This is a genomic window from Allorhizobium paknamense (genome assembly GCF_030815125.1).
Classification (GTDB): domain Bacteria; phylum Pseudomonadota; class Alphaproteobacteria; order Rhizobiales; family Rhizobiaceae; genus Allorhizobium; species Allorhizobium paknamense.
This window is the reverse complement of record NZ_JAUSWH010000003.1, coordinates 285,607-341,726: the sequence shown is the minus strand read 5'-3', so window position 1 is coordinate 341,726 and position 56,120 is coordinate 285,607. Positions and strand designations below refer to the sequence as shown.

Here is a 56,120-nt window from a genome sequence, read left to right as displayed (position 1 = left end):
TTTCGACCACGAGGCGGACGTGATCGCCCGCGCCAACGCCACGGAATTCGGCCTCGCGGGCGGGGTTTTCACCGCCGACCTTTCCCGCGCCCACCGCGTGGTGGACCAGTTGGAGGCAGGCACGCTCTGGATCAACACCTATAATCTCTGCCCGGTGGAAATTCCCTTCGGCGGCTCCAAGCAATCCGGCTTTGGCCGCGAAAATTCGGCGGCGGCTCTGGAGCATTATTCGGAGCTGAAGACGGTCTATGTGGGCATGGGGGCGTGTGAGGCGCCGTATTGAAGCGCAGTCCCCCCACGACAAGCCACGTCAAATAACTTGCCCACCCAGGAAGATGCAAACCATCATGAACCAGGCAGATTTCGTCATCATCGGTTCCGGCTCGGCAGGGTCTGCCATGGCTTACCGGCTGTCGGAGGATGGCAAGCATACGGTGATCGTGCTGGAATTCGGCGGGTCGGATATCGGCCCCTTCGTGCAGATGCCGGCGGCTCTTGCCTATCCCATGAACATGGACCGCTATAACTGGGGTTACATGTCGGAGCCGGAGCCGCATCTCAACAATCGGCGGATGATTGCGCCGCGCGGCAAGGTGATTGGCGGCTCTTCCTCCATCAACGGCATGGTCTATGTGCGCGGCCATGCGGAGGACTTCAACCGCTGGGAAGAACTCGGCGCCACGGGCTGGGCCTATGCGGATGTACTGCCCTATTTCAAGCGCATGGAGCATTCCCATGGCGGCGAGGATGGCTGGCGCGGTACGGACGGCCCCTTGCATGTGCGGCGGGGCGAGGTGAAAAACCCACTCTACAAGGCGTTTATAGAGGCGGGTCGTCAGGCCGGTTTTCCGGTCACGGAGGATTATAACGGCCGCCAGCAGGAAGGCTTCGGCCTGATGGAACAGACGAGTTGGCAGGGCCGCCGCTGGTCTGCCGCCAATGCCTATCTGAAACCGGCGCTGAAACGGGAGAACTGCCGGCTGATCCGCTGTTATGCACGGCGGGTGGTGTTCGAGGGATTGCGGGCCGTGGGCGTCGAGGTGGAGATTGGCGGCAAGATCGAAGTGATCCGCGCCAATCGCGAAATCATTCTTGCGGCCTCGGCTTTCAATTCTCCGAAAATCCTGATGCTCTCCGGCGTCGGTCCTGCGGCGCATCTGAAGGAGATGGGTATCGGCGTGGTGGCGGATCGTCCCGGGGTTGGCCAGAACCTGCAAGACCATCTGGAATATTACCACCAGTTCCGCTCGAAACTGCCGATCACCCTTCACTCGAAAAACAACTGGTTCTGGAAAGGCGTGGTGGGGGCGCAATGGCTGTTTTTGAAAAAAGGGCTCGGCACCTCCAATCAGTTTGAGGCGGCAGCCTTCATCCGCTCTGCGGCGGGGGTCAAATGGCCGGATATTCAATATCACTTCCTGCCGATCGCCGTTTCCTATGACGGCAAATCGGCGGCGGAAGGCCACGGATTTCAGGCCCATGTCGGCTATAACATGTCGAAATCGCGTGGCTCGGTGACGCTGCGCTCGCCGGATGTGAAGGACACGCCGGTGCTGCGCTTCAACTATATGAGCGACCTGGAAGACTGGGTGAAATTCCGCCATGCGGTGCGGGTGACGCGCGAAATTTTCTCACAAGCCGCCTTTACCCCCTATATGGGCGGAGAGATTGCGCCCGGGCCGAAGGTGCAGTCCGACGAGGAGATCGACGCCTTCCTGCGCGAACATCTGGAAGGAGCCTATCACCCCTGCGGCACATGTAAAATGGGCCGGGCCGATGACCGGATGGCCGTGGTGGACCCGACCACCAGGGTGATCGGCGTCGAAGGCCTGCGGGTGGCTGACTCATCCATTTTCCCGCATGTGACCTATGGCAATCTCAACAGCCCATCGATCATGACCGGCGAAAAGGCTTCCGATCATATTCTCGGCAAGCCACCGCTCGCCCGCTCCAATCAGGAGCCGTGGATCAACCCGAATTGGCAGGTCAGTGACCGGTAGCAGGCTGGCTCATCCAGACCGTCAGCGCCGCCAAAGCCCCCTCACCCCGCCGCCGATCAGGAGCGCGGTGTCGGCCAGCACCGGCAGCAGCGCCTTGCGGTCGCTGACGGCGAGGTAGCGGGGTTGCCAGTCGGGGTCGAACTTGGCCTTGAAGGCTTGAACGCCCTTGAAATTGTAGAAGCGCTCGCCGTTTTCGAAGACGAAGCGGCCGAGATGGTGCCACAGCGGCGCGGAGGGGCGGTCCGACAGGCCGGACAGCGGGGCCATGCCAAGATTGAGCCGGGCGAAACCTTCCGCCTTCAGATGCAGCATGATCTTGACGAACAGCAGATCCATCATGCCGCGATGCGTGCCGGGACGGTGGCGCATGAGGTCGATGAAGGCTTCTTTGCGTGTATCGGTGGTGAGGATATTGGCGAAGGCGACAATGCGGCCTTCCTGGCGGATGATGGCAACCGGATGGGAGGCCACATAATCGCGGCGGAACGTGCCCAGCGAAAAGCCCTTTTCCGCCGCCTGATGATGGGCAAGCCAGGCATCCGAAACCGCTGCCAGTTCCTCCAGCATGCCCGGAACGGCTTCCGGCGCGATCATCGCGAAGTCCAGCCCGTCGCGCTCGGCGCGGTTGATGGAACGGCGAAGCTTCAGCCAGTCGCCGCCCTTGAGATCGAAGGCGGTAAGATCGACCAGGGCCTGATCGCCCAGCTTGTAGAGTTTCAGCCCGGCATCGGCGGCAACCGGCAGAAAGTCCGGCGAGACCTGATAGAAGGCCGGACGGCAGCCGATGGCGCGGGCATGGCGGATGAAGCGCATGACCAGCGCCGGCCAGGCCTGGCGCGGACCGACGGGATCGAACAGCACCACAAGGCTGCGGCCCTTGCGGGCATACATCAGAAAGGCGTCGCCACTGTCACTGAACAGCACGTGCTTGTCGCCCAGCGCCACCAGACCGGCGGCGGCATGATCCTGCTCCAGCACTCTAAGCCGCGCCAGCGCCAGATCGCCCTGGCTTCCCAGTTCAATGCCATGCCGCAGCGGCAAACCCGTTCGGCGCAAGGCCGCAACGCCAAAGACCAGCGAAAGCCCCATGAGATCTCAAGCCTCTAAAGCATTTCCAGGAAAAGTGGGAACCGGTTTTCCGTCTGGAAATGCGTAAAACACGTTATTGGTTAAGCCCGGGCAGCACGTCACATCTCGCGCGTTTGTTTAGAGGAAGTGCATGGATCAGAGCTTGTGCCAGTCTTCGGTAAACTTCACGTGAAAGTGATGTTTAAAAACCCATCTCTTCGGAAAATTCAACGGGTGAAATTCAAAGAAGCTGGAATTGACCGGCAAAGCCCGTCAAAAGCGGGGCAATCTTCTCTCCCGATCCCGCTCTCTCCCGAGAAAGGCCACCTTATGCCCCGCACTTCGAAATTCTTGAGACGGTCCCGCGTACTGGGCGGCTCGTGGCGAGTGTGGAAAATGCGGCTGGTTTTCTGGCTTGGCGCGGGCGCCATCGGCCTTATCAGCGTCGGGTTCGCCTGGCTGGCGGACAAGGCGCAAGGCTTGTTTCATCAAGGGCTGGCGCTGAACGCCTACAGCTTCCTGCTGCCGTTGATCCTGACACCTGCGGGCTTTGCGCTCTGCGCCTTTCTGGCCACGCGCTATTTTCCGGCCTCCCAGGGCTCCGGCATTCCGCAGGCCATCGCCGCAAGGCTGGTGGATGAGCCTGCGGCGCGGGCACGGCTGCTCTCGCCCCGCATTGCCATGGGCAAGATCGTGCTGACGACGCTTGGCCTGTTCTGCGGCGGCTCCGTCGGCCGTGAAGGGCCGACCGTGCAGGTGGGGGCCTCGGTCATGCTTTCGGCGGCGCGGATCGGCGGGCTGCGACGGGCCAACGGGCTGATCCTCGCCGGATCGGCGGCAGGCATTGCGGCAGCTTTCAACACACCGCTGGCGGGCATTGTTTTCGCCATCGAGGAAATGGGCAAGAGCTACCAGTCCCGCGTCAACGGTCTGGTGCTAATCGCCGTCATTCTCTCTGGTCTTTCGGCGCTCGGTCTGGTGGGCAGCTATACCTATTTCGGCACCGCCGATCTCGGCGCGACGGGGCTTCGCGACTGGGGGCTGGTGGCGCTGTGCGGCATCGGCGGCGGCGCCTTTGGCGCGCTGTTCAGCGCCGGTGCGCTTTATGCGGCGCGGCGCATCCGCCGCTTCGTGCAGACCAAGGCGCGTCCGTTGCGTTACACGGTGGCGGTGGCGGCACTCTGCGGTCTTGGCGTGGCGGTGATCGGCATTGCCTCCGGCGGGCTGACCTATGGCACCGGCTATGAGCAGGCGCGCGGAGCGGTGGAAGGCCATGCGCTGCCACTTTTCTATTTCGTCGAGAAACTCGCAGCCTCTTTCCTGACCATGGCCTCCGGCATTCCCGGCGGCATTTTCGCGCCTTCGCTTTCGGTCGGCGCCGGGCTCGGCAGCACGGCGGCAGCACTCATCGGCTCCAGCATCACGCTCGGCGCCATTCTCGGCATGGCCGGTTATTTTGCCGGCGTGGTGCAGGCGCCGATGACGGCCTTCGTCATCATTCTGGAAATGACCGCCAACCATGAGGGCGTGATCGCCATCATGGCCGCCGCCATGCTCGGCTATGCCACCTCACGGCTGCTGGCGCATGAGGCGCTCTATCACGGCCTCTCCCGCCCCTTCCTAGCGGAAGCGCTGCGCGCCGTACGATCCGAGGCGCGTCAGCCGTGAAGGAACGGGCCGAAGGACCCCGGAGTTTCTTCTTTTAACAAATGTCGTTCTCGCAAAACCGCTGCACAGTTTTGCGCGACATGCTTCAGAGCATTTCCAGGAAAAGTGGACTCCGGTTTTCCGTCCGGAAATGCGTAAAAACAAAAGCTTAGAGCACGTCCGGTGAACCCGTGTTCACCGGACGTGCTCTAGCCGCGAAAAAACTTCCACTGGGTCGGCCTGAAGCTCAGTTCCTTGCCAATGGCCACCTCCGCTTCCAGGGGCACTTCGATTTCGATGTGATGGGCCACGCCATTGCCGGAGGAAATATCGAGTTCGGCAATGCGGGTGCCCGCAAGACGCCGGCTGGCGGTGACCTTGCCGGAAAGTGCCGCCGTATCGGTGGTCAGCGCCACATCCTGCGGACGGAAAAACAGCGTGCCTTCGCCTTCCACGCCCGCATCCCGAATGCCGATCGGCTGGCCGAGATAGGAGATGGTCCCCTCCTTCACCGTGACCGGCAGATGCGAGGATTCGCCGATGAAGGAGAAGACGAAGGGGCTGTTGGGCCGGTCGTAGACATCATCCGCCGTGCCCACTTGCTCCACCTTGCCCTGGCTCATCACCACCACGCGGTCGGCCAGTTCCAGCGCCTCTTCCTGGTCATGGGTGACGAAGAAGGTGGTGTGGCCGGTGCGGTCGTGAAATTCGCGCAGCCAGCGGCGCAGTTCCTTGCGCACCTTGGCATCCAGCGCGCCGAAGGGCTCGTCCAGCAACAGCACCGAAGGCTCGATGGCCATGGCGCGCGCCAGCGCCACGCGCTGCCGCTGGCCGCCGGACAACTGGCTGGGATAACGCTTCTCAAGACCCGAAAGCTGCACCATGTCGAGAAGGTCCGATACCCGCTTCCTGATCTCGGACGCAGGCGGGCGCGTGGCCTTGGGCCGCACCTTCAGGCCGAAGGCGATATTGTCGGCCACCGTCATATGGCGAAACAGCGCGTAATGCTGGAAGACGAAGCCGATATTGCGCTCCTGCACGCTTTTCAGCGATGCATCTTCCTTGCCGAAGAAGATCTGGCCTTCGGTGGGCTGTTCCAGACCGGCAATCAGGCGCAGAAGCGTGGTCTTGCCGGAGCCGGAGGGGCCGAGCAGCGCGATCAGCTCTCCGGAGCCGATATCCAGCGACAGCCCGTGCAGTGCCGGAAACTTGCCGAATTCCTTGCGGATGTTTCTGATGGAGACGTCCATGTCCAAACCTCAATGCTTGCGGCCAGCGGAGATCTCGTCGCCGTAATACAGCTCAAGAACCGTCTTGAGCGCCAGCGTAACGAGAGCGAGCAGTGCCAGCAGCGTGGCAACCGCAAAAGCCGCGGCAAAATTATATTCGTTGTAGAGAACCTCGATGTGCAGCGGCATGGTTTCCGTCAGCCCCCGCACATGGCCGGACACGACCGAGACTGCCCCGAACTCACCCATGGCGCGGGCATTGCAGAGCAGCACGCCGTAGAGCAGGCCCCATTTGATATTGGGCAGCGTGACATACCAGAAGGTCTGCCAGCCGGTGGCGCCGAGCGAAATCGCCGCCTCCTCGTCGCCCGAGCCCTGCTCCTGCATCAGCGGAATGAGTTCACGGGCGATGAAGGGGAAGGTGACGAAAATGGTGGCGAGCACGATGCCGGGGACTGCGAAGATGATCTCGATGCCCCAGGATTTGAGGATGGGCCCGAGAAAGCTTTGCGAGCCGAAGAGCAGCACATAGACGAGGCCGGAAATGACCGGCGAAATCGAAAACGGCAGGTCGATCAGGGTGATCAGGAAGGTCTTGCCGCGAAATTCGAACTTGGCGATGGCCCAGGCCGCCGCCACGCCGAAGACGAGGTTGAGCGGCACGGCGATGGCCGCCACCAGCAGGGTGAGCTTGATGGCCGCCATGGCATCGGGCTCGTAAATCGCCTCGAAAAAGGCTTCCGGCCCCTTGCGGAAAGCTTCCACAAAGACCGCGACCAGCGGCAGCACCACGACCAGCGCCAGAAAGACGATGCTGATGGCGGTGAAGATGATTTTCCACGGCAGCGTTTCGCTGGCCGCATCGCGAAAGCGCGGGGTGGGATCAGCGGACATTGCTATACCTCCTCCGGCTCCAGAACTGTAGCAGGTTGATGACGAGCAGCATGATGAAGGAGATGATCAGCATGATGCAGGCAATGGAGGTGGCGCCTGCAATATTGAATTCTTCCAACCGGATGACGATGAGCAAGGGCGCAATTTCCGAGACATAGGGAATATTGCCGGCGATGAAGATGACCGAACCATATTCGCCGACGGCGCGCGCGAAGGCCAGCGCAAAGCCGGTGAGAATGGCCGGCACCAGCGCTGGCAGCAACACGCGGGTGATGGTCTGGAAGCGGTTGGCGCCGAGCGTTGCAGCCGCCTCCTCCACCTCGCGGTCGATCTCTTCCATCACCGGCTGCACGGTGCGCACCACGAAGGGCAGGCCGACAAAGACCAGCGCGACAATGATGCCAAGCGGCGTGAACGCGATTTTCAGCCCCAGCGGCTGGAAAAGCGCCCCCACCCAGCCCTTGGGCGCATAAAGCGAGGCAAGGGCAATGCCCGCGACCGCCGTGGGCAGCGCAAAGGGCAGATCGATGATTGCATCCAGCAGGCGGCGGCCCGGAAACTCGTAGCGCACCAGCACCCAGGCTGTGAGCGTGCCGAACACAACATTGACGGCAGCGGCAATCAGCGCGCAGCCGAAGCTAACCTTCAGCGCCTGCAGCGTGCGCTCATCGGTGGCGAGCGCTGCAAACTCCGTCCAGCCGATGCTGCTGGAACGCCAGATCAGCGCCGCCAGCGGAATGAGGATGATGATGGTGAGATAGAAAAGCGTATAGCCGAGCGTCAGCCCGAAACCCGGCAGGATGCTTGGCTGTCGCCATTTGCTCATGAGGCTGCCTGTTGTCATGTCCCCGTCTTTTTTGATCATGCCATGAAAAATCGTAGCATCACACCCCGGCGGCGCGAAACCGTCGGGGTGTGATGCCTGGGAGGAAAGTCTGGGTTATTTGCCGGGCTTGTAGATCTGGTCGAACACGCCGCCATCGCCGAAATGGGTGGGCTGCGCCTTTGCCCAGCCGCCGAAGATCGGATCGTCAATGCTCACCAGATCCAGTTTCGGCAGTGGCTTCACGTCCGCCGGCACCAGTTCGGGCTTGGACGGGCGGTAGAAATTCTTTGCCGCAATCGTCTGGCCCTCGGCGGAGTAGAGGTAGTTGAGATAGGCTTCCGCCACCTTGCGCGTGCCCTTGGCATCGGCATTGCCATCCACCACCGTCACCGGCGGTTCCGCCAGGATGGACAACTTCGGTACGACGATTTCGAAATCATCGGAGGCGAATTCCTCCTTGGCGAGATAGGCCTCGTTTTCCCAGGCAATCAGCACGTCGCCGATCTGGCGCTGGGCGAAGGTGACGGTGGAGCCACGGGCGCCGGTATCCAGCACGGGGGCGCGCTTATAGATCTCGGCTACGTAATCGCGCACCTTCTGCTCGTCGCCGTTGAACTCTTTGTAGGCCCAGGCCCAGGCAGCCAGATAGTTCCAGCGCGCACCGCCGGAGGTCTTCGGATTGGGCGTGACGATCTGGATATCACCCTTCACAAGGTCGGCCCAGTCATGGATGTTCTTGGGATTGCCCTTGCGCACCAGGAAGACGATGGTGGAGGTATAGGGCGAGGAATTGTTGGGCAGACGCTTGCGCCAATCCGCCGGAATCTTTTTGGTTTCCTTGGCAATGGCGTCGATATCGCCTTCCAGCGCCAGCGTCACCACATCGGCATCCAGGCCGTCGATCACCGAGCGGGCCTGCTTGCCCGAGCCGCCATGCGACTGCTGGATGGTGACGGTTTCACCTGTCTCTGTTTTCCAATGCTTGGCAAAGGCGGCGTTATAGGCCTTGTAGAATTCACGCGTCGGATCGTAGGACACGTTCAGGAGCTTGGTATCGGCAAGCGCTGGCGCCACGCCTGCCACAACCAAGGCAAGACCCAGTGCCAGACCTCCCGCTTTTCTCCAAATTCTCATCAGCAGCCTCCTTGTTTTTGCTGATGGAAGGCTACTAAACCAGTCGATTTAGTCAATCGTGGCAAAAAAATAGCAAAAGGACGGTTGCGGAGCGAGGTTTGACAGAAGAGTTCTTTTTCCACGTCGCGCTGGATGAGGTAATTTTGCGCCGGAAGGGTGGTTTTGCAGAAAAGGCAAAAGCTGAAACGCCGATGTTTTCCACAGGCAGTACAGAGTTAATTCTGCGCAATTCCCAGCAATTCGGCATCGAGCGCCGTCAGATAGTCATTGGCGATGGCGGCGGCAAAGCCCAGATCATGCGGGCCGTAGCGGCTTTCGATCCTCAGGTCCACCAGCACGCTTTCATCCTCCTCGCGCAGGCGAATGACGAGATCGAAGGGAAAGCCGAGAAGGCGATGACGCGCCACCGCCTGAAGCCGCACCATGCCTGCCGGTTCGCCGTCATCCGGGGCAGAGGGCGGCGGCGGATCGGGTCGCGGCAGCGGGATCGGCATTTTCGGCAGGCCGGGACCGGCAGGTTGCACTGTCTCCGGCGGCTGGAAATCGGGCCGGGCATGATCGGCGCCGCGCGTCAGCACCACGGCGATGCGGCGGTCTGCAGCCACCTTTCGCACCGCCTGATAGACGCGGTCCAGCGCGCCGTCATAGCGGCGGACGGTCAAGGTGGGATAGGCCGCCCGCTGCACGGCGGCATTGCCTTCAAGGTCGGACGGCGGGCGCGGCATCCAGCGCTGGGCGGCGACCGGTTCCTCGATCCAGGCGGGGGGATCCTCGGGATCGGTGGCCAGTTCATAGAGCCGCGGATGGTTTTCATAGCGAAGAACGCCGAAAGCCGCCACCGCAAGCGGCAGAAGGGCAAGCAGGAGCGCTTTGAGCGCCGCAACACCCCCCTCCGCGCCAATCTGCCAGAGGCGCCAAAGCCCCCACAGCGCCAGCGGCACCGAAAGTGCAGCCAGCAAGGCCGAGATCAGCACCAGAGCAATGAAATTCGGAGTTTGCAGCGGCCCGAACCGATAGAGCAGCCAGGCCAGAACCAGCGTCAACACGGAAAACCCGGCAATCCGCCGGGCCAGATGCGCCGCCCTCGAGATGGGGCGAATGTAGCGGATCGTCATGAAAACTCGCCGGTCCCTGCTGTTTGCCCGCCGATGTTCCACCTGCACCACACGGTATGCATGACCCTGGGGTGCGGAGGTTGAGAGTTACGAATCAGCGGCCCTCTTTTGAGAAGTTTAAGGCATGTGCAAGGCAAGTGCACCGGCAGGTTTTTTTCATATTTTTACATTTCGTGACCGGCAATCCCCTGCCGCTTTTCGCGAAACCCGGCAGGTCTATCGAGGGAAAACACCACCCTTGCGACAGAACCGTACCCGGCAGGTATATAAGATTATTCTGTCAAAACAAATAGTTGTGATCGGCTTTAGACTTTCTCAACTTTATGAAGCACAAGCTGCGGAAATCAGTCGAAAACGAAGGAATCCGCCTCATATTTTTCAGGGAGTTTTCCGCGAAATTTGACATATGTCATGGCTATTTTTTTTATTTCTGAAATATACTAAATATACGACCATAGGTAACTAAGCCTGTTTTTGTCTATCTTGAGCGGTACGTTTCGCGTAAAATGTGGGGGAAAGCGCATCGTGAGAAGCCTCAGAAAAGCATCGTCGAAAATAACTTTGACGGAAGTCGCTCAACAAGTGGGGGTCAGCCCGATCACCGTGTCGCGGGCGCTCAACAAGCCTGAGAAAGTCTCCGAGGCCCTGCGGGAAGCGATCCTCAAGGCGGTGGAGGAAACCGGCTATGTGCCGGATTTTGCCGCACGGGCGCTGGCCAGCCGTCACAGCAATCTGGTGGGGGTTTTAACCTCCCTGCTCGGCAGCGCCATCTTCCCCCCCGTGATGCGCGGGCTGGAGGACAGGGCGCGTGATAGCGGTATCCGGCTGCAATATGCCAATACACGCTACGATCCCAAGGAAGAGATCTACCAGCTCAAGCAATTTTACGGCCAGAACCCCACCGGTATCCTGATCGGCGGCGTGCAGATGGACCCGGGTGTGATGGACATGCTGAGCCGCGCCCCCTGCCCCGTGGTGCAGTTCATCGACATCACCATGCCGCCGGTGGACATGGCCATCGGCATCAACAACGCCGCTGCGGCGACCACCGCCACGCAACATCTTCTGAGCCAGGGCTATCGACGCATCGGTTTTGCGGCGGCAAGGCTGGACATTCCGGTGCGCATGCGCCTTTCCGGTTTCCAGCATACCCTGCAGGATGCGGGGATCTTCGATCCGAACCTGATCTTCCTGACCGGCGGCGACACCGTCATTCCCGCCGCCTCGCGCGTGCTGGACGGGCTTTTTGCCGCCGCTCCGGATCTCGATGCGATTTTCTGCGCCACCGACGAGATGGCCACCGGCCTGCTGTTCGAATGTCAGCGGCGCGGGATCAGCGTTCCCGACCAGATGGGCCTCTGCGGCTTCACCGGGCTTGAATTTTCCGGCTACACGGTGCCAGCGCTGACCACGGTGCAGACACCGCTTTACGATCTCGGCTTCAAGGGGCTGGACATGGTGCTGCGCACCCGCGCCGGGCGCCCCACACCAAAGATTCTGGATCTCGGTTTTCAGCTCATTACCCGTGACACGACCAGGCGGACCGGCGGGTAAGCTCTGCAGCCTCTACGCAGAGTGAAACGCCCCGGTCCTTTCACAGGACCGGGGCGTTTGAAATTTGCGGCTCCGGACAGAAAAATGCGAACCGGTTTCGAAGTCAGCCGTCGATCCCGTCCAGCACGTCGCGGGCCTTGGCGGCGGTCACGCGGCGCATTTCCACCTCGTCCCGGCGCGAGGCCATGGCTTCAGTGGCCATGATCTGGTCGGCGAGATCGGCCGGCAGCGACAGAAGCACGCGGCCTTCTTGCGAATGCAGGCCGCCCAAATCGGAGCGCTTGGCGGTAATCATGCCGCCTGCAACCGTATTGTTGGTGTCGGGATCGATCAGGATGAAGGCGCCGGTGGTGCGGTTCAGCTCATAGGGGTCGAAAATTGCCTTTTCGTCGAAGGAGAGATGCACCTTGCCGATGGCGTTCATCGCCAGGCTTTCGGCGGGCTGCCACTTGCCGCTCTTCAGCTCCAGCTGCGAGACCGGCGTGACCTGCACGCGCTGGCGGCGCGAGCCGCTCTTCAGCCAGTAGCGCTTGTTGGGCAGGATGCCGCCGGGCTGCAACGCCACGAGCTGCGCATCGAAGGCAAGCCCGGTCAGCGGCTGGGCTTCCAGCGAAACGATCATGTCACCGCGCGATACATCCACCTGACGGTCCAGCACCAGCGTGATGGCATCACCGGCCACGGCGGCATTGCGCACCAGATCGAAGGTGACGATCTGCTTGACATTGGCGATAGCGCCGGACGGCAGGATGGCGACGCTGTCGCCCGGCTTGACCGCCCCACCGGCCACCGTACCCTGATAGCCGCGGAAGCTCTCACCCGGACGGGAAACGCGCTGGACCGGCAGGCGAAAGCCCGTGGACTGTGCGCCGCGCACCGGCGCCAGTTCCAGCGTTTCCACCAGCGTCGGGCCTTCATACCAGGGCATGACGGCCTTGCCGGAATAGACGACGTTTTCGCCCTTCAGCGCCGACATCGGAATGGCGGTGACCTGGCGCACGCCGAGCGTCAGGGCAATCTCGCGGAACTCGCTGGAGATCGCTTCAAAACCGGCGCGGTCATACTCCGTGAGGTCGATCTTGTTGACCGCCAGCACGAACTGCTTGATGCCCATCAGCGAGGCGATCGTGGCGTGGCGGCGGGTCTGCTCGAGAATACCGGCGCGGGCATCGACCAAAAGTACGGCGAGATCGGCGGTGGAGGCCCCCGTTGCCATGTTGCGGGTATATTGCTCATGGCCGGGCGTATCGGCCACGATGAAGGAGCGTTTGTCGGTGGCAAAATAGCGATAGGCGACATCGATGGTGATGCCCTGTTCGCGCTCGGCCTGAAGACCATCCAGCAAAAGGGCGAAATCCGGCAGGCCGAGATCGTTCTGTTTGCCGCTATCGCGCTTCAGCGTCGCGGCCTGATCTTCCTTGACGGCCTTGGTATCCCAGAGCAGGCGACCGATGAGGGTTGACTTGCCGTCATCGACGGAGCCGCAGGTGATGAGACGCAGCGGGCGCGTGTCGCGAAGCTTGGCGGCGGTCTCCGCCTGGGGCTCGGCAGTGGCGAGGGCATTGGCGCTTGCGGTCATCTCAGAAATATCCTTCGCGTTTTTTCTTTTCCATGGAGCCGGACTGGTCGCGGTCGATGGCGCGGCCCTGACGCTCGGAAACAGTGGCGATTTCAAGCTCGGCAATCACTTCGTCCAGCGTCTCGGCCTCGGAGCGGATGGCGCCGGTGAGCGGGAAGCAGCCCAGCGTGCGGAAGCGGATCATGCCTTCCTTCTTTTCCTCGCCGGGCAGAAGCTCCAGCCGCTCGTCCTCGGCCATGATCATCATGCCGTCGCGCTCGATATAGGGGCGCTTGGCGGCGAAATAGAGCGGCACCAGCGGAATGTTTTCCGCCTGGATGTAGCGCCAGATATCCACTTCCGTCCAGTTGGACAGCGGGAAGGCGCGCACGCTTTCGCCCCGGCGGATCATGCCGTTATAGATGCTCCACAGTTCCGGCCGCTGGTTGCGCGGGTCCCATTTGTGATCCGGCGTGCGGAAGGAATAGATGCGCTCCTTGGCGCGGGAGGCTTCCTCGTCGCGGCGCGCACCGCCGAAGGCGGCGTCATATTTGCCGGCATCCAGCGCCTGCCGCAGGGCTTCCGTCTTCATGATGTCGGTGTAAAGCGCCGAACCATGGGTGAAGGGCGTGACATTTTCCGCCTTGCCGCGCGGATTGGTATGCACCACCAGATCGAGATCGTAACGGCGGGCCATTTCATCGCGGAAAGCGATCATTTCCTTGAATTTCCAGCCGGTATCGATGTGCAGCAGCGGAAACGGCACCCGGCCAGGATAAAAGGCCTTGCGCGCCAGATGCAGCAGCACGGAGGAATCCTTGCCGATGGAATAGAGCATGACGGGATTGTCGAACTCTGCCGCCACCTCGCGGAAAATGTGGATCGCCTCGTTTTCCAGCGCCTTCAGATGCGGGTCCAGCGGCGCGCGCGGGGCGGCATCCTTGGAATGCGGATCAAACTCGGACTGATGCAAATGCATTATCTGACTTCCTGGCAAAGGCTGAACGGCCATTGTCTTCTACCCTTTTGCCGCGAGTCCCGCCACCCAAGGGCAGGCAGGAACGCAGTGAATGACGGAATTTGTTAGAGAGAACTGGAATTGAGCGAGGGAAGTGCGGCTTCCGGCACATGCAGGCCGCATTCGCGCTTCTCGTCATTTTCCCACCACCAGCGGCCCGCCCGCTCCGGCTCGCCAGGCTTGATGGCGCGCGTGCAGGGCTCGCAGCCGATGGAGGGATAGCCGCGCTTGTGCAGCGGATTGGTGGGCACCGCTTCCTTTTCCACATAGGCGTTGATCTCTTCCAGAGACCAGTCCGCCAGCGGATTGACCTTGATGAGCTGGCGCTCGGCGTCATATTCCGCAAACGGCGTAGTGGCGCGGTTGCCGGACTGACTGCGGCGCAAGCCCGTGACCCAGGCGGAAGCGCCTTCCAGCGCCTTGGCCAGCGGCACCAGCTTGCGCACATGACAGCAGGCATGGCGCGCTTCGACACTTTCATAAAAACCGTTCAGGCCGTATTTCGCGGCATAGGCGTCGATATCGTCCTGGGCAGGATGAAATCGGCGGATGCTGATGCCGAAACGCTCTTCCGTCTCGCTGATCAGATCGGCGGTTTCCTTGAAGAGCCGGCCCGTATCCAGCGTCGCCACCTCGATCTCAGCCCCCGAAAGCGCGATAGCCGCGGTGATGACCTGATCTTCGATGCCGAGGCTGGTGGTGAAAACGGCACGCCCGCCAAGCGAGGCGACCAGTTGCAACCGGCCTGCAAGATCAAGCGAGGCGAAGGCTGCATCGAGCGCGGCGGCGGCTTCAATTCTGCTTTGCAATGTCATGCCAGGGGTCCTGAAGGAGATGTTCCTGAAGAAATGTCCGAACGCTTGTGGCTACAAGGCTTATCGTTCGGGGAGTATCGCCGTTTTCGGCCCACAGGAACAGGAATTGCCTTTCAAGCCGGGCGGCTTGAAGAGCAAATATCTCTCATCTCCCGGCGCGTCGGAGATTTCCCTCCCCCTGACCCGGTCTTTCGGGCGTCGCAGCGCCCAGCAAGACGGAAGATGGCACTATTTTTCTATTAAATCAATAGATTTTACACAGCATAATAGCTGCTATCGAGACAGGCGGGACCGTCGGCGACCACCTCCCCCTTGCGGACAAGATCTTCAAGATGTGCGAAGACCGAAAGGGCTGCGGGCTTGAGGAGGCCGGGCTCCAGCCCGCGATACATGCTCTGCACCATGGCTTCGATGGTGTGATCGCCTGCGCGCACCCGGCCCAGAATGGCGCGTTCGCGCGTCAACCGGTGGGTGCGCATGCCGCTGACCAGGGCGCGCGGCTCCGTGACCGGTCCACCATGGCCGGGAAGGTAGAAACGGTCCTGCCGGGCCAGCAGCTTGTCCAGCGAGGCGAGATAGGCGGCCATGGACCCATCCGGCGGCCCGACCACCGAGGTGGCCCAGGCCATGACGTGATCGCCGGAAAACAGCACGCCGAGCTCCCGCAAGGCAAAGCAGGCGTGATTGGCGGCATGGCCGGGCGTCAGCACCGTTTCCAGCGCCCAGCCGTCGCCTTGCAGCAAAGCGCCATCCGAGACGATCAGATCCGGCGTGAACTCCATATGCGAGCTTTTGGCGAAAGGATTGACCTCCCCCGGATGCAGGGGACGTGACAGCCGATGTGCCCCTTCCGCCACCAGCAGCCCGCCCTTTTCCGCCTTGAGGCGGGGGGCGAGCATGGAATGGTCCTTATGGGTGTGCGTGACCAGGATATGGGTCACCTCGCGGCCTTCCAGCGCCCTCAGCAGCGCCTGGAAATGCGCCTCGTCCTCCGGGCCCGGATCGATGACGCAGACGGATTTTTCCCCGACGATGTAGCTGTTGGTGCCCTGGTGGGTCATGGCGCCGACATTGCCGGCGGTGACGCGCTGCACGCCCGGCGCAAGCGGTACGGCCTCGCCATGGGCGGGCTGGTAGGTCTCGGCAAGACGCCAGGAAGCATTCATTATGGGAAGGTCCGTTATGCTTTATATTCGATCTCGATGAAGGCCATGGGAGCCTCACCGCCATTCACGACATTATGGGCAATTCCCGCCGGGCGGCGATAGGATTCACCGGCGGGCGTGAACACCCGGCGCTCTCCCTCTGCATCCTCAATGAGAAAATGGCAATCGGTCAGCGGCACGACCACATAATCCATGCCATGCACATGATGGCCGGTGGCGGCACCCGGCTCGAAATCCCAGCGCATGATGCGCACCTGCGCATCCTCCTGCAAAAGCGTGGAGGTGGCGGGCGGACGGGCGCTATATCCGGGCATGGCTGGTCTCCGATGGTTTTGCCCATTGCTACCGCAAGAGGAGAGCGAGGAAAACACGAGAAAAGCCCCCTTTCCGGAGAAAGAGGGCTTTCCAAACCATCGGGCAAATGAAATCAGGCGGCGCGGCGCTGATGGCGGCCTTCCTCGACTTCCTCAACGATCTTGGCCACGAAGGCCTGCAGATCGCCCGGATTACGCGAGGTGATAATGCCCTTGTCGGTCACCACTTCCTTATCCACCCATTCGGCACCGGCATTCTTCACGTCGGTCTTGATGGAGTGGTAGGAGGTTGCCTTGCGGCCCCTGAGCGCATCAGCCTCAACCAGCAGCCACGGACCGTGGCAGACGGCGGCAACGACCTTGCCGGAGGCCACGAAATCCTTCACCAGCTTCACGGCCTTTTCATCGGTGCGCAGAATATCAGGGTTGATCTGACCGCCGGGGATGACGAGCGCATCGAAATTCTCGACCGAGGCCTGATCCACCGTCAGATCGACATCGACGGTATCGCCCCAATCCTTCTCGTCCCAGCTCTTGATCGGCTCCTTCTTCAACGAGGCGATCTTCACGTCAGCGCCCCTGCGCTTCAGCTCTTCCAGCGGCACATGCAACTCGGACCGCTCATAGCCATGGGTGGCGAGAATGAGAATTTTCGCGGAGGTAATGGACGTCATGATCCTTTCCTTTCCGTTTGTTTCAAGGAACGTCTTCAATTGACAGGAGGACAACCCATGGGGGCGGACATCGTTCCCGATTTTTTTGAAAGCATTCCTTCACAAAATTCCTGCGAAAGGTGATTGCAGCCCGCCCAATGCTTTGCTAAGAGCGCTCCACCGCAGGCGAGGCAATGCTTCGTCATTCTCAAAGTTGGGGCGTAGCCAAGCGGTAAGGCAGCGGTTTTTGGTACCGCCATCCCCTGGTTCGAATCCAGGCGCCCCAGCCAGCTCCTTTTTTAAACGAAAAAACAAGGGCTTGGCGCTTATTAGAGCACCCTAAGTGTTACACGCTTGCGGATGCACCACACGGATCACCGTGGCAGTTGAGGCAACCACCATCAACCTGTCCGTCGAGTCGCAATAACGATGCGCTCATCACGCTAGCACCGAGCGCGGTGAAAACTCAGCTTCACATCGGATGCGAGCTTAGTGTTGGCTATTGGGTGCCATTCCCGCTCGACAGCTTCTCCTCGAAAAGAAAATTGACTCTGCCCACGATGCGACCAAACGTGTAGCCTGCCTCGATTATGAGGAAGAAGAAAACACTACGAATGGCAAGGCTAACCCACCAGAGGTAGTCAGCCGCCTTCGGTATCGCCTTACCCAGAAGCGGAAGAGCTTGCTTCGAAAACCAGTCACCTTGAGCTTCTGGTGCAATTACAATCATCGCAAAAGCCAGACCTGCGGATGCCATCATCACGAAATAAGAGACGTTGTGAAAAAGCTCCCGCGAGAGGGCATTCACTCGGCGCGCGCGGTTCTTCTGCTCCAGCGACGAGTTGGGCGAGACCTCATCATCCTTACTGCTCGCAATATAAAATAGCACGCTGAAGCCGAAGCCAAGGAGGATTGACGCAACAGTGTTGATCGAATTGATGAAATCGGTAAGCTCGTCTGTCAAAAGGAAAGCCAAAATTGGCGATATGACGATGAAAAGCATAACCCTCGGCCACACGCGAAGTCGTTCGCCCGTTCTATAGTTATAGAACGTAGCGTTGTTTCTCGCGATGATCGAACTGATACTAGCCATTGCTTATCACATCTATGACGTGCTCGTTAAGTGCGTTAACAATTTCATTGCAGGTGTCAGCATTAGCAGGGTGCCCATCATCATCGACGGTAACATCCAGCCTGAATCTGGTTGCGTGCATCCCGTTCTCAAACATGTAGATGGTCGTAGACTTTCCATTCATGTCAGCTAGGACGGTGCAATCCAATACATCCTCGTCATCAATCTCTACCAAGTCGCTCTGGTTCATCAAACTGGCTACCGCTTGCCTTATCGCTCCTTGGCCTTTACCAAAAAAGGGTATCACATCTCGCTTCACCCTATTGATAAGCGGATCATCCTTGCTGGTCCGGGTAAGAGCAATCATCATCTTCCCGCCGAGCTGACTACGTCCCGCAAGTGACGTTGACTTGTTTGCGACGTTCACTCGGATTTCCTTCGGCACTGCATTCTTGTAGTAAGACGCTCCCAGCCGGTGAGATATCGACCTTATGGTCCCGCTCTCGGGCAACATACCCGCGATTGTGCTGCGGAGAATCCGATAGCCGCCAAACTGCCCCAAATATTGCGAGCCGACATATATCCTACCTGACTCAGCAAGATAGAGGACAAAGTGAAATGGCCGAAGGTTCACACTATCGGCCGAAATCCGACCTTTCTCTGAGTTGTCGTAACCATGTCCGTAATAGGAAGCTCTAAACGTCCCGAATATAGTGCGAGGGTTAATCATCGCAAGATTTTCGAGCGGCCCCTCCTTCTGAGTTCGAAGTCTTTCAATGTCTCGATCCACGGTCAAATCGAAAGGCTTCTGCGCCTGCATCCGAGCAAACAAGGCAGCGAATTCCGCCGCCGTGAACGGGGTCATTACTTCTTGATCCGCACTCTTCCGCACACGGACCAGATAGTGAAAACTCGCGCTAACTTCCTCGTTTTTCCTAGAAGCCATCCCTTTAAACCCTCACGCCGAATGTTTGCCAATGCCTCGAATCACAGTGGTTGTAATTCAAGCATCACCTATCGACTTTGTTGAGTCTTCCGTTTTGATTTCCTTGTATGTTCTTATTTTGTTCTATTTTTGGCTCTTGGTCAATACATGCTAAGCCACAACTATCTACCTTATTGCGCAAAATTGGCGAAACAGGTAGCAGTCAGTCCTCAGTTGTCTTGAGACACGAGGAAAACAAGGCGCTTGCTACCATCCTCCTGGCATCGCCTGTCTGGTCCGTCAGGCTGCACTCCGTCACAAACATGCAGTATTGCTCATCAAGTCTGCGACGCTTCATCTGTGTGTCAGGACTCATGATCGGCCCGGCTGCATCAAATAGCTTGGTTTTTGCCGCAAGGTGCGTGTTTAGGGCTGAGCTTAAGCACGCGGCTTCCTTATCATCGGCATGACCGGTGCTCGCGCCAGAGAAAACCACGAGGGCGCAGACTACCATCCGCTTCATGTTAGTCCTGCCGCGCGCTGGTCTGCGCTTGGTGCACCATTGTTGCCTTCTCTCGACCCACACCGACGCGGTTGCCCATGAGGCCGAAGAGCAGCGTAATCACGAACACGGCCAGCCACCAACCGGCGAAGGCGGTGCCGAAAGCCACGATACCGAAGCTTGGCGTTACCATTGTTGCCAGCACCAGCCCGGCCAGACCGAATGATGTCGTCCACTTTTGCTGCGTGGTCGTCCATGCTAGGCGGACCGCGTGACGGGCTATTAAGCGCGCCGTGGCGCGATAGTTGAATTGCATTGATAGAATCCCCTGCGTATTCCCAATTGTGCATATGTCGAAGGGTATAGACAAGAAAAACCCAACGAGAGTGTAGGACCGAGTCTAGGGCGCACTCATCTTCCAACTTGCCATCATGGCCCGCACTCGGGGCTGCACGCGCTTTCGAGCATCCTTACGATGCACGCCGACCATGAGCATTTGATCATAGTCAGTGAATTCGTGTCGAAGGTGGTTTTGTATCGTAACGTCAACTGCCGCCTCGATTGACACGCCCTGCCAGTTTTTCCAGCGAGTGCAGATTTCCCAAGCGTAATAGAGAACAGCGGCTTCAGGGCATCCGGGATATTCGCGCCTTATGAAGTATTCAATCTCATATTGATGAAACCACTGTTTCCGCCGCCGTTCCTGCCTTTGTTTCTTACGCTGGCGACGACTTAGCACTGTGGCGCTTCTCGTAGCCGGTTTTGAACCGTATAGAAAATCGCGCTGGCAAAATAATGAGGAAGATACCGGGCGTCTCGTGTGTCCCATTCTTTTTTTGTCATGGCTCTGGCTTCATCCATAACATCACAAACAAGAAGATTGATCATTCCAATCATAAGATCGTCTGCTTCTTTAGCGGACAACCCTTCATATTGACTACACATATTAACCTCCGCTATGTGAGAAAATATTGCAATCTTCTATGGCGCGTTGAAACTGGCGAGATTGCTACCTCGCCAGTCGTGTGAATCGTCATTTTGCGATGAACTCATAGCTAATGTGCGCTAGCCGTTAAACGTTGAGCCGGTTTCTTCTTCAATAAGCTCAAGGATCAACCCCGCAAGCTCGAAAGGGCTAACATCTTGGTCGGACCTGACTGATTCTTCAATCAGTAGCGCGATTTCACATTCAAGCTCTTCGCGCCGTGTAAGCTTCCGCCCGTCTTCAATAACAATTGCCATCAGATCGAATCCATCGTGATGGCGTCGGCCGGATCGCGAAAGATCAGATGCCCCTCCGGTTCGTGTTGCACAGCCCACAACTCGACTTGCCTGAGAAGATAGGCGGCTTCCTTAAACCAGTTAATCCGTTCTTCACGCATGGCGTAGACGCTTTCTAGCTGTCCGCTAATCAGATTCAGAAGACGTTCGCGGGCATCCGTTGCGGCGGGTGCCTGGGTCGTGGTAGTTTCAGTAATCATCGCTATTTCCTTCCATGGTTTGTGCGATGTTTTGAGACCGTGGGGCGGCAAAGTTCGGCGACCAAACTTCGCTTTGCCGTTCCCTTTCTTTAAGGGCTAATCGCCCGATGCCCTCCATTGTGGGAAGGCCCAACGCACCTGCCTATTCAGCCGGTAACGTAAGTTCTTAAGACGGATCACCTCGTCCCGGTTGACCGGGGATGATCTTTGCGCCTCCAATAGTCGTGCTTCAATCTCGGAGCGCTTGTAGGCAGAAACTACCGAGGCAAGATCAGTTGCTGCGTTGATAAAGAGTCCGATCAGCAATTCCGCCTTGGCTAGCGAAGTCGCTGCGTTCTCTACGTCTTCACGTGCCAGCGCATCGACGTTATCGGGTTTAATTCCACTGTCGTCTTCAAAGTTGAACCATTCGGCCCCCATAACGCTGGCATACCAATTCAGATCGATACCCCCGTGTTTTTCAAAATATTCGAAGAACGGCGTGCGAAGATCGGGAACTGCCGCATCACGTTCCGTGAGCCTTCGCTCACGTTCGCGCTTACGTTGTTCTCTTTTGTATTCGGCCCAAGTCTTCTTTGGCATATTCGCTCTCCGGTGACTTGGACTGTATCGCCAAATTTCATTGGACCATCAAGTCCAATCTATTGTCCAATTCAAAACCTAGAAGGCATGAAATGGGGACGCTTTTTGATTGCCAAATTGAAGATGAAACCGGACTACGGACAACCGTAACGCTGTCGGCGGATGAAATCCTACACCTCGTTGCCACCCGGATGTGTCGAGGCGCTTACTTCGCCCGGAAGCCGCAAGCCGCTCTAATGAAGGCGCATATCGTCCTTCGCCCACTCGGAACGAACGGGGCATGGGAAGAAGACGATTGGTCAATTCAGTGGCAATCGAGATAGGCTGACACTCGGTCGCTTCGCTCCCTCCCTGCGCGGCCTTCGGCCTTGCCCAGCTTCGCTGTCGCTCGCTAGTCCGGTTGAGCGTCTGTCTCATCATTGGTGCGCATAATCACCTGCGGGAATAGGACTTATTCCCCCTCGACTTGAACCACACATAAAGCCGACCGGCGAGCGGTCGGCAGTGGTTCAAGTCGAGGGGGATATCTGCGTCAAACAGGTGGTGAAGAGTTCTGGCTCGTTAGGCCCACTAGGCGGCTTCCATTTGCCTAGCAGCACTCCGTAATCCTGCCCTTGCGGGCAAAGCGGTAGGTGCGCCACGTTCGACTTTCCTTCAATCGATACGTGACTGGACGTTGTGGTTGCTGATCCTGTCAGCGTTTCACATGGCGTCCATCTTTTTATTGCGTCCATTCCCGGCATGGCCGGTGCGGCGACAACCTTACTGAAGCGTCCGATGTTCTCCATCGGGGAGCCGGTCAGCATGATTTTCCGTTCGTCTCTGGCTGACTGAAAGCGCCGGTCATGTTCCCGGTATCGCCCTTATCGTTCAAGGCCAGTATGGTCCGCTTGAGGTTCACGAATAACTCAAGAGGCACCGCTTCTGACTTGACGAAATAGGATAATTATCCTATATTCAATCTCAACCAGTAAGCGGCTGGTTCTTCCAGAATACCCGGTGCTTTGAGCCGCACCGGGTATTTCTTTATAGCTGATTTATATGAGTAAGTGAACACTTACGTTCAGTAAAATTATCACCGCATGCGCTTATTTAGAACGTTCCCAGGCCGTGATGCGCGCAAAATCTCCTGAGCAACTACAGTCCGCATCGACACTTCCAACTGCTTCGCCATCTTTGCCGCAAGGTCGCTGTTCTGTTCCGGCGTGCCCGCGCTTCCGTTCACGGTGATCGGTGCAGAGATGGTGATCTGTTGTGCTGCCGGTTCGTTAGCGTTTGTAGCCTTCAGGTTCGGCGAACGAAGCACTGGGGCACTCGTGACAAGGCCACCTTCGGCATATCCGTGAAGCGCGCTGTTGTGCATGGCCTCTAGATTAGCAACGCCGATCCGGCTGGTAGCCTTCTTTGACATGACGTATTCGCCACGATGAACAACACCTGCCGGTTCATACTTGCCACCGTCGCCGGTATAGCCGCCGTCAGCGAAGCCGAAGATCGCGCCAAGCAATCCGGTTCCCGTGCCCCCAAGCAGACCAGAAAGCGGTCCCTTGCCGAGAAGTGCCGCCTGAAGGGTTGCATCGATCAGGCTATTCAAAATGTTTTGTAGTGCACCATTCAAGGTCTGGGTGCCGGTCAGCAAGCCGGACAGTGAAGACGTGAAGCTTTCAGCGAAATACTGCTGTGCATTTTTCAAACCCTCTGCGGACGCTGCAACCTTTTGGTTTTCACCGTCAAGCCGTTGGGTCAGCGTGATCTTCTCGCGAAGCTTTTGAAGTTCCTCATCGGTGAGCGTGATGCCCGCCCGCTTGGCTTCCTGCTGGGCCTGATACACAGCAAGCTCAAGACGCTGCTGCGAGGCTGACATGCCGGAAATCGACTGTTCGAACCGTGCGAGGTCAAGACCTTCCTGCACCGATTGATTCAAGCTTTTGCGCGCCGCATCCTGCTGCTTCAGCAATTCCGTCCGCTGCTTCTCGCTGTCAGTTGGGGTAAGCGGCTGGGCCGCTGTCGGGGTTGCACCGTAGGCCGTGCGGATGGTGCCATCATCTACACGCTTCAAGCCTGTCCATTCCTGCCGAAGTGCGGCTGGATCATTGCCACGTCGGCGAAGAAGGGCGCGGGCAAGTTCATCCTGTGTCTCTTGATCGAACAGCCTATCGCCCGAAAGGCCAAGCTCCTTAATCAGTCCTTCGAGGGTCGCGCCGGTGATCTGATATTTACCGAGTGCGGACGAACCCTTGCCGTTACCGTAAAGCGCCCGGTTTGCCGGATCGGCAAGCATCTTACGCTGAAGGTCACGGACCTGATCAAGCGTCATGCCGACAAGGTTCTGCGCGCCGCCCGTCCATCGTCCATTATCAAGGGTCGCATTATAATCGCCACCGCTTTCGACACTGCCGATAAGATCAAGGATGTTGTCATACTTACCATATCGCGCAATGCTTTTCGCCCGATTGGCAATGTTCGTGGCGCTCATGACTTCGCCCATCGTCCGGGCGCTGTTCACTGCCTTATGATAGGCTGCGTCAATGCCGTCCGTAGTCGCAAGGCTATCAAGTTCAACCTTCAGTTCCGGCACAAGCTTTTTAAGATCGGCGAGCGCCGATCTGAAATTTGCTGCCGTTGTAACATCGCGATCAAAAGCGCTTGCAAGACTGGTGCTTGCTGCTGACAAATCCTTACTGCTGCCCGTCAGCGCGGCAATCTTCTCTTCGACTGAAGACAGATCGGCACGAAGCTGACGAAGTTCGGCTTCCTTCAGGACGTTCAGGGGGTTTTCTTCGGTATCGGCGATCTGCCTATTCAGTTTGTCGCGCTGCTGCCGAAGGCGTTCAAGCTGCTGATCGACGCCATTATAGTCGGCAATGACTTTATCACGCGCGCCGCCTGAAGGGTCATTGATATAACCGATGACCTTCGCAGCGACGTTAACGCTTTCGACTGCCGCCTGCTTGGCATAGACCATGAAATTGCGCCACATGGTCGAAAACTCGCGATCAATACGCTTCGCGGCTTCAATCTGTTCGTCGGTGAAGGTCGCTGCCTCGCTGCGCATCTTCTGAATTTCAGCGACGGACAGCCCCAAAACCTTAGCCAGTTCTTCCGCGCCCTGACCGCCGAAAACCTCATCCAGAATACGAGTTTGTGCCGCCGCATCCATCTGCTGAAGCTTGCCAATAATTTCATCAAGGAAACGATTGGGGTCTTTCAACCGCTGCGCAACATCGCTCGCCGTATAACCAAGCCGTTTAAATGCTTCTTCGGCGCTGCCCTTGCCGGTCTGGGCAAATTCATCGCCGCGAATGTTCAACTCCTTGAGGGCGTCAGTCACACCGTCAATGCTCAAGCCCGTCGCGGTCGCAACATAGGTCCACTGCTGCCAAACCTTCGACGGCACGCCAGCCTTGCGGGCCTCACGGTCCACTTCGGCAACGCTGTTTGCGATCTCCTTGAGGGCGATGGCAGCACCGCCGACGCCAGCGACAACCGCGCCGCCCTTCATGAGCGGTGCGAACATGCCTTGAAGCTTCTCGCCGATGGAGGCCGACGCCTTGGCCATGGTCTTCTCCATGTTTTCGGCAGACTGCCGGGCGCGGCCTTCCATCTTCTTGAAGTTGTCGTTCGTGACGTTGCGGGCGCGGGCCATGTCCCGCTCATACTTCGTAAGCCGGGCTTCAAGGCTTACAACAAGGCGCTGCGTATCATCCATTCCAGGTATTCCTTATGCTGCCTCATCCCACATGGCATCCATGCGGGCGGCGTATTCGTCGGGGTCAAGTTCGTGAAGAGTGGGCTGATTGTCGTTCGCCGCCGCCCGGAACACGGACAACGCCGACGCAATCGCGCCGTCGATATGGTTCGAATGACGGGTTCCCTTGTGCATCGTGGTCAATTCGCTGGCACTGGTTGCCCGCTTCACCACGACGCTTTCGAAGTGGTTGCGAAGGATCGGGTGCGCGCCGTGCCGAAGGCGGCGACCATTCACGACGCGCTCAAGGTCACAAATCGGGCCGTGCATGTGCTTCGCCGTTTGCGGAACCTGAAGCACGTTGACGCCGTGATCGATAAGCTTGCCCATAAGTGGCCCGGCAAGTGACGGGTCGAAGATAACTTCGCGCACGTCATAGGTGCCGCAAAGATCAATGATCTTGTCGGCAATCAGGTCCGGTTCGATCACCGGGCCGTCGATGACGTTCAACAGCCCTTCATCGCGCCACCGGACATAGGGAACCTGTTCACGCTTCCCCTTGTCCTCCAAACCTTCGGACGGCAGGAAGAACCACGGGTGAACCGTGATCCGGCCATCATCGTGACGCCATGCGCCGACGATGGCGGTGAGGTCGCCGGACCGGGACAGGTCAACGCCAAGCCAGCACGGCAGGCCCTCAAGGTCGGCGAGGTCGAAGTTCGGATCGCGGCCCGCGTCATAAACGGCCATATCGAAGAGCGGATCGCGGGAAGCGGCCTGCCACATATTCAAATGAAACTGCTGAAATGCGAACCGTTCGGCGGGGCGGTGTTCGGCCTCGCGTGCCATGGTGCGCAAACCGCCAAGATCGGGGAAGCCATGGGCAAGGCCGGGATTAATCTTGTCCCAGACAGCTTCATCGCGCCAATCGTCGCCGGGTTCGGCTTCGAATATGATCGGCAGAAACGACGGGTCTTTAATCTCGCCGGTCGCGACCTTCCGGGCGTAGTCGTAAATCTCGAAACCGATGTTTTCCTGTCCACGGCCTGCGGTCGTGGCGATGATCATGAGGGTGTCGGGAACCTTCGCCATGCCGGACTTCAGGGCTTCCCAAAGGTCGCGGCCCTTCCAAGCGTGGATTTCATCGACAAGGACGAAGGAAGGCGTCTTGCCGTGCTGGGCAGCGCCATCACTGGAAACAGCGAGCAATTCCGCCTTGTTCGGGCGACACATGATCTTCTTTGCCGAATTATGGGCGTCATAGATGCGGGTCGCCGCGATCAAGCGCCGATCCTCGCGCACGATGTTTGCGGCCTCCTTGAAGCCGATGCCAGCCTGTTCGCGGTCGGACGCGGCAAAGATGGCCTGCCCTGCCGGGCGAGCCTCCGGGCCGATGGTGTGCAGTAGTGCCCATGCTGCCGCGATACTGGTCTTGCGGTTGCCACGGGGCAGCATCAGGAAAACCGTGCGGACGATCCGGCTTCCATCGGCGTTGCGCGGCCCATAGATGCGCCGGGTCATGCGCTCCTGAAAATCGTATAGCTGGAACCGGCCCTTCGGCGCGGTGCTCGCCGGGTGCCTCAATGCCCGGATGAAATCGACGGCTTCCTGTCCGTAGCCGAACGGGTCATCGATGGCGCTGCCGTCATAAACCCACTGCGGAAACGCGCTCTTAGTCATGCGGGCGGTTCCTGCCGATGCTCATCGGATTGTCGTCGTCATCGTCGCCACCGGCTGCACTTCCGACACGGGCGCGCGATACCGGCGACAAGCCGTATTCGGCGGCAAGCTGCCGGGCGGTTTGCATTGCCTTGTCCTGAAGGCGGCAAAGCTTCATGTCGATTTCGCCGGACGCGCGAAGGGTGTCTTCGATCTCGCGGACAAGGCCACGGGCGCGGCAGTAGTCTTCTACCCCGCCAAGATCGCCAAGGGTGATGATGCCGCGTTCGATGAGGCCCGGCATGATCCGCTTCCATTCGGCGCGGGCATAGGCTGAAAGGTGCTTCGGTGCCGAAGGTGCCTTAGTCAGTGCGTTACTGTCGCGTTCAACGGGCGGCTTGACGCCGCGAAGGTGGGTCATGTCAGGGCCTCGCCGCGAAGCTCCAGCGCGTCACGCCTGCCGACTTCCTTGATTTCCTTGATGCCGTAGGCCGTGCCCTCATAGGTCACGCGGTCCGCGGTCGTGATGCCAGGGCGATAGCGGACACGAAAAATGACGGTGCCCGTCTCTGCCTCGCCGTAGCTGGTGAAGAACTCGCTCGCCGACTGCTGAAGGACTTCCGCCCATACAGTGGCGACGGGCGCCCACGACTTCACGACGCTGCCGGACGGCTTTACGGTTTCCGTCTCGCGCTCAATGGTGATGCGGCGATCCATGCTTCCGATATTCAGCATCAAATAATCCACCGAATGAGGGCTTCGACGGACAGGACGCCATGACCATAAGCCGAGTCAGGATCGCGTGGGAACCGGGATGCGCTGACGCGGAAATGGTCGCAATAGCCGCCTTCGATGGTCATGGACTTGTCGAGCGCTGTCGTCACGGCGAAGGCGAGTTCTTTCGCGGCGTCCTCGCCAGCGTCCAGCGTCCAGATATGCAGGTCCACGTAGACCCACGCCGCGCGCTGGGCGGTGTAGTCCTGACCATGCAGGGCGGTGTTGCCGTCGCTCATGATCACGCACGGCGTCTTGCCAGGCCGCGAACCTCCGGCCCGAATCTGGCTAGCCGGGACAAGGGCACTCACTGCCGGGTCGGCGATAAGCGCGGTGCGGATAGCGGTCTGAAGGGCAAGCGTCGGTTCGATCATTGCTCATTCCATGCGTCTTTAACGGCCTTCTTCGCGGCGCGGTTGATGCGGTTCTGAAGGCGCTTTCGCAGAAGGCGAAGCGCGGGCCAAAAGAAGGGCTGGGCTTCAGCCTTGGCCGTCCCGTATTCGACAAGGTGCGCGTAACGCACGTCTTCGTTGCCGACGGTCACGAGGACTTCCGTCTCACCGGCAACACGGGAACCGCCCGGCTGACTGAAGGGCGGTGTGTGCTGGCCGGGTGCGGTGACTTCGATGCTGTCGATCAGCGCGCCGGTATCGCGGGACGTTTCGGCAAGCGCCTTCTGGGCTGCCGCAAGCTCTTCGCCGGACTTCATCAGGGCAGGAAGCACGGCCTCACGCGGGGCGCGGGCGATGCGGTCGAATGCTGCCATGGTCTCTGTGAGGCCGTTGCCGCTCTTATTCGCCATCGCCAAACCACTTTTCACGATAGGAATCGAGAATCGAGGTTACGCCCATGGGCGCAAGCTGGGCGGAAACGCCAAATGTGGCGAGGTTTCTGCACTCGTAGTAGAAGGAAACAAGCCGCAAAATGGCGATTTTCATGTCTGCCGGAAGCGGGTCAAACTCGGTCAGAGGCCTGCCGATGTAGTTCGAAATCCATGTTTCCGCGCCGTCGAGATAGAGCGCAATAAGCTCATCTTCGGCGGTTCCGTCGATCTTCATGTGTTGTTTGGCGAGGTTGAGGCTAACAACCGTCATGTGTCATTTCCTGAAAAAGTTATATTGATGCTCTCTTGCAAAGTGCTCCCCCCGCCGGTCCCATTGAATACGCATAAATTGGAGCCCCCGCCCTGTGCTGTTTCGATGTAGATGTGCCAATCGCCTGTGCGACATTCTGGTCGTGAGGGCTGTTCGTCGTGAGAAGCGCACAGGCATGCTGACGGGCGGCTGCGCGCGCTGCAGAAATCTTCTCGCCTTCCTTGACAAGCGGGTTGAGAATTATCATATTGCAACCCGTTGACCTTTCGTAGCTCAACTGGATAGAGCGCCGGCCTTGTAAGCTGGGGGTTGCAGGTTCGAGTCCTGCCGGGAGATTGAAGGGCGCCCCTGTGGCGCCCTTCGCCATTTCAAGGGCCTTAATCACAGCGCGCGCTCCTGCCGTTGCTTGACCGAGTTGTGACATGGTGCACAAAGCGGTTGCCAGTTGGCGCGGTGCCAGAACAGGCGCTTATCGCCACGGTGCGGAATGGTGTGATCCACAACAGTCGCGGGGGTGAACACCTGCTGCTTCGCGCACTCGCGGCAGAACGGGTGCGCAAGAAGGTATTCCGCACGGGCTTTGCGCCATTCATGGTTATAACCGCGCTGTGCGGCAGTCGGGCGGGTGGCGTCGTGACGGGCATTGCGTTCGCGCTTGGCCTTCATCTGGCAATCACAAAGCTCGCCGTTGGTGACGATGTTGCCGCAACTGCAAATCCGGGGTGGCTTCATCATCGGGCACCCTTCAGCTTTGCCTTCAGGGCGCGAAGGGCGTTACGGTCAAATTCCGGGTCAAGGCCATCGGCGATGCTGCGGGCGGCTTGCTCCGAGTTCTGTTCGTGGTCCCTGCCCTGTTCTTCGCCGCTACCATGGATGGCCTTCAGCTTGGTGACGTGTCCGGCATAGGCGCGGCAAATCTCGTTGGGGGTCGCGTTCCATGCCTGTTCGGGCGCCCAGCCAAGCCAGCCGGTCGCGTTCTCATAAAGGCCAGCGTAGAAATCCGGCCACGTGACGGGCTTGCCTGAATTGGGAACACGCTTTGCCTTCGGATCGGGCGTGGGCATGAGCATTGACACAAGCTCTGCAAGCGGAATGCGGGCCGGGATGATGAAAGAGGAAAGCGGCTTTCCTGCAATGCCAAACAAGAAAGCCGCTGCATCCTGCATGGGGGACGAAGCCATGCGGATGATTTCGGAAATGACGGTGAAGCTGCCTTCCTCTAGCGCACGGAACATCGCCGGGAAGCCAAAGCGGGCTTCAAGGGTAACAGCGGCCCGCAAGGTCGGGCGAAGCGTCACGGTGCTGCCACCGTGCGCAATCGTTACCTGTTCATATGCGGGCCGCTGATAAGTCATAGGATTATACCGCGACCTTCAGCTTCACGAAGCGGTCGGGGTGCGTCACGTCCGCACCGACACGCTTGCGGGCGTGGAAACGAACCTGTCCCTTGCCTGCGAGGCTGTAGGGATCGCGAAGGGTCGAAAGACCGACGCGGTCGATGATGCGATAGCCCGACAGATCGCCGAACAGGATCGGGAACTTGCCAGCGCCAATATCGTCCATGTCGGGCATCTCGACAATCGGACGGCCAAGCAGGGTCATAACGCCGCCTGCGGTGATTGGGTCAAGCACAAGGTAACGGCCCGTGCCGTCCTTCCACTGCCGGATGACGGACAGGGTATTGCGGTTCATGAGCCAAGCGCCGTTTTGAGCGTGCGACGTAACAATCTGGTGATACATGCCGATGATCACGTCTGCCGGGTTCGTGGTCGGGAAGGACGCGGCAACGCCTGTCTTCACTTCCTTGATGCCGGTCGCGGTCATGATGCCCTTCGGCTGCCCGGTGCCGGTGCCCTTGATAAAGGCTACGCCTTCGGTCTTGCCGAAGCTTTCGGCGTAGTCGGCGAGAAGTTCGCCCTCAAGGCCATAGGCGTTGTCTTCGAGAAGCTGGTTCGAAACGTCGGTGAAGGTCGCCAGTTCGAATGGGGTCAGCGTGATCTGTTCGAAGGTCATGCCGCTTTCAGTGCGGTCTTCGGTTTCAGACACCCACGTTGCAGAAGTGCCGGACACGCGGCGCGGATACTTGATTTCCGGTGCCGAGATCGAAACGACGCGGGCATAGCTGCGGATCGGCGAATACTCGTTCAAGAGCTTGATAAGCTCACTGCCGAATTCTTCCGGTGCCAGGTATCCGCCATTCGCGTCGGTCGATACGGTGAGTGCCTTCACTTCTTCCGGGCTGATACGTTCGATGCCACGGCGAAGATACGAGACGAAGGCCTTGCGCTCATCGTTGTCGTTTCCACCGTTGGGATGGTTGCTGTTTGCGGCAAGCGGGCGGTTCGCCTTCGCTTCCAGCTTGTCCATGCGGGCCTTGATGGCCTTCAGTTCTTCAGGGGTGATAACCGGATCTGCCTTAGCTTCCGGTGCATTCTCGATTTCGTTTTCCATATTTTCCTCAGTTTGGGACTTAACGACAGTGACGTGCGCCCCCGGATGCACCGGGAAGCGGCAAAGGCTGATTTCGTTGATGATGATGGACTTGAAGACGCGGCCACCTTCGGCGCGCGTTTCGAAACCGGTGTGACGGAAGCCGATAGACAATCCGCCGATCTTCCCGGCCTTAAGCTGCCGGTGCGCATCGCGGGCGGGGCCGATACCTTCCACGAACAAGCGGCCCTTCACTTCAAGGCCCCGGTCGGTCTCGGCATAGGTTTCCCAGATGCCGACAACCTTCTGTTGATCGTGTTCCATGACCATGGGCACGCTGTTCGCGAAGGCGACGGTGCCCTTTTCGATCACGTCACCGACGCTATCCGGCGAGCCGAACGGCCATGCGATGCCGGTGACGGTGCCGGTGTCATCAATGGAAACGGTCGCCTTGATTTCGAGATTCTGAGTGTCCGTCATTCGGCCACCTCTTCCGGTGTGCCGTTCCAGCGGGCGTCCAGAATGTCGAATGCAAGCGGAAACACTTCCATGACCGGGCGCGGCTTGGCGTAGGTATCGACAAGGGTCTGTGCTTCGACCGGGGAAGTCCCGCCACCCATCAGGCCGGTGCGGACAATTTCAATCATGTCGGCGAAGTGGAATTCCTGCCGCATGAAACGGGCATAAAGCGCGGCGATACCGACGCCGGTCTTCCGCTCAAGCTCAAGAATCATCTCGGTCGTAAGGGCGAAGGTCTTTTCGCCATCACCGAAAAAGGCGGTGTGCTTCATTAGGCTGCTTCCTTCGGCGGCTCGCTGTGGGGCAGGCCGTTTGCGGTCGTGGTGGTATAGGGATTTGCGAGTTCGTCGCCGCCGGGCAGTGCGGGAAGGTTCATCGCGGCGCGGACTTCGTTCGGGGTCATAGCGCGCATGGCGACGAGCTTGCCGAAGATCTCGGCACGGCCTGCCGCGTCGGCACGCTGAAGGTCGTCAATGACGAACTCAAAATAGAGGGTGTCGCGCTCTTCGTCGGTTAGAAGCACGGTCGCATAAGCGTCCTGCCACTTGTCCAGCCAAGGGCGAAGGCAAAGCTGAAGGAAGCTCGCGGCCATCTGTTCCGCGTTGCTTCAGGTCGCGCGCTCAAGCTGGTAGAGCATGTGCGGCGGGACGCCGAAGATGCGGGCGATCTCGTTGATCTGCTCAAGGCGATTTTCGATGAACTGGGCATCGGTGCTAGCAAGCGCCATCTGCTGATATCGGAAGCCGTTCGGCACGATCAGCGGGCGTGACTGCTTACCGCCGCTGAAAGCAGCCCGGTAGTCCTTCAGGATGTTGGCAATAACCTTCGTCCCGGCTTCGGTGTCGGGAACGGTGTTCTCGCTCCAGAACATTGCGGACGGACGTGCGCCGTCACTGAAGAGGTTCGAGGTATGCTTTTCGAGGGTGAGGCCGATACCGATGGCCTCACGGCCAAGCTTGACCGGCGAAACGCCAGCGAAGGCAGGGATATAGAGAACATCGCGATAGGAGAGCCTGACCTGTCCGCGTTCCGCTGACACGAGATAGAAGGGTTCGCCGTCATCCTCACAACGGCGCTGCACCTTCGACGGGTCCAGACGGTGAAGCTCAAGGGGACGATCATCGGACGCGCGGACAACCTGCGCACAGCCCGCACCATGAAGCAAGGCGTCAACTGTGAGGTCGATGCGAAGCTGCCCGGCGCTGGTCCAGTCATTAGCACGGCTATGGGTGATCTTGTGGCCGGGGTGATCCTTGGCAGCTTCCTTGCTGTCGTCAGCTTCGCGATAGAGCTTGCAAGGTAGTGACCCGATAGTTTCAGAGATTAGACGGACGGCCTGAAGCACTGCCGGGACATGCATTGCCGAGTTGCCAGTAACGACAACGCCGGATGCAGTCGGGATCACGCCAAAGATTTCGCTGCTCGCAGAATCGGTGAGGGAATACGCCTTCTCTTCTGCCGGAAAGCCAAAGGCCTTCTTTGCACTTGAAAAAATTCCGGTGAAGTCCATGCGTTTCATCCTCAATTAAATTGAGAATAGAATCGCACATCTGGACTCATTTGTGAATCATTTTTTAGGTTTTTATTCCTATTTAGATATATTGTCCTATCCGTTACGAACAATCAAATAGAGAAACTTGAGGGAGGCCACCAACAAACCCGCTAACATGATGCTAAAAAAAATCGTCAGCCAAGTCCATTTCACCCTGACGGTCGGCGTTGCGCTCCTCCAAATTTCCTCAGACATTAATGGTAACACGCCAAGCGACACTGAGAACGTATATATTACAAGCTCCCGCACAATCACCCAAAGAACTATCGCTAAATATATTACTACGGAAAGAATCGCAAAAAATCCCAAATAATCTAAATTATAATTAAACCCCAGAAATGAAATACTAGAATTCCTCAGACAATATACACAAAAAAGGATCGATCCCCAGAGAAAAATCATCCTGTTTATAGCCCCAGCGTAGTCTGAGGCGTTCTTTAATCTATCCTTGGCAGAGGCGCCCTTTTTCGGAGTCACCTCTACGGCGTTATCTAACTCGCTCATCAATTGTCCTGCAGTTGTTAGGCACCTTTGCAGCACCACCATAAGTCAAAAACTTTTTTACAACCTTAACGTTACGCACTATGCAAATGCAGCAAGATTAAACCAGGATATGCAATCGCGTTGATTAACTCGACGCGCTGCTCAAGCATACCTTGCGCAAGAACACCGTAACCGCGTGTGACCTTGTTCCCGCTGACATGGCCGAAGATGAAATTAAATTGCTCATCCAAATATCCAGCGCGGCGCACGGCATCGAACGCGCCATGCCTGAAGGAATAGAGAGAAAGGCCACGTCCATTTTTTAGCCCTATACGGGCAAGGTAGCGGCCAAACTCCCGGCTGTAATCCGCGATCATCTGTCCTCGTGAATTGCGTCCTGCGAAGGGAAAGAGGCGCGATTGTCCGGCGTTCTTCATGCTGGTGTGATATTCGAGAAAGCCAAGTCTCACGAGTTCCTTATGGACAGGGACGACGCGCCGCGAACCTTCTGTTTTGACGCTCTTAGTGTTTTCTTCCTCATCGTCGCCATCCGTCGTTTCCGTGATGTCCATGATCCAATGGCCGCGTTCTTCCCGAACATCGGAAATAGCAAGCTGCGCAATTTCTGCCGGACGAGCGCCCGAATAAAGCATAACCAACGGCACCCAAAAGCGGTGATCACGGACAAGGACGTTGCCGGGCTTATGCCAGAACCGAGGAGCGTCATCGCTTTGGCATCCGGTGAACAACGGAGACTTGAATAGGGCGTTCATCTGGTCGGTCTTAAAGGGGAAGACCTTTTTCTTTTTGTCTTTCGCCAGCGACATGCCTTCCGTCGGATTGCTATCGAGGTAGCCATTATTCACGAGCCAATTGCAGAATGCCCCGAGACTGGACAGATAGCGGTTGACGGTGCGCGGTGTCAGGGCGGGCTTGCCGACCGTCTCATTGTGCTTGACGATCTCCGCGATCTTCATTCCTTCAAACGCCTTGGTCTCAGTCGCCTTTACCGGGTATTTCATCAACAAGGCCTTCCATTCACGAACCGCTTTCTTGTCGATCCGATGAACCGGGCAGGTGCTGCCAACCAAATCTACGAACGTCCCCACATCGCGGCGTGCCTGTGCTAATGTGTCAGCCGTGATCTGTTTAGGATTTTCGCGGGCGTAATTGTCGAATAGCTCCATAATGGCTTCACCCGGCGCTGCCGCCTCCTGCGCGCTACCCACTACGGGCTTTACAATGGGGTCTTTTGGCGAACCGGTGAAATCGCCCTTGTCCCGTTCAAGGGTGCGCTGCAAGCCTTCGATCTCTGCTCGCGTCATCAGCGTGCAAAGTTCGCGATATTCACCAGAATCGACATCGACAAGCAGGCGCTGCTTCGAAATGAAGTCCTTCACTGCCGGTTCAATCAACTTCGTATCGCCGGACGTGAGCGCGATCTTTAAGGCGTTCAAGCGACGGGTGCGAAGGTTCGCGTCGTCGGTGCGGGCGCGAAGCATAAGCTCATAGTGGGCATATGCGTTGATCATTCCAACGAAGTCGTCAGACGTGATCTCGCCCACTTCGATTCGGCGGTAGAGTTTCTGCAACTCTGCATCCTGTTGCGCCGGGGTTGGCAGGGCGCGCTGCTTGAGGTCATAGCTTTGAAGCGTTTCCTCGTAGTGCTGCCAAACGGCCACGGCCTTATCGTCGCCCTTCAACTCGCGTCGGGATCGAAGGTCTTCGAAGTGCCGGTTCCAGCCTTCGACTACCGGCCACATTTCACGCTTTGCTACATTTTCATCCTTCGTGCCGAGCGCCTTCACAAGCTCCTTCTTGCCGATGATCTCAATAAGGTCGGTCGGAACCTTGATGCGAGCATAGTAGCTTGCACCACGACGAAGAAGGTAACTGATACGCGCCATTTCGGTCCCCGTGTAGCATCCCGGCGTTACAGCCCGGTGTTACAACTTCGACAGAAATAGGTCAACAATTACAATAAAATAAAGCGAAACAATGCCCTAGAAAAAGTTGGATTTTGTTCCAGGCGCCCCAGCCATTTAAAGCATTCAGGTTATGTGGTTCGTTCGGGGCGAAAACCGCGAAAAATTGCGTACACAACGATCAGAAACAACATGATAATGAGCACTAAGGGGAATTTGATGCCGAGTTTCTCTTCCAGCATGCCAATATCAAACACGATACCTCCGATAAAACCGGCGATGCCGTAAAACACCCCTCGCTGCCTATCGTGTGCTGCGACCGATCTGTCTCGTTGAGCAGCATCGAGATTTTCCTCAGAAGCTGTCCGAGCCGTTTTTGCATCCTCAGCGCCGGTAAGCGCAAAATTCAATATCTCCCCCAAGGCCTTCCGCTCGGGATCGTCATTTTGTTGCAGCCACTCCACATAATCTACAGGTGCTGCAGGCTTAATATCAATATCAACAACCGAACCTGCGGCAATGCCCTTGAAGTGCGAGTGGTGAGCAAGAAGCTGACCCTTTTTTGATCCCTTTGAATCAATGCAGAAGACGCCCTCCACAGTTTTGTCATCTTGTGGATTAGCAACTTTTACCTTAACGAGGGATTTCGAATAGATACCCTGCGGCCTATCGCCCGGATACATGCAGATCGTTCTTGTCCGCCTTATATATTCGTAACGCTCTTCATCTTCATTTTTTACAGCATTGAATACGACTTTACCCATGCCCCACATGGCCCCGCGACTAAAAGTTCATTGAATTGAAATTGCAATCTATACGTTAAAAATCTCCTACGACGAGAACGAGGCGCCGCTCCGCCATACACAACAGTTAACACCATTACTCCTAACTTAATCCCCCATTCACCATCTTCCTTGGGCGGGACTTAACCTTAACGGCGCTATAAAATTCTCAGCCTGGGGTTTCAGGACAATTGAGCAAATGAGGTGGTGTCCGGCGTGGTGTTGCGCCGGCAGCAGGGATTTTTTGTTTTCGTTTTGCGTCTGTGAGTAAAGCGTATGGTGAGTAAGAATACCAATGTGTCGGCCTATGTCGCACTTGGCTCGTTGCGGAATACGGTTGCCAGCCGCGACCAGAGCGAGGCGCGGGTCAATACCGGCTATCGTGTCGCAACGGCAGCGGATGATGCGGCCTATTGGTCGATAGCCACGACCATGCGGTCGGATAACCGGTCGCTCAAGGCGGTGGAAGACGCCCTCAGCATGGCGGCGGGGGTGCTGGATACTGCTTTTCAGGGCATGTCCTCGGCAACCGATATCATGTCGCGCATGACGTCGCGGCTGGTGATGGCGCGCGAGCCGGGGGTGGATCGCGACAAGATCAATACCGAGCTTGCCGAAATGAAGGATGAATTGCGCAATATCGCCGAAAGCTCCTCCTTTTCAGGCGAGAACTGGCTTCAGCGCTCGGATCGCAACGATCCGGGCAAGCGCAGCCTTGTGAGTTCCTTCCAGCGGGACAATAACGGCTATCTCAGTGTCGATACGATCGATTATGACATCGACGGCCAGGCCGGCACGACCAATGTCAACTATATGATCGATGACAAGGGCGGTGACGAAGGCATTCTCACCGGGCCGGGCTTTGCCAATGCGCTCGGCGCCTCCAAGACCTGGGTGCTGTTCAACGGCACCAATGCCGGCACCAGTTATGACGAGATCAAGCTCAGTTCGACCACCACCAACCAGGAACTGGATGAGATGATCAAGGTGGTGGATGCCATGACCGAGCGCATGACCGACGTGGCCACGGAGCTGGGCGCAAAGGCGAACCGGGTGGAAACCCAGCATGAATTCGCCAAGGACCTGCAATCCTCCATCACCACCGGCGTGGGCGGCATGGTGGATACCAATATGAACGAGGAATCCAGCCGGTTGAAAGCGCTTCAGGCCAAGGAGCAATTGGGGATCAAGTCACTCTCCATCGTGAATTCCTCCACCCAATCGCTGTTGCAGTTGATGTAAAGAAAACCGCCGGGCCGCAGAGGCGGACCGGCGGTTTTGCTGGAAATCCGGTCCCGGATCAGTTTCCGGCCAGGAATTCTTCGCACCAGGTGCGGCCATCATCCAGCTTCTTGTCGAAGACCGGCTTGATGTCGCGAATGGTGTAATTGTCGGACACGGTGATGCGCACTTCGCAGCGCAGATAGTCGGTGCGGGCAGGACGGATCTGCTTGCCGCGCTTGCCATCCGCCGTCTTGTCGTAAGCGGCAGGAACGCTGCGGGTCTTGAAGCCGCCGCGCCAGGTGTAAACCGTATCCCCACCCACATCTTCATCATTGATCGGCGGGCCGAACTTGGCAAAGAACACGCCAGCCGACTGGCCAGCCCAGCGGGTTTGCAAGGCAGACGGCTTGGAAACAGCCATGGACCCGCCCGTGGTGGAGCAGCCCGCCAGCGCCAGGGCAAGGCCAGCTGCGAGCATCATGCGAAACGTCATCTTTATTGTCCCTTTATAGAACGGAAAGGCCGCAAACCGCCCTTCCCAGCAATTCCCGCTGTTCCATACTGCATTATGGCGCAAGTGTGAAACTCTCCCGCCGCTAATTTTTCACCGATGTTCAACGGGAAGGCTGGGAAAAACGGGATTGTGAAGACAGGCGGACCAAGGGCGGAGCCGCCATTCGGGGCAACACGCGCGCTCTCCGTGAAAATTTCAATATAAGCCTTTGAAATGAATGGGTTCTCAAAAAAATGAAAGTTTTTTGGCAGCCCCGCTTGTCTATCAGAAACGGCTGGTCTATAGAGACCCCGCTGGTCACGGAGTGTAGCGCAGTCTGGTAGCGCACCACGTTCGGGACGTGGGGGTCGAGTGTTCGAATCACTCCACTCCGACCAGCTTAAATCGCCCGCCTCGTGCGGGCTTTTTTTATTCCCGACTTTTCTCAACACTGCCGCTGCTTTATGCTGTGATTTACACGACCGAGACGGGTAGCGGGCGGTAGATATGATCGCCTGCCGGACGAATTAGAAAAATTTAAATTTAAAGCGATAGAATAGCCGAAGGGTTTCGAAACGGGCGTGAAGGTGGGTGCGCGTCCGGCCAGAGCATTGTCCCGAGAAAAGTGGAAACCGGTTTTCTATTCGGAAATGCGTAAGAACAAAGAGTTGGGGCGTTTCATGCAGGCATCGAAGAATGACAAGGCTGGGTTTGAGGAGTTGCGCCGGGCGCTTGGCCGCAGCCGCAACGGCTTTGTGGCGATCGGGCTGTTCAGTTTCTTCGTCAACCTGCTGGTACTGACCGGTCCGCTCTTCATGCTGCAGGTCTATGACCGGGTGCTGGCGGCGCGCTCGGAAGCGACCCTGCTGGTGCTGTTTCTACTGATGACGGCGCTTTATGCCATCATGGCGGTGCTGGATCATGTCCGCGCCCGGATCGCAGCCCGCATCGGCGCGCGCTTTCAGGAGGAATTCGATTTTCGGGTGTTCCGGGCGCTTTTGGAACGCAGCACGCTTGGCCAGCGCGGCATCACCACCACCTCCGGCATGCGGGATCTGGATGCCGTGCAGAAAATGCTGGCCTCCTCCGCAGTGTTTGCCGTGTTCGACATTCCCTGGACGCCGGTGTTTCTGTTCATCATCTTTGTGTTTCACGCGTGGATGGGGGCTCTTGCGGTGGTGGGCGGTCTGGCGCTGGTGGCGCTGACGGCGCTGAACCAGAGCGGCACCAAACGGTTTCAGAAGCAGGCGGCGGAAGTGACGCGCAAGAGCGATGAACTGACCTCCGCCCTGGTGCGCGATGGCGATGCGGTGCGCGCACTTGGCATGATCACCTCCGCAGCACCACGCTGGCATGGGCTGCGGCATGAAGCGCTTTCGGCCCATATCGCCTATTCCGATGCCAATGGCTTTTACTCCACCGCCTCCAAGACTTTCCGCATTTTCCTGCAATCGGCCATTCTGGCGCTGGGCGCCTGGCTGGTGCTGCGCGGCGAGATCAAGGCTGGCGCGATGATTGCCGGCTCCATTCTGATCGGCCGGGCGCTTGCGCCGATTGAATCGGCCATTGCCCAATGGGGTCTGGTGCAGCGCGCCTTTGAAGGCTGGCGCAATCTGGCCGGGCTGTTGCAGCAGGTGCCCGCCCATGTGGAGCGCACCGCCCTGCCCCGGCCCAAGGCCTTTATCAGCCTGCAACAGGTGACCGCCCTGCCGCCCGGCGAGCAGATGGCGACGCTGCGCATGGTGAGCCTGGAGTTAAAGCCCGGTCAGGCGCTGGGCGTGATCGGCCCCAGCGGCTCCGGCAAATCGACGCTGGCGCGGCTTTTAACGGGTGTGTGGCCAGCCATGGGCGGCAAGATCCGGCTGGATGGCGCAACACTTGATCAGTATGGCGATGCTCTTTCCGATCATATCGGCTATCTGCCGCAGGATGTTGTGCTGTTCGAGGGCACGATTGCCGAAAACATTGCCCGCCTCAGCGGCACGCCGGATGCGGAAAAGGTGATCGAAGCCGCCCGCAAGGCCGGTGCGCATGAGATGATCCTGAAACTGCCGCAGGGCTACGATACCCGACTGCCCGCCTCCGGCCAGCGCCTCTCCGGCGGGCAGAAGCAACGCATCGGTCTTGCCCGGGCCTTCTATGGCGATCCAGTGCTGCTGATCCTCGACGAGCCGAATTCCAATCTCGATGCCGAGGGCTCGGAGGCGCTGAACCGCGCCATTCGCGGCCTGAAGGCTGCGGGCGGGGCGGCGGTGATCATGGCGCATCGCCCGGCGGCCATTGAGGAATGCGAACTGGTGATGATCCTGGACAATGGCGCGCGCGTGGCCTTCGGCCCCCGCGACGAGGTGCTGCGCGCTCATTTGCGCAATGCCGCCCAGGTGGTGGGGCCGGTCGGCCCCATGCCGGTGGGCAGCCCACTGAAACAGTAACGACAATCGAGACCGGCCGATGACGATGATGGCTTTCGCCGCCGCCGCATCATCGGTCAACAGGAGCCCAGCCATGGTCCTCATGACCCTTCCCACCCGCAAGCCCGCCTCCGCCTGGAACACGCGCGGCTATACCGCGCTCGGCTTTTGCACGCTGGCGGTGCTGGTTTTCGGCCTCGGCTTCTGGGGCGTGTTCACCACCATCAATGGCGCCGTGGTGGCCGGTGGCGCGGTGGAAGTGGAAACCAACCGGCAGGTGGTGCAGCACCAGACGGGCGGCATCGTCAAGGACATTCTGGTGAAGGAAGGCGACGTGGTGGTGCCGGGTCAGGTTCTGGTGCGCTTCGACGACAAGCTGGACCGGGCGGAATTCACCATTATCGAAAACCAGCTTTTCTCCCTGCTCGGCATGGCCGGACGGCTGAAGGCCGAGCAGATGAATGCCAGCAGCATCGAGTTCGATCCCGAACTGCTGCAAAGGGCTGAAACCGATGCCCATGCCCGCGATGTGGTGGACGGGCAGCGCACCCTTCTGGCCGCCCGTCATGAGAGCCGTGAAAAGCAGGTGGGGCAATTGCAGGAGCGCAAGCGCCAGACCGCCCAGCAGGTGGAGGGGTTAATTGCCAAGCGCGAGGCACTGAAGGAGCAGCGCCGGCTGATCGGCGAGGAACTGGAGGTTCAAAAAGCGCTGCTGAAGGACGGATTGACCCAGACCAGCAAGGTGATGACCCTGCAACGCTCCGCCGTGGAAGCCGATGGTGAGATTGCCACCACCGAAGCCAGTATCGCCGAAAGCCGCGCCAAGATTGCCGAAATCGAGATTGCCATTCTCAATGTCAGCAGTCAGGTGCGTGAGGAAGCCGTAACGCAATTGCGCGAAACCGAGGCGCAGATTGCCGAATTGCGCCAGAAGCGTGCCTCCTCGCTGGAAACGCTGAGCCGCACGGAGGTGACCGCGCCGGTGGGCGGCGTGGTCTTTGGCCTGAATATCCACGCGCTGCGCGCGGTGGTGCGCGCCGCCGATCCCATTCTCTACATCATTCCGCAGAATGTCGGGCTGGTGGTGACCACCAACATCGCGCCGAACGAAATCGATCAGGTCCATGTCGGGCAGAAGGCCGATCTGGTCTTCAGCGTCTTCGACCGCCGCCAGACCCCGGATATCCACGGCACGGTGGTGGAAGTTTCCGCCGATGTGTTCAACGACGAGAAGACCGGAAACAGCTTCTACAAGGCCAAGATCAAGCCGGATCAGGGCGAGATCGCCAGGCTTGGGGATGTGCAGGTCATTCCCGGCATGCCGGTGGAGGCCTTCATCCAGACTTCGGAACGCTCGCCCTTCTCCTATCTGGTCAAACCTTTGGCGCTCTATTTCAACAAGGCGTTCCGCGAGCGGTGAGTGGGGCTCCTCTGCAATGACTCCCTATATTATCCGGTATTGGTAATGGTGGTTGAGATACGCGGACGGAAAATCGCATCGCGGACGAAACTGTAGCTGCCATTGCCATAGAAGCTTTTGGCGAGGTCGGAGACGGACGTGGTCAAATTATATTCCACATGCACGGCCACCAGTTCATTGCTCTTGTCGATAATGGCGCCCGTCAGCGGATAGGGCCAGGGCGTGCCGCTTTTGAGAGGGTCGGTGCGATAGGCCCGCGTCCAGCTGACCAGCGGATTGCCATTGCTATCGAAATGGACGACGCCGATCATGATCCTCAGATTGCTGGTCTCAAACGGCGTGACGATGGCTGTGCCGCCGGTGATGACATTATCGACATCGCTGGACGGCCAGTTGGATTCCTGCGCAATCACATCGGCAAGCGTGGTTGCGAGCTTGTCGATCTTGCGGTTGACGATCAGCGCTTCGCCCAGATCCACCGTGCCCGCCAGCAACAGCAGCATCACGGGGACGAGAAGGGCGAATTCCACACCGGATTGCCCGGAACGGTCGGCAAGGAAGCGGCCAAAGCCTGAGCGCCACCGGCGTCTGGAGCATTTCCGTGAAAGGTGGAAACCGGTTCCCACTTTTCCTGGAAATGCTGTCCTGCCCTGCCGTAGGGACATTCGCCGCATGATCTGCCTGTCAAAAAAGAGCGTCATCATCAATTTCCGAAAGGTTCGTTGCGGAAGAGCACCGCTTCGGAGAGGACATAATTGCCGTTGACCACCGGATAGGGCTCCATGCCCAGCGCCGAGAGCAGGCTGGGCCAGGTGAGGAAGGCCTGGATGGACATGTAGGTTCTGGAATTGCCGGGATCGAAACTTTCCGGGATCAGCGCGATGGCGTCGGTTGCGGGATTGGCGAGCTGAACATCGGAGAAATTCTTCAGCACCGTGGTGGAGATCCTCAAGCTATGTTCGCAATCGAACTGCCAGGCCATGTTGTTGCAGACCTGCGTTTTAAAGTCTGCAAGCGTCCATTGCTCGCTATAGGCCTTGCCCAGCCGCACTGAGCGCGCCGCAGTGTCCAGGGCCGAATCCAGGGCGCTGGAGACGAAGAAGACCAGCGCCAGATCCAGAAGCGCAAACACCAGGATGCAGAAGGGCACGAGCAGAATGGCAAATTCCACGGCGGCGGCGCCGCTGGAGCATCGGAGCAAGACGCGGCATGCGCGGAAAGGCAAAACCGCTCTATTCGCTTTGCAGGAGGAGAGAAGCTTTTTCATCGGCTCAACTCGTCAGCCGCACTTTGAGCATGTAGTTCTTGAAAATCTTCGTCAGGCCACCCACGATCTCGTCCGGCGTGTTGGCCGAGACGAAGAGATCGGGGCTGGAGGCGCATTGCGACAGTGCGGTGGGAATATAATCCACCCGCTTCATGCTGCCGGCACCGCCAGCCAGCTTGCCCCGCCAGACGGAGACGAAACTGCTGCTGGCCATGGTCTTGTTCAGCGTGGCCATATAGCCGAAATCCTGGGGAATAGGCAGGTAGGTGGTATAGACCACGCCGATGCTGACGCCTTGGCTTTTCATATCCGCACACCAGTCCGGGTTCAGGGGGGTGATGACGGTTTGCAACTGATCGGCGGAGGTCGGCATGCGGTTGGCCCAGGTCACGTTCCAGACCCAGGGCCGCTCGGACTGAACCCCGTCCGTTATCATCAGCACCAGTTTCTTGGGTGTGCTGGAACTGTTGCCATCGCCCGCCGAACCGACAATTTTCCCAAGCGCGGGCAACGACCAGTCGAAATAGGATTGCGAATCGGAGGTGGCGCTGGTGGTGCCGCTGGTGTCGTCCTTCAGCAGCTTGCGGCTGGCATCCGTGGAAAAGCCGGGCGTACTGACCTGCTTGGCGGTCTGGCCGAGGAGATAAAGACCGTTGCGGATACGCTCATGTTTCGGATCGGCGCTGTCGATCAGGTCGAGCACATCGCCCACCGCCTCCAGCGCCACATCGGTTCTGAGCTGCACCCCCATGGCGCGCGCCAGAAGATAGGCATTCTTATAGGTCGCGCCCTTGTAGGTATAGGTCGTGCCATCGCCGGAGTGGCAGGCAAAGGCGCATTTGGCATCCGAGGCATACATCTGGTCCTGCCCCGCCTTGGTGGCCGCCAGCAGCATGGAGGCGGATTTATCCAGTGCGAAGTAGACGTTGAGATATTGTTTCGTCGGACCCTGCACGGAGGAATTGACGGTAATATCCAGGCTGTTCACCCCGAAAATCCCGGCAATAGAGGTGGGAACGGTTGTCGAGGCCGTGGCATTGATCATCATGGTGGCGGGATCGAGCGAAAGATCGCCGAGGGTAAAGCTTTGCAGCTCACCATAGCTGTTGGCCTGCATCCAGCTCTGCACCTTGGCCTGCAGTGCTGCGATATTGCCGCTGTCGATATCGCCGACGGCATTCAAGAGCGCTGCGTCCAGCCTCGTTTGCAATTGTGTGCGGATATTATAGGCCCGCGCATAATCGATGCTGATGCCGACCGCGCCGATCAAGGGCACCGCCAGCAAGGCGAAGGTTATGGCAATATTGCCGCTACTGTCCGCCAGAAGTGCTGCCGCTGCTGATCGCATGGTTCGCGCTTTTACAAAAAAGCATCCCCATGGAACCGCGCGGGTTTCTTCCAGAAGTTTTTTTAGAGCATCAATATATAATACATGTCCCCACATGATAGTTCATTGCCCCGAACTACATTAGAATTATTTGATAGTAATTCTAAGACAATATTCGTTAACATCACAATAAAACTCGAATTTCAAATTTTATATTAGATTTTTCGATAAATCATTACCTCATAATTGTACCTATATCAAATACAACCGAAGTAGATTTCGGAGAAACAGGAAAATCGCCGTTTTATTTCGAAATACCGTATTTCGAACTATGACAGGCTGATGACTCTACTGGAAACAGAGGGTTGCGACAGCAGGATAGGCCGTATCAAACCTGTCATGCAGACAGGTGCAAGCGGCTTCTCGTTGCCTGTAGAAGATCAGGGGCCGGAGATCAGGGGCCGATCTTCGGCATCTTGAGGCTGTCGAAAACCGAAGGCGCATTGGGGTCGGCCTGCGGTTCTTCCTCGTCATCCGGCAGCAGGCCATCCGATTGCATGGTGCCGTAGGCGCCCTTGTCCTGCAGGGCGGGGTTGGGCGAGCCTGCCGGTGTTTCAGCCCCGAGATCGAGCGGCGGTTGCGCCTTGATGGGCAGCGGCACGTAGAGAGAAACGGTAACGATGACCGCGATGACAATGAGCCAGCTGCCGAGAATGCGCGCCGGAATGATAAGCCATGGCCCCCGGAAGCACCGCAGCAGAAAGGCCGGGGCGAGGATGATCCACAGCGCTGACATCACCGATGCGATGGCAAAGGACGGGATACCCACCCCGAAATCATCGAGCCCCAGGAAGAGCGAAAAGGAAAAGCCCACCACCATGGCCGCCACGGCCACGGCGCGACCCCGCCATTTGCCTCTCAGCCAGAGGCTTGCCCCCGTGGAGGCCACCGCTACCGGGGCCACCAGATAAAGCAGGCCCCCCAACGCGCTGTCGCGGATCAGCGCAAAGATACCGTCGAAGAACAGCAGCATCGGCACCAGAACGGCGAGAAACAGCCCGATGGTGATGGCAAATTGCCGGCGCGTTTCCATTTGGGCCACCGCCACAGCAATGCCCAGCATGGCCAGCACGAGGTCGTAGACCGAGAAGGTAAACAGCGCCCCCAGCTCGGTGAAGCCGTAATCATGAGGGAAAGCCTGCGAAACCAGCAGCAGAAACAGGCCAAAACCGGCAAACAGCGCTGCCGCCTTGAAACGATCCTGCCGCATCACCGCCCGTATCCACGCCTTGCGCGCCGTCGCCGCCGCCATCTGCGGCTCCGCCCCGCGCCGTGCCGGAACAGATGCGCTTTCCGGCGGCCTGCCCTTCTGGCGGCGCTTGCGGGAGGTCTGGGAGCCGGTCTGGGGCTTCATGGACTGCGGGCTCATGGGCGGCCTGTCTTTGCTGCGTCAGACCCGCCCTATTTCATAAATGAGGCGATTTGTCACCGCCGGTCAGCAAGGTCTGCCAACGGGCATGTCCAATGACCCTTGATATTACTGGGTCAGCCGTGCCCAGCCCGAGACGAGATTGGCGGCGAGATTTTCATAGACCGTCTGAATATTCGTCGTAGACGCACTATAGGCATAGCTGGTGCCGCTGGAGCATTTCTTCAGATTGGTGACATCGGCATCAGAACTGTAGGAAATGGTGAAGATCTCGATCCCGGCGCTCTTGATGTTCTGGCAGGTGGCCAGAAAGATTTCCGTGGCCTTGCTATCGCAACTGTCGCTCTGATTGTTGACGCAGAGCCAGTCCAGCTTGGTGCTATCGCCGTTTTCACCCCATTTGGTGTTCATTTCACCATCGGTCATGAAGATGATGACCTTGCGCAGCGAGTTTGAATAGTCCTGCGGCGCCGTGCCGCCCCAGGCGGTGCGCCATTGCGGCGAGAGCGAATACCAGCCCGCCACCACACCGGCATCAAGGCGTGTCGAACCTTCCGAGGTCAGCTTGCTCACCGCCGTCTGCAGGCCGGTAAAATCATTGGTGAGGCCGATCATCGGCGGCGGACAGTAGCTGAACTGGCCCTTTGCACCGGGATTATCGTCCATGGCGACGAAGCCCAGGGTCGAGGGTGGCGCATCATTGGTGGAAAGGCTGGTATAGCTGCCCTTTTCATACATCTCCACGTCGGCGCGGGGCTCTATACAGCCTGCCCAATAGTAATTCGGCTTGGACGTATAGGCGTAGCGGGTGACGCCATCCACCCAGGTGGAAAGTGTATACTTGGAATCGCTGTAATAGGAGCTCATATTCTTCCAGCGACTCGGCACGGCGGCGTTGCTTTCATAGGCGCGCAGCCAGCTGGTGCGGGCCATGCCGATATTGACGCGGCTGGAAAAGGGCACGATGGCGATACGGGCGTGCTCTGCCGCCGCCGTGTTGTTGGAAAAGCTCTTGAGAAAGCTCAGCACCGCCTGCTGCATCGGCGCAAAACGGCCCTGCTCGATCATCGAACTGGAAACATCGAGAACCAGCGACACTTCCAGATCCTGCTGACCGATGGACGAGCAGGATTGCGCTGTCACAGGCACGCTGTTGATCGAGGCGATCTGCATGAAGGTGGTTTCCACCGACTGCTGCACCGTGACGCAAAGCTCATTGCCTGCGGAATTGATGGTGGGGCCGGAAACGCGCGTCAGGCTGCTGCCGCCATTGGCCTTGAGATAGACATCGATCTGATCGGCGATGGTGGAAAGGCTGGTGGAGCGGCTATAGGCTGCGGATGCGGCCAGCACGGCGGAATCGGCTGCCGTCTGGGCGTTGATCTTGGAATTATAAGCGCGGCTCAGATCAATAGCCACGCCCACCGCCAGAAGCAGCGGCACCATCAGGAAAGCGGAGATCATCCCGAAATTGCCGGAGCGATCTCGCAGCAAACGCAGAAACAGAGGATGAAACCGCATGAACCCTTGTCCTTGAACGACCTGTTCGGCTGACGCGGCACGAGAATGCCCTGCGCCAATGATTGTTTATCAGAGCTTAACGCTCCTCATCCGAGCGTTTCAGCTTGGTCAGTCATAGAACAAGGGATGTAAAGGAACTGGAAAATAACCGGTAAAATTGTCAATAAATGACAGTTATCAATTATAAACGCACACACTCATTCAATCGAGCCGCGAATAGCGGCCTGCGCGGCGGAAAGACGGGCGATCGGCACGCGAAACGGCGAACAGGATACATAGTCCAACCCGATTTCCTCACAGAAGTGGATGGAGGCGGGATCGCCGCCATGTTCACCGCAAATGCCGAGCTTCATGTCCGGTCTTGTGCGGCGGCCCCGCTCGGCGGCGATACGGATCAACTCCCCAACTCCGTCGAAGTCGAGCGAGATGAAGGGGTCGCGCTCGATGATACCCTTGCGCTGATAGGTCGGCAGGAAAGCGCTGGCATCGTCGCGCGACATGCCGAAAGTGGTCTGCGTCAGGTCATTGGTGCCGAAGGAGAAGAATTCCGCCGCCTCGGCAATCACATGGGCGCGAAGCGCGGCGCGCGGCAGCTCGATCATCGTGCCAACGAGGTAGGAAATGTGCAGCCCCCCCTCCTCCATCACTTCGCTCGCCACCCGCTCGATTGCGGCCTTGACGTAATCCAGCTCCGAGCGCAGGCCGACCAGCGGCACCATGATTTCCGGCTCCACCGGCGCGCCGGTTTCCTTGCCCGCAGCAATGGCGGCTTCGAAAATGGCGCGCGCCTGCATTTCGGCGATTTCCGGATAGGAGATCGCCAGCCGGCAGCCGCGATGGCCGAGCATCGGGTTGAATTCATGCAGGGCAGAAACGCGCTCGGCCAGTTGCCGGGGTTCCATGCCCATGGCCTGCGCCACCTCGGCGATTTCCTTGGCCGTCTTCGGCAGGAATTCGTGCAGCGGCGGGTCCAGCATGCGGATTGTCACCGGAAGACCGTGCATGATCTTGAACAGTTCGGTAAAATCCTCGCGCTGCATCGGCAAAAGCTTGTCGAGCGCGGCCCGGCGGCCCGCCTCGCTCTCGGCCAAGATCATGTCCCGCATGACGTGAATACGGTCACCCTCGAAGAACATGTGCTCGGTGCGGCAAAGCCCGATGCCTTCCGCACCGAAGGAGCGCGCCGCCCGCGCATCGGCGGGCGTATCGGCATTGGTGCGGATGGTCATCCGCCGTGCCTTGTCGGCCCATTCCATCAGCCGGGCAAAATCGCCGGAAAGCTCCGGCTGCATCATCGGTACCGCCCCTTTCAGCACCTGGCCGGAGGTGCCGTCGATGGTGATGACATCGCCCTTCTTCAGCTTGACGCCGAGCCCGAGCAGGAAGCCGTTGCGCAGGTCGATGCGCATGGAGCCCGCGCCGACCACGCAGGGAATGCCCATGCCGCGCGCCACCACCGCCGCATGGCTGGTCATGCCGCCACGGGTGGTCAGCACCGCTTCCGCCGCATGCATGCCGTGAATATCCTCGGGGCTGGTTTCCACCCGCACCAGAATGACCTTGCGGCCCTCATCCTCGGCGATGACCGCATCCTCGGCGGTAAACACGATCTCGCCAGTCGCCGCCCCCGGCGAGGCCGGAAGGCCGGTGCCGATCACCTCGCGGCTCACGCGCGGATCGATAGTCGGGTGCAGGAGTTGGTCCAGCGAGGCGGGATCGATGCGGCTCACCGCCTCTTCCTCGGTGATCACGCCCTCTTCCACCAGATCGACGGCGATCTTCATCGCCGCCTTGGTGGTGCGCTTGGCATTGCGGGTCTGCAGCATCCACAGCTTGCCGCGCTCGATGGTGAATTCCACATCCTGCACATCGCGGTAGTGACGCTCCAGCCGGGCGCAGATGCCGGCAAATTCCGCAAACACCTCCGGCATCAGCTTTTCCATCGATGGCTTGTCGGAGCCGGATTCGCGCCGGGCCTGTTCGGTAATGGCCTGCGGGGTGCGAATGCCCGCCACCACATCCTCGCCCTGCGCATTGACGAGGAACTCGCCGTAGAGCGCCTTTTCCCCCGTCGACGGATTGCGGGTGAAGGCGACGCCCGTTGCGGAAGCGGAGCCGAGATTGCCGAAGACCATGGCCTGGATATTCACTGCCGTGCCGATATCGCCAGGGATATTGTGCAGCATGCGATAGGTGACGGCGCGATTGTTCATCCATGAGGCAAAGACGGCGCTGACCGCGCCCCAGAGCTGCACCTGCGGATCTTCGGGAAAGGGTTCGCCCAGTTCCTCCTCGATGACCTGCTTGTAAAGCCCGGTCAGATGCCGCCAGTCTTCCGCCGCCATGTCGGTATCGTATTCGATGCCGAGACGGGCCTTTTCATCCTCCAGGATTTCGGCAAAAACCTCGTGATCGAGGCCCAGCACCACATCGCCATACATCTGGATAAAGCGGCGATAGCTATCCCAGGCAAAGCGCTCGTCGCCCGATACGGCGGCCAGACCCTCGACGGTGGCCGCATTCAAGCCGAGATTGAGCACCGTATCCAGCATGCCCGGCATGGAGGATCGCGCCCCGGAGCGCACCGACAGCAGCAGCGGATTGGCGGCATCGCCAAAGCGGCGGCCGGACATCGTCTCGATCTGCGTCAAGGCGGAGGCCACTTCGGCCTTCAACGCGTCCGGCAGGCTGCGGCCATGGGCGTAAAAATGCGAGCAGGCATCGGTCACGATCGTCATGCCCGGCGGCACCGGCAGGCCAAGGGCTGCCATTTCAGCCAGATGCGCGCCCTTGCCGCCCAGGAGATCCACATCTCCGGCGCCGCCCTCGGCCTTTCCGTCGCCGAAGGTGTAAACCCACTTTCGCATCTTGACCCTCTTCCCCATCCCGGCCGTCCCACCAGGTTCTGCAAATCAGTTTACCTGCAAAACATGATGACCTTCAACTCTATACCGCATTGCAGCATTATTACGGCATGGCTGTATCGTCATTTTTGCTACACCGTGGGATCGGCACATGCGCGGCGGCATCTTTCATGCGCCGCGCCGCATCGATGGCCAAAATGCGACAGAAATATGGGTTGAAAGCCTATTCGTTTCAGCAGCCTAACAAATTATGTCGCAAATAGCTCAACCGATTGTGAAGGGAAATTAACGCTTCGGCAACTTTATCGGCAGTCCTTTGGGGTATGACCGGTTCTTGCTGACCGCCACCAAAAAGACGAAAGGAGCCGACCTTCATGTCATCCCTGCAAACCATTCTCCTGACCCTTGCCCTTCTGAGCTTTTCCGCCAGCATTGCCTCCGCAGCGCCGAAAATGGTCAAGCAGTTCGACCATTGGGGCCTGTTTTCCTACAAAAGCGGTGGCCGCACCGTGTGCTACGTGCTGTCCGTGCCGGTGAAGGAAGATCCGGTGGGCGTGGATCATGGCAAGAATTTCTTTCTGATCGCGCCGAAATCCGGAGCCGGCGGCTCCTATTATCCGCAGGCGGTGCTGGGCTATACCGCCAAGCCGGGATCGACGATTCGCGTTACTGTCGATGGCGATCATTTCGACATGCTGCCGAAGGACAATGTCGGCTGGACGCGGCAGGAGGCCGATGACAAGCGGGTGGTCGCCGCCATGCAGGCCGGCTCTGACCTCAAGGTGGAGGCCACCTCCCGCCGGGGGACGCAGACCCGCTACACCTATTCCCTGAAAGGCGTAACGGCAGCGCTGAAACAGGCGGCGGCCTGCCGGTGATACGATGAGTCATTGAAAATGACTCATCCTATTCCTTTTTCGAATATCTCAAGCCTCTGACGAAATTGAGATATTCGAAATCTCTTCAAGGCGAGGATGCGTTAGAGCATTTCCAGGAAAAGTGGGAACCGGTTTTACGTCCGGAAATGCGAAAAACAAAGAGTTAGAGCGTTTCACTGTTTCCGTGAAATAATGAAACGCTCTAGCATCTTCGAGCCTTGGTATAAAGGACCCATGCCGATGCGGCATCCCCTGCGGTTTTTCCTGGCTCTTGCGCTTGCCGGGCTGTGCGGCATAGCCCCTGCGGCAAGCGAGGCGATGGTCATGAGGCAAAAGGGCCGGGAAACCGGCTTTCCGGTGCCGCGCTTCGTCTCGCTCCGGTCGGATCAGGCGCGGATGCGCGTCGGCCCCTCCACCGATTACCCGATCCGCTATGTCTATCACGCCAAGGGCCTGCCGCTGGAGATCCTCGATGAATATGGCCACTGGCGGCTGGTGCGCGACAGCGACGGCGCCAGCGGCTGGATGATGGCGCCGCTGCTCTCCAGCCGCCGCACCGGGCTGGTGGCCCCCTGGATCAAATCGAAAGGCGCCCTCATCAATCTTCTGGCTTCGCCCTCCGCCTCCGCCCGGGTGGTGGCGAAACTGCAGCCGGAGGTGCGGATCGTGCTGCGCCATTGCGATGGCAAATGGTGCGCCGTCTCCCTGCTGGAGCAAAGCGGCAGGGGCTATCTGCCGCAGGCTTCCGTCTGGGGTGTCTATCCGGGGGAGTTTATTGAATAGGCAGCGGCTGCAGCGCCGCTTTTTCCTGAGGCGTCGGATCGCCGAGAAACACCACGCCCAGGGCATTATCCTGAATGCGCATCACCACATGCTTGCCATCGGCGGAGTAAAGCAGACGGATGGCGCTTTCATCGCAGCGCTTGAACTGGCAGGCGGGGAAAAGCTGCATGGGCTTGCCCTCCACATCCTTCTGTTCGGAGGCAAGGGTAATGTAATTATCCGCCACGATCATGTTGCGCACCCAGGTGGGAATGCCCTGCCTGCCGCGGATCAGCGCATTGAGACTATCGCGATGCGGCTTGGAGGTTTTCACCACCTGCGCCAGGAAATTGCCGGAGAGGCTTTCGGCAAAAGCGGGCATGGGCAGCGTCAGGGCCAGCAGAATGACGGGCCATCGCCGCATCACACCGCCTCCCGCAGGGCTTCCGCCGTTTGCAGGTCCACCGAAACCAGTTGCGACACGCCCTGCTCGGCCATGGTGACGCCGAACAGCCGGTTCATCCGCGCCATGGTGATGGGGTTGTGGGTGATGATGACGAAGCGGGTTTCCGTGGAGGCGGCCATTTCATCCATCAGGTTGCAATAGCGTTCGACATTGTGGTCGTCGAGCGGGGCGTCCACCTCGTCCAGCACGCAGATCGGCGCGGGATTGGTGAGGAAGACGGCAAAGATCAGCGCCATGGCGGTGAGCGCCTGTTCGCCGCCGGAGAGCAGCGTCATGGTCTGCGGCTTCTTGCCGGGCGGGCGGGCAAGGATTTCCAGCCCCGCATCCAGCGGATCGTCGCTTTCGATCAGTTGCAGTTCTGCCGTGCCGCCGTTGAAAAGATGGGTGAAGAGCCGCTGGAACTGGGCATTGACCACATCGAAAGCCGCCACCAGCCGCTCTCGGCCTTCGCGGTTCAGGCTCTGGATGGCGCCGCGCAGCTTCTTGATGGCATCGATAATGTCATCCCGCTCCTTGATGAGGTGGGCGAGTTTTTCCGAAAGTTCCTTCTGCTCTTCATCGGCGCGCAGGTTGACCGCGCCCAGCCGTTCGCGCTCCATTTTCAGCCGGTCCAGTTCGCGCTCCACCTCGCGCAGATCCGGCAAGGGCTGCTCGGGCTTGAGCCCGGTCAGGCGGAAGGCCTCATGCGGCGGCACGTTCAGCGCTTCGAGAATGCGGGCCTCGCCTTCCTTGCGGCGCTCACGGGCGGAGATCAGCCTTTCCTCGGCGCGGCCCCGGCGTTCGCGGCTTTCAGCCAGCGCCGAAAGCGCGGTGGCGGCAGCCTGATCGGCCTCGCGCTGCGCGGTTTCGGCCTCCGCCAGCCGGTCACCGGCATCGCGGCGGGATTTTTCGGCCTTTTCCAGCTCGGCCATCAGCAGACGGCGCCTTTCATCGAATTCGTCGGGTGCGGCTTCCAGTTCCAGCAATTCCTCGCGGGCCTCTTCCTCGCGGTCCTTCAGCGTATGGATATGCTCTTCAGTGCTGCGGGCGCGCTCGCCCCAGGTCTGGCGCTCCTGTTTTATGGCGAGAATACGCCGCTGCCGCTGGTCGTTTTCGCGGGCAAAGCCTTCATGGCGGGCACGGGTTTCGGCAACCTGGGCGCGGCCAATGGCCTGTTCCTGGCGCAGCGCGTCCAGCCGCTGGTCCAGCGCCGTCAGATCGGCCTGATCGGCAAGGGCAATCTGGGCTTCCTCGGTCAGCGCTTCCGCTTCCTCGATCTGGTCGCGCAGGCCCTTTTGCGCCTCTTCCACCACGGCGCGGCGGCGCAGCAGATCGCCGGAGGCGCGTTCTGCCGCCGTCAATGCTTCGCGCGCTTCCGAAAGCTTGCGGGCGGCCATGCGCTGGCGGTCGCGTGCCTCCGCCAGAGATGCCTCGGCAGCGGTGATGGCCTCGCGGCGTTCGGAAAGCGCCGCTTCCGCCTCCTCCAGCACGATGCGGGCTTCCTCGGCCTCGCCTTCCAGTTCGGCCAGCCGATTTTTCTGGGCAAGGCGAAGGGCCGCCGCACTCGGCGCTTCCGAACCGGTGACATGACCATCCCAGCGGACAATCGCGCCCTCCTTCGTCACCAGCCGCTGCCCCGGCTGCAATTGCGGCATCAGGCGGCGGGCGGTCTCAAGATCGGTCACGCCGATCTGCTTCAACCTGCGGGCAAGGGCGGCGGGAGCCTGAACATGGGCAATCAGCGGCGTGATCCCGGCGGGAAGTGCCGGATCGTCCCCATCCGGCCCTGGCATGGACCAATAGGCGGGCGCCTTGTCATTCAGCGGGCTTTCCAGATCATCGCCAAGGGCCGCCCCCAGCGCCGTCTCGAAGCCGCGTTCCACCGTCAGCTCTTCGGCGACGGGAGAAAATTCGCCCGCCGTGGTGGAGGCGAGCATCCGGGCAATGGTTTTGGCCTCGGTTTCCAGCGCGGAGAGCCGGGTGCGAGCGGCATCCACCGGGCCACGGCTCATGGCCTCGGCACGGCGGGCCTCGTTCAAACCGTCTTCCGTCTCGATGACCTGCGCTTCGGCCTCTTCCACCGCAAATTCGGCCGCCTCCACCGCCTCGCGCCTTTCCTCCGGGTCGGGAAGGCTGGCAAGCTTTTCGGCCAGGCCCTGCAATTCGCGGCCCGCCTCATCGGCCTGCCGCTCCAGCCGCAGGCGCTTGTCGGCAAGATCGCGCAGCGCCCGTTCCAACTGGTTGCGACCGGCGGCGGCTTCTGCCCGCTCGGCGGTGACGGCGGCAAAGGCTTTTTCCGTCTCGGCAAGGCTGGCGGCGGCCTCCTCGAAGGCGATCTTCAGCTCTTCCGCCTCTTCACCGGACTCCGCCAGAAGCGCCTGCAATTCGCTCTCCTCGCCTTCAAGACGGGCGAGAACCTCGGCATTGTCGGAAACCAGCCGCTCCTCGCGGGCAATATCCTCACCCAGTTGCGAGAGCCGCCGCATCAGCTCGTCCCGGCGCTTGAACAGGCGACCGGCATCTTCTTCCAGCTGGCTGCGGGCAATTTGCAGGCGTTGCAGGGCGGCAGCGGCTTTGGCTTCCTCCTCACGCAGTTCCGGCAGCTTCAGGCTGGAAATCGCCTGATGTTTTGCGGTTTCCATCTGCGCCTGCGCCCGTTCGGCCACCAGCGAGGTCGCTTCGTTCAGCGCGCTCTCGGCCTCGGCTTCGGCCTGTTTCGCTTCCGTCCAGCGGATATGCAGCAGCATGGCATCGCGGGCGCGGATATCGGCGGAAAGCATTTTGAAGCGGTTGGCCTGCCGGGCCTGCCGCTTCAGGCTTTCGATCTGGCTTTCAAGCTGGGCGACAATATCCTCCAGCCGCTCCAGATTGGTCTCGGCGGCACGCAGCCTCAGTTCCGCCTCGTGGCGGCGTGAATGCAGGCCGGAAATGCCCGCGGCCTCTTCCAGCAATTGTCGCCTTGCCTGCGGCTTGGCCTGGATCAGCTCGCCGATGCGCCCCTGCCCCACCATGGAAGGCGAGCGCGCGCCGGTGGAGGCATCGGCAAACAGCAATTGCACATCCTTGGCGCGGGCTTCCTTGCCATTGATGCGGTAGACCGAGCCGTTTTCCCGCTCGATGCGGCGCGACACCTGAATTTCATCGGCATCGTTGAAGTTTGCAGGCGCGGTGCGGTCGGAATTATCGAGAAAAAGCTGCACCTCCGCCGAGTTGCGGGCGGGGCGATTGCCGGAGCCGGAAAAGATCACGTCGTCCATGCCGGAGGCGCGCATGTTCTTATAGGAATTTTCCCCCATCACCCAGCGCAGCGCCTCGACAAGGTTGGACTTGCCGCAGCCATTTGGCCCGACCACACCGGTCAGGCCCTTTTCGATGATGAATTCCGTGGGCTCCACGAAGGATTTGAAGCCCACCACCCGCAGCTTGGTGAACTTCATAATGCCAAACCTTCAAACGCAAAAAAGGGCGCACGGCTTTCGCCGTCGCCCTTTGCCATCGGCAAGACCGGATCAGAGCAGGCTGTCGATGAGCGCCGACATGGAGTCAACCGGCATGTCTCCCGTATAGACCTTGCCATTGATGATGAAGGTTGGGGTGGAATTGACGCCGAAATCCTTTGC

General features: G+C 59.1%; 53 protein-coding genes, 3 tRNA genes and 1 pseudogene (2 of these 57 only partly in view). 13 read left to right on the top strand and 44 right to left on the bottom strand.

Translation table 11 applies throughout. The features are described from left to right. Together betB and betA are read left to right on the top strand one after the other, a co-directional pair. Positions 1–283: the 3' end of a betaine-aldehyde dehydrogenase gene (gene betB / locus QO005_RS07490; protein WP_307157367.1), read on the top strand. Its footprint begins 1,181 nt before the window's first position; 283 of the gene's 1,464 nt are visible here — the last part of the coding sequence; its start codon lies beyond the left edge, outside the window; it ends in the stop codon at positions 281–283. Between the two features lie 64 nt (positions 284–347). Then, the gene (gene betA / locus QO005_RS07485) at positions 348–2,000 is read left to right on the top strand and encodes a choline dehydrogenase (protein WP_307157366.1); all 1,653 of its coding nucleotides are present in this window, start codon (positions 348–350) and stop codon (positions 1,998–2,000) included. Between the two features lie 21 nt (positions 2,001–2,021). Here betA and QO005_RS07480 read toward each other — a convergent pair whose 3' ends face one another. Then, on the bottom strand, positions 2,022–3,089 hold the full coding sequence (locus QO005_RS07480; protein ID WP_307157365.1) for a phosphatidylglycerol lysyltransferase domain-containing protein: 1,068 nt from the start codon (positions 3,087–3,089) through the stop codon (positions 2,022–2,024). A gap of 375 nt (positions 3,090–3,464) precedes the next feature. On the opposite strand from QO005_RS07480, the gene QO005_RS07475 reads away from it, so the two are divergent. Continuing rightward, positions 3,465–4,736 (top strand): chloride channel protein, encoded by a 1,272-nt coding sequence (locus QO005_RS07475; protein WP_370878014.1) that lies wholly within the window; start codon positions 3,465–3,467, stop codon positions 4,734–4,736. 188 nt (positions 4,737–4,924) lie between these two features. On the opposite strand, the gene QO005_RS07470 is transcribed toward QO005_RS07475, so the two are convergent. The 5 genes from QO005_RS07470 to QO005_RS07450 all read right to left on the bottom strand — a co-directional run bounded on the left by QO005_RS07470 (position 4,925) and on the right by QO005_RS07450 (position 9,913). After that, positions 4,925–5,965 (bottom strand): sulfate/molybdate ABC transporter ATP-binding protein, encoded by a 1,041-nt coding sequence (locus QO005_RS07470; RefSeq protein ID WP_307157363.1) that lies wholly within the window; start codon positions 5,963–5,965, stop codon positions 4,925–4,927. A gap of 9 nt (positions 5,966–5,974) precedes the next feature. Then, the gene (gene cysW / locus QO005_RS07465) at positions 5,975–6,838 is read right to left on the bottom strand and encodes a sulfate ABC transporter permease subunit CysW (RefSeq protein WP_307157362.1); all 864 of its coding nucleotides are present in this window, start codon (positions 6,836–6,838) and stop codon (positions 5,975–5,977) included. Beyond that, entirely contained in the window at positions 6,828–7,682 is an 855-nt protein-coding gene (cysT, locus tag QO005_RS07460; RefSeq protein ID WP_307157361.1) for a sulfate ABC transporter permease subunit CysT, read from the bottom strand. Before cysT ends, cysW begins: the two co-directional genes overlap by 11 nt. Positions 7,683–7,778: 96 nt before the next feature. Then, on the bottom strand, positions 7,779–8,798 hold the full coding sequence (locus tag QO005_RS07455) for a sulfate ABC transporter substrate-binding protein (protein ID WP_307157360.1): 1,020 nt from the start codon (positions 8,796–8,798) through the stop codon (positions 7,779–7,781). Between the two features lie 215 nt (positions 8,799–9,013). Beyond that, positions 9,014–9,913 (bottom strand): DUF1499 domain-containing protein, encoded by a 900-nt coding sequence (locus QO005_RS07450; RefSeq protein ID WP_307157359.1) that lies wholly within the window; start codon positions 9,911–9,913, stop codon positions 9,014–9,016. A 124-nt stretch (positions 9,914–10,037) separates the two neighbouring features. Between QO005_RS07450 and QO005_RS07445 the strand changes: the two genes are divergently transcribed. Continuing rightward, positions 10,038–10,316, top strand: coding sequence for a hypothetical protein (locus QO005_RS07445; protein ID WP_307157358.1), 279 nt, complete (start codon positions 10,038–10,040; stop codon positions 10,314–10,316). Positions 10,317–10,474: 158 nt separating this feature from the next. Continuing rightward, positions 10,475–11,467, top strand: a complete 993-nt coding sequence (locus QO005_RS07440) for a LacI family DNA-binding transcriptional regulator (protein ID WP_307157357.1) — start codon at positions 10,475–10,477, stop codon at positions 11,465–11,467. A gap of 103 nt (positions 11,468–11,570) precedes the next feature. Here the strand turns inward: QO005_RS07440 and cysN are convergent, their stop codons facing one another. The 6 genes from cysN to QO005_RS07410 all read right to left on the bottom strand — a co-directional run bounded on the left by cysN (position 11,571) and on the right by QO005_RS07410 (position 17,012). Beyond that, positions 11,571–13,046 carry a sulfate adenylyltransferase subunit CysN gene (cysN, locus tag QO005_RS07435; RefSeq protein WP_307157356.1) on the bottom strand — a complete coding sequence of 492 codons (1,476 nt, stop codon included), beginning with the start codon at positions 13,044–13,046 and terminating at the stop codon, positions 11,571–11,573. A 1-nt stretch (position 13,047) separates the two neighbouring features. Beyond that, positions 13,048–14,004, bottom strand: coding sequence for a sulfate adenylyltransferase subunit CysD (cysD, locus tag QO005_RS07430; RefSeq protein WP_307157355.1), 957 nt, complete (start codon positions 14,002–14,004; stop codon positions 13,048–13,050). Between the two features lie 104 nt (positions 14,005–14,108). Next, complete coding sequence (locus QO005_RS07425; RefSeq protein WP_307157354.1) at positions 14,109–14,858, bottom strand: phosphoadenylyl-sulfate reductase; 750 nt, start codon at positions 14,856–14,858, stop codon at positions 14,109–14,111. 254 nt (positions 14,859–15,112) lie between these two features. Then, positions 15,113–16,024: an MBL fold metallo-hydrolase gene (locus QO005_RS07420; protein ID WP_307157353.1), complete on the bottom strand. Its 912-nt coding sequence runs from the start codon at positions 16,022–16,024 to the stop codon at positions 15,113–15,115. Positions 16,025–16,038: 14 nt separating this feature from the next. Continuing rightward, the gene (locus QO005_RS07415) at positions 16,039–16,338 is read right to left on the bottom strand and encodes a cupin domain-containing protein (RefSeq protein ID WP_307157352.1); all 300 of its coding nucleotides are present in this window, start codon (positions 16,336–16,338) and stop codon (positions 16,039–16,041) included. 113 nt (positions 16,339–16,451) lie between these two features. Beyond that, complete coding sequence (locus tag QO005_RS07410; RefSeq protein ID WP_307157351.1) at positions 16,452–17,012, bottom strand: type 1 glutamine amidotransferase domain-containing protein; 561 nt, start codon at positions 17,010–17,012, stop codon at positions 16,452–16,454. A 194-nt stretch (positions 17,013–17,206) separates the two neighbouring features. Here QO005_RS07410 and QO005_RS07405 point away from each other — a divergent pair. Beyond that, positions 17,207–17,281 (top strand) — tRNA-Gln (locus QO005_RS07405). 209 nt (positions 17,282–17,490) lie between these two features. On the opposite strand, the gene QO005_RS07400 is transcribed toward QO005_RS07405, so the two are convergent. The 14 genes from QO005_RS07400 to QO005_RS07335 all read right to left on the bottom strand — a co-directional run bounded on the left by QO005_RS07400 (position 17,491) and on the right by QO005_RS07335 (position 28,768). After that, positions 17,491–17,994 carry a hypothetical protein gene (locus QO005_RS07400; RefSeq protein ID WP_307157350.1) on the bottom strand — a complete coding sequence of 168 codons (504 nt, stop codon included), beginning with the start codon at positions 17,992–17,994 and terminating at the stop codon, positions 17,491–17,493. A gap of 82 nt (positions 17,995–18,076) precedes the next feature. After that, positions 18,077–18,928 (bottom strand): hypothetical protein, encoded by an 852-nt coding sequence (locus QO005_RS07395; protein WP_307157349.1) that lies wholly within the window; start codon positions 18,926–18,928, stop codon positions 18,077–18,079. Positions 18,929–19,512: 584 nt separating this feature from the next. Beyond that, positions 19,513–19,806 (bottom strand): hypothetical protein, encoded by a 294-nt coding sequence (locus QO005_RS07390; protein WP_307157348.1) that lies wholly within the window; start codon positions 19,804–19,806, stop codon positions 19,513–19,515. 84 nt (positions 19,807–19,890) lie between these two features. Next, on the bottom strand, positions 19,891–20,319 hold the full coding sequence (locus QO005_RS07385) for a DUF2293 domain-containing protein (protein WP_307157347.1): 429 nt from the start codon (positions 20,317–20,319) through the stop codon (positions 19,891–19,893). A gap of 236 nt (positions 20,320–20,555) precedes the next feature. After that, entirely contained in the window at positions 20,556–20,732 is a 177-nt protein-coding gene (locus QO005_RS07380; RefSeq protein WP_307157346.1) for a hypothetical protein, read from the bottom strand. Next, positions 20,732–20,971: a hypothetical protein gene (locus QO005_RS07375; RefSeq protein ID WP_307157345.1), complete on the bottom strand. Its 240-nt coding sequence runs from the start codon at positions 20,969–20,971 to the stop codon at positions 20,732–20,734. Before QO005_RS07375 ends, QO005_RS07380 begins: the two co-directional genes overlap by 1 nt. A gap of 96 nt (positions 20,972–21,067) precedes the next feature. Then, entirely contained in the window at positions 21,068–21,553 is a 486-nt protein-coding gene (locus QO005_RS07370) for a hypothetical protein (protein ID WP_307157344.1), read from the bottom strand. Positions 21,554–22,628: 1,075 nt separating this feature from the next. Next, positions 22,629–25,262 (bottom strand): phage tail tape measure protein, encoded by a 2,634-nt coding sequence (locus QO005_RS07365; protein ID WP_307157343.1) that lies wholly within the window; start codon positions 25,260–25,262, stop codon positions 22,629–22,631. Between the two features lie 12 nt (positions 25,263–25,274). After that, entirely contained in the window at positions 25,275–26,921 is a 1,647-nt protein-coding gene (locus QO005_RS07360) for a terminase large subunit (RefSeq protein WP_307157342.1), read from the bottom strand. Beyond that, positions 26,914–27,321, bottom strand: coding sequence for a phage terminase small subunit P27 family (locus tag QO005_RS07355; RefSeq protein ID WP_307157341.1), 408 nt, complete (start codon positions 27,319–27,321; stop codon positions 26,914–26,916). Before QO005_RS07355 ends, QO005_RS07360 begins: the two co-directional genes overlap by 8 nt. Continuing rightward, positions 27,318–27,635 (bottom strand): phage head closure protein, encoded by a 318-nt coding sequence (locus QO005_RS07350; protein WP_307157340.1) that lies wholly within the window; start codon positions 27,633–27,635, stop codon positions 27,318–27,320. The genes QO005_RS07355 and QO005_RS07350 overlap by 4 nt, the downstream gene beginning before the upstream one ends. Further along, positions 27,635–28,048, bottom strand: coding sequence for a DUF3168 domain-containing protein (locus tag QO005_RS07345; RefSeq protein WP_307157339.1), 414 nt, complete (start codon positions 28,046–28,048; stop codon positions 27,635–27,637). Before QO005_RS07345 ends, QO005_RS07350 begins: the two co-directional genes overlap by 1 nt. After that, the gene (locus tag QO005_RS07340; protein WP_307157338.1) at positions 28,045–28,476 is read right to left on the bottom strand and encodes an HK97-gp10 family putative phage morphogenesis protein; all 432 of its coding nucleotides are present in this window, start codon (positions 28,474–28,476) and stop codon (positions 28,045–28,047) included. The genes QO005_RS07345 and QO005_RS07340 overlap by 4 nt, the downstream gene beginning before the upstream one ends. Further along, complete coding sequence (locus QO005_RS07335; protein ID WP_307157337.1) at positions 28,466–28,768, bottom strand: head-tail connector protein; 303 nt, start codon at positions 28,766–28,768, stop codon at positions 28,466–28,468. Before QO005_RS07335 ends, QO005_RS07340 begins: the two co-directional genes overlap by 11 nt. A gap of 262 nt (positions 28,769–29,030) precedes the next feature. Here QO005_RS07335 and QO005_RS07330 point away from each other — a divergent pair. Continuing rightward, positions 29,031–29,104 (top strand) — tRNA-Thr (locus tag QO005_RS07330). A 45-nt stretch (positions 29,105–29,149) separates the two neighbouring features. Here QO005_RS07330 and QO005_RS07325 read toward each other — a convergent pair. The 8 genes and pseudogenes from QO005_RS07325 to QO005_RS07290 all read right to left on the bottom strand — a co-directional run bounded on the left by QO005_RS07325 (position 29,150) and on the right by QO005_RS07290 (position 36,441). Further along, positions 29,150–29,503, bottom strand: a complete 354-nt coding sequence (locus tag QO005_RS07325; protein ID WP_307157336.1) for an HNH endonuclease — start codon at positions 29,501–29,503, stop codon at positions 29,150–29,152. Then, positions 29,500–30,066, bottom strand: coding sequence for a hypothetical protein (locus tag QO005_RS07320; protein WP_307157335.1), 567 nt, complete (start codon positions 30,064–30,066; stop codon positions 29,500–29,502). Before QO005_RS07320 ends, QO005_RS07325 begins: the two co-directional genes overlap by 4 nt. Before the next feature lie 61 nt (positions 30,067–30,127). Continuing rightward, positions 30,128–31,678 carry a phage major capsid protein gene (locus QO005_RS07315; protein WP_307157334.1) on the bottom strand — a complete coding sequence of 517 codons (1,551 nt, stop codon included), beginning with the start codon at positions 31,676–31,678 and terminating at the stop codon, positions 30,128–30,130. Further along, complete coding sequence (locus QO005_RS07310; RefSeq protein WP_307157333.1) at positions 31,675–31,989, bottom strand: gene transfer agent family protein; 315 nt, start codon at positions 31,987–31,989, stop codon at positions 31,675–31,677. The genes QO005_RS07315 and QO005_RS07310 overlap by 4 nt, the downstream gene beginning before the upstream one ends. After that, positions 31,989–33,227, bottom strand: a pseudogene (locus tag QO005_RS07305) (phage portal protein). The gene QO005_RS07310 and the pseudogene QO005_RS07305 overlap by 1 nt, the downstream one beginning before the upstream one ends. 96 nt (positions 33,228–33,323) lie before the next feature. Beyond that, positions 33,324–33,773 (bottom strand): hypothetical protein, encoded by a 450-nt coding sequence (locus QO005_RS07300; protein ID WP_307157332.1) that lies wholly within the window; start codon positions 33,771–33,773, stop codon positions 33,324–33,326. 71 nt (positions 33,774–33,844) lie between these two features. Next, positions 33,845–35,659 carry a site-specific integrase gene (locus QO005_RS07295; protein WP_307157331.1) on the bottom strand — a complete coding sequence of 605 codons (1,815 nt, stop codon included), beginning with the start codon at positions 35,657–35,659 and terminating at the stop codon, positions 33,845–33,847. Positions 35,660–35,808: 149 nt separating this feature from the next. Further along, a complete protein-coding gene (locus QO005_RS07290) occupies positions 35,809–36,441 on the bottom strand; it encodes a hypothetical protein (RefSeq protein WP_307157330.1) in 633 nt (210 codons plus the stop codon). Between the two features lie 294 nt (positions 36,442–36,735). Here QO005_RS07290 and QO005_RS07285 point away from each other — a divergent pair, with 294 nt between their 5' ends. Beyond that, on the top strand, positions 36,736–37,701 hold the full coding sequence (locus tag QO005_RS07285; protein WP_307157329.1) for a flagellin N-terminal helical domain-containing protein: 966 nt from the start codon (positions 36,736–36,738) through the stop codon (positions 37,699–37,701). A 58-nt stretch (positions 37,702–37,759) separates the two neighbouring features. On the opposite strand, the gene QO005_RS07280 is transcribed toward QO005_RS07285, so the two are convergent. Further along, positions 37,760–38,176 (bottom strand): hypothetical protein, encoded by a 417-nt coding sequence (locus QO005_RS07280; protein ID WP_307157328.1) that lies wholly within the window; start codon positions 38,174–38,176, stop codon positions 37,760–37,762. A 321-nt stretch (positions 38,177–38,497) separates the two neighbouring features. Here QO005_RS07280 and QO005_RS07275 point away from each other — a divergent pair. From QO005_RS07275 to QO005_RS07265, 3 genes are all read left to right on the top strand, one after another. Beyond that, positions 38,498–38,574: transfer RNA gene (locus tag QO005_RS07275), tRNA-Pro, on the top strand. A 282-nt stretch (positions 38,575–38,856) separates the two neighbouring features. Next, positions 38,857–40,608, top strand: a complete 1,752-nt coding sequence (locus tag QO005_RS07270) for a type I secretion system permease/ATPase (RefSeq protein WP_307157327.1) — start codon at positions 38,857–38,859, stop codon at positions 40,606–40,608. 73 nt (positions 40,609–40,681) lie between these two features. Next, positions 40,682–42,007, top strand: coding sequence for an HlyD family type I secretion periplasmic adaptor subunit (locus tag QO005_RS07265; protein ID WP_307157326.1), 1,326 nt, complete (start codon positions 40,682–40,684; stop codon positions 42,005–42,007). Positions 42,008–42,036: 29 nt separating this feature from the next. Here the strand turns inward: QO005_RS07265 and QO005_RS07260 are convergent, their stop codons facing one another. The 6 genes from QO005_RS07260 to ppdK all read right to left on the bottom strand — a co-directional run bounded on the left by QO005_RS07260 (position 42,037) and on the right by ppdK (position 50,418). Then, the gene (locus tag QO005_RS07260) at positions 42,037–42,537 is read right to left on the bottom strand and encodes a TadE/TadG family type IV pilus assembly protein (protein WP_307157325.1); all 501 of its coding nucleotides are present in this window, start codon (positions 42,535–42,537) and stop codon (positions 42,037–42,039) included. A gap of 173 nt (positions 42,538–42,710) precedes the next feature. Next, positions 42,711–43,178, bottom strand: a complete 468-nt coding sequence (locus QO005_RS07255) for a TadE/TadG family type IV pilus assembly protein (protein ID WP_307157324.1) — start codon at positions 43,176–43,178, stop codon at positions 42,711–42,713. Between the two features lie 100 nt (positions 43,179–43,278). After that, positions 43,279–44,622: a pilus assembly protein TadG-related protein gene (locus tag QO005_RS07250; protein ID WP_307157323.1), complete on the bottom strand. Its 1,344-nt coding sequence runs from the start codon at positions 44,620–44,622 to the stop codon at positions 43,279–43,281. Between the two features lie 433 nt (positions 44,623–45,055). After that, the gene (locus QO005_RS07245) at positions 45,056–46,030 is read right to left on the bottom strand and encodes a hypothetical protein (RefSeq protein ID WP_307157322.1); all 975 of its coding nucleotides are present in this window, start codon (positions 46,028–46,030) and stop codon (positions 45,056–45,058) included. A gap of 108 nt (positions 46,031–46,138) precedes the next feature. Further along, positions 46,139–47,551 carry a TadE/TadG family type IV pilus assembly protein gene (locus tag QO005_RS07240; RefSeq protein WP_307157321.1) on the bottom strand — a complete coding sequence of 471 codons (1,413 nt, stop codon included), beginning with the start codon at positions 47,549–47,551 and terminating at the stop codon, positions 46,139–46,141. 197 nt (positions 47,552–47,748) lie between these two features. Then, positions 47,749–50,418: a pyruvate, phosphate dikinase gene (gene ppdK / locus QO005_RS07235; RefSeq protein WP_307157320.1), complete on the bottom strand. Its 2,670-nt coding sequence runs from the start codon at positions 50,416–50,418 to the stop codon at positions 47,749–47,751. 371 nt (positions 50,419–50,789) lie between these two features. On the opposite strand from ppdK, the gene QO005_RS07230 reads away from it, so the two are divergent. Together QO005_RS07230 and QO005_RS07225 are read left to right on the top strand one after the other, a co-directional pair. Beyond that, complete coding sequence (locus tag QO005_RS07230) at positions 50,790–51,293, top strand: invasion associated locus B family protein (RefSeq protein WP_307157319.1); 504 nt, start codon at positions 50,790–50,792, stop codon at positions 51,291–51,293. Between the two features lie 240 nt (positions 51,294–51,533). After that, positions 51,534–52,076 (top strand): SH3 domain-containing protein, encoded by a 543-nt coding sequence (locus QO005_RS07225; protein WP_307157318.1) that lies wholly within the window; start codon positions 51,534–51,536, stop codon positions 52,074–52,076. Here the strand turns inward: QO005_RS07225 and QO005_RS07220 are convergent. The 3 genes from QO005_RS07220 to QO005_RS07210 form a co-directional block, all read right to left on the bottom strand. Then, positions 52,066–52,479, bottom strand: a complete 414-nt coding sequence (locus QO005_RS07220) for an Ivy family c-type lysozyme inhibitor (RefSeq protein WP_307157317.1) — start codon at positions 52,477–52,479, stop codon at positions 52,066–52,068. The genes QO005_RS07225 and QO005_RS07220 overlap by 11 nt on opposite strands. Continuing rightward, complete coding sequence (locus tag QO005_RS07215) at positions 52,479–55,937, bottom strand: chromosome segregation SMC family protein (protein ID WP_307157316.1); 3,459 nt, start codon at positions 55,935–55,937, stop codon at positions 52,479–52,481. Before QO005_RS07215 ends, QO005_RS07220 begins: the two co-directional genes overlap by 1 nt. A gap of 72 nt (positions 55,938–56,009) precedes the next feature. After that, positions 56,010–56,120, bottom strand: partial view of a DsbA family protein gene (locus tag QO005_RS07210; protein ID WP_307157315.1) — the 3' portion only. The gene runs 570 nt beyond the window's last position; the window shows 111 of its 681 coding nt (coding positions 571–681); its start codon lies off the right edge, out of view; it ends in the stop codon at positions 56,010–56,012.

What these genes read in the sequence shown, in the direction of transcription:
- QO005_RS07240 (WP_307157321.1), bottom strand. Translation starts at nt 47,551, where the DNA reads ATGCGGTTTCATCCTCTGTTTCTGCGTTTGCTGCGAGATCGCTCCGGC.
- QO005_RS07345 (WP_307157339.1), bottom strand. Translation starts at nt 28,048, where the DNA reads ATGATCGAACCGACGCTTGCCCTTCAGACCGCTATCCGCACCGCGCTT.
- QO005_RS07400 (WP_307157350.1), bottom strand. Translation starts at nt 17,994, where the DNA reads ATGCTTTTCATCGTCATATCGCCAATTTTGGCTTTCCTTTTGACAGAC.
- QO005_RS07300 (WP_307157332.1), bottom strand. Translation starts at nt 33,773, where the DNA reads ATGAGCGAGTTAGATAACGCCGTAGAGGTGACTCCGAAAAAGGGCGCC.
- QO005_RS07425 (WP_307157354.1), bottom strand. Translation starts at nt 14,858, where the DNA reads ATGACATTGCAAAGCAGAATTGAAGCCGCCGCCGCGCTCGATGCAGCC.
- QO005_RS07325 (WP_307157336.1), bottom strand. Translation starts at nt 29,503, where the DNA reads ATGATGAAGCCACCCCGGATTTGCAGTTGCGGCAACATCGTCACCAAC.
- betA (WP_307157366.1), top strand. Translation starts at nt 348, where the DNA reads ATGAACCAGGCAGATTTCGTCATCATCGGTTCCGGCTCGGCAGGGTCT.
- QO005_RS07470 (WP_307157363.1), bottom strand. Translation starts at nt 5,965, where the DNA reads ATGGACGTCTCCATCAGAAACATCCGCAAGGAATTCGGCAAGTTTCCG.
- cysD (WP_307157355.1), bottom strand. Translation starts at nt 14,004, where the DNA reads ATGCATTTGCATCAGTCCGAGTTTGATCCGCATTCCAAGGATGCCGCC.
- QO005_RS07335 (WP_307157337.1), bottom strand. Translation starts at nt 28,768, where the DNA reads ATGACGGTTGTTAGCCTCAACCTCGCCAAACAACACATGAAGATCGAC.
- ppdK (WP_307157320.1), bottom strand. Translation starts at nt 50,418, where the DNA reads ATGCGAAAGTGGGTTTACACCTTCGGCGACGGAAAGGCCGAGGGCGGC.
- cysT (WP_307157361.1), bottom strand. Translation starts at nt 7,682, where the DNA reads ATGACAACAGGCAGCCTCATGAGCAAATGGCGACAGCCAAGCATCCTG.
- QO005_RS07360 (WP_307157342.1), bottom strand. Translation starts at nt 26,921, where the DNA reads ATGACTAAGAGCGCGTTTCCGCAGTGGGTTTATGACGGCAGCGCCATC.
- QO005_RS07265 (WP_307157326.1), top strand. Translation starts at nt 40,682, where the DNA reads ATGGTCCTCATGACCCTTCCCACCCGCAAGCCCGCCTCCGCCTGGAAC.
- QO005_RS07270 (WP_307157327.1), top strand. Translation starts at nt 38,857, where the DNA reads ATGCAGGCATCGAAGAATGACAAGGCTGGGTTTGAGGAGTTGCGCCGG.
- QO005_RS07420 (WP_307157353.1), bottom strand. Translation starts at nt 16,024, where the DNA reads ATGAATGCTTCCTGGCGTCTTGCCGAGACCTACCAGCCCGCCCATGGC.
- QO005_RS07290 (WP_307157330.1), bottom strand. Translation starts at nt 36,441, where the DNA reads ATGGGTAAAGTCGTATTCAATGCTGTAAAAAATGAAGATGAAGAGCGT.
- cysW (WP_307157362.1), bottom strand. Translation starts at nt 6,838, where the DNA reads ATGTCCGCTGATCCCACCCCGCGCTTTCGCGATGCGGCCAGCGAAACG.
- QO005_RS07220 (WP_307157317.1), bottom strand. Translation starts at nt 52,479, where the DNA reads ATGCGGCGATGGCCCGTCATTCTGCTGGCCCTGACGCTGCCCATGCCC.
- QO005_RS07395 (WP_307157349.1), bottom strand. Translation starts at nt 18,928, where the DNA reads ATGACCCCGTTCACGGCGGCGGAATTCGCTGCCTTGTTTGCTCGGATG.
- cysN (WP_307157356.1), bottom strand. Translation starts at nt 13,046, where the DNA reads ATGACCGCAAGCGCCAATGCCCTCGCCACTGCCGAGCCCCAGGCGGAG.
- QO005_RS07230 (WP_307157319.1), top strand. Translation starts at nt 50,790, where the DNA reads ATGTCATCCCTGCAAACCATTCTCCTGACCCTTGCCCTTCTGAGCTTT.
- QO005_RS07475 (WP_370878014.1), top strand. Translation starts at nt 3,465, where the DNA reads ATGCGGCTGGTTTTCTGGCTTGGCGCGGGCGCCATCGGCCTTATCAGC.
- QO005_RS07455 (WP_307157360.1), bottom strand. Translation starts at nt 8,798, where the DNA reads ATGAGAATTTGGAGAAAAGCGGGAGGTCTGGCACTGGGTCTTGCCTTG.
- QO005_RS07385 (WP_307157347.1), bottom strand. Translation starts at nt 20,319, where the DNA reads ATGGGACACACGAGACGCCCGGTATCTTCCTCATTATTTTGCCAGCGC.
- QO005_RS07415 (WP_307157352.1), bottom strand. Translation starts at nt 16,338, where the DNA reads ATGCCCGGATATAGCGCCCGTCCGCCCGCCACCTCCACGCTTTTGCAG.
- QO005_RS07245 (WP_307157322.1), bottom strand. Translation starts at nt 46,030, where the DNA reads ATGAGCCCGCAGTCCATGAAGCCCCAGACCGGCTCCCAGACCTCCCGC.
- QO005_RS07390 (WP_307157348.1), bottom strand. Translation starts at nt 19,806, where the DNA reads ATGCAATTCAACTATCGCGCCACGGCGCGCTTAATAGCCCGTCACGCG.
- QO005_RS07480 (WP_307157365.1), bottom strand. Translation starts at nt 3,089, where the DNA reads ATGGGGCTTTCGCTGGTCTTTGGCGTTGCGGCCTTGCGCCGAACGGGT.
- QO005_RS07250 (WP_307157323.1), bottom strand. Translation starts at nt 44,622, where the DNA reads ATGCGATCAGCAGCGGCAGCACTTCTGGCGGACAGTAGCGGCAATATT.
- QO005_RS07445 (WP_307157358.1), top strand. Translation starts at nt 10,038, where the DNA reads ATGTGCAAGGCAAGTGCACCGGCAGGTTTTTTTCATATTTTTACATTT.
- QO005_RS07410 (WP_307157351.1), bottom strand. Translation starts at nt 17,012, where the DNA reads ATGACGTCCATTACCTCCGCGAAAATTCTCATTCTCGCCACCCATGGC.
- QO005_RS07355 (WP_307157341.1), bottom strand. Translation starts at nt 27,321, where the DNA reads ATGACCCACCTTCGCGGCGTCAAGCCGCCCGTTGAACGCGACAGTAAC.
- QO005_RS07215 (WP_307157316.1), bottom strand. Translation starts at nt 55,937, where the DNA reads ATGAAGTTCACCAAGCTGCGGGTGGTGGGCTTCAAATCCTTCGTGGAG.
- QO005_RS07350 (WP_307157340.1), bottom strand. Translation starts at nt 27,635, where the DNA reads ATGCTGAATATCGGAAGCATGGATCGCCGCATCACCATTGAGCGCGAG.
- QO005_RS07380 (WP_307157346.1), bottom strand. Translation starts at nt 20,732, where the DNA reads ATGGCAATTGTTATTGAAGACGGGCGGAAGCTTACACGGCGCGAAGAG.
- QO005_RS07315 (WP_307157334.1), bottom strand. Translation starts at nt 31,678, where the DNA reads ATGACGGACACTCAGAATCTCGAAATCAAGGCGACCGTTTCCATTGAT.
- QO005_RS07365 (WP_307157343.1), bottom strand. Translation starts at nt 25,262, where the DNA reads ATGGATGATACGCAGCGCCTTGTTGTAAGCCTTGAAGCCCGGCTTACG.
- QO005_RS07285 (WP_307157329.1), top strand. Translation starts at nt 36,736, where the DNA reads ATGGTGAGTAAGAATACCAATGTGTCGGCCTATGTCGCACTTGGCTCG.
- QO005_RS07310 (WP_307157333.1), bottom strand. Translation starts at nt 31,989, where the DNA reads ATGAAGCACACCGCCTTTTTCGGTGATGGCGAAAAGACCTTCGCCCTT.
- QO005_RS07280 (WP_307157328.1), bottom strand. Translation starts at nt 38,176, where the DNA reads ATGACGTTTCGCATGATGCTCGCAGCTGGCCTTGCCCTGGCGCTGGCG.
- QO005_RS07225 (WP_307157318.1), top strand. Translation starts at nt 51,534, where the DNA reads ATGCGGCATCCCCTGCGGTTTTTCCTGGCTCTTGCGCTTGCCGGGCTG.
- QO005_RS07450 (WP_307157359.1), bottom strand. Translation starts at nt 9,913, where the DNA reads ATGACGATCCGCTACATTCGCCCCATCTCGAGGGCGGCGCATCTGGCC.
- QO005_RS07295 (WP_307157331.1), bottom strand. Translation starts at nt 35,659, where the DNA reads ATGGCGCGTATCAGTTACCTTCTTCGTCGTGGTGCAAGCTACTATGCT.
- QO005_RS07340 (WP_307157338.1), bottom strand. Translation starts at nt 28,476, where the DNA reads ATGGCGAATAAGAGCGGCAACGGCCTCACAGAGACCATGGCAGCATTC.
- QO005_RS07375 (WP_307157345.1), bottom strand. Translation starts at nt 20,971, where the DNA reads ATGATTACTGAAACTACCACGACCCAGGCACCCGCCGCAACGGATGCC.
- QO005_RS07370 (WP_307157344.1), bottom strand. Translation starts at nt 21,553, where the DNA reads ATGCCAAAGAAGACTTGGGCCGAATACAAAAGAGAACAACGTAAGCGC.